This is a genomic window from Comamonas aquatilis, from assembly GCF_965139575.1.
GTDB lineage: Bacteria > Pseudomonadota > Gammaproteobacteria > Burkholderiales > Burkholderiaceae_C > Comamonas > Comamonas aquatilis.
Genome location: NZ_CBCSIW010000028.1, coordinates 1 through 47,085 on the forward strand (window position 1 = coordinate 1; position 47,085 = coordinate 47,085).

General features: G+C 62.1%; 44 protein-coding genes. 22 read left to right on the plus strand and 22 right to left on the minus strand.

Annotated elements, in window-relative coordinates; translation table 11 throughout:
• The 7 genes from ACNAZA_RS20740 to cydX all read left to right on the plus strand — a co-directional run.
• Positions 1-120: acyl-CoA dehydrogenase C-terminal domain-containing protein (locus ACNAZA_RS20740; RefSeq protein ID WP_415798311.1), on the plus strand; the 120-nt coding region annotated here is incomplete at its 5' end.
• 97 nt (positions 121-217) lie between these two features.
• Entirely contained in the window at positions 218-1,171 is a 954-nt protein-coding gene (locus ACNAZA_RS20745) for an NAD(P)H-dependent flavin oxidoreductase (RefSeq protein WP_120969841.1), read from the plus strand.
• 216 nt (positions 1,172-1,387) lie between these two features.
• The gene (gene cydD / locus ACNAZA_RS20750) at positions 1,388-3,097 is read left to right on the plus strand and encodes a thiol reductant ABC exporter subunit CydD (RefSeq protein WP_415798395.1); all 1,710 of its coding nucleotides are present in this window, start codon (positions 1,388-1,390) and stop codon (positions 3,095-3,097) included.
• A complete protein-coding gene (locus tag ACNAZA_RS20755) occupies positions 3,094-4,833 on the plus strand; it encodes an amino acid ABC transporter ATP-binding/permease protein (RefSeq protein ID WP_415798396.1) in 1,740 nt (579 codons plus the stop codon). Before cydD ends, ACNAZA_RS20755 begins: the two co-directional genes overlap by 4 nt.
• Positions 4,834-4,857: 24 nt before the next feature.
• Positions 4,858-6,444 (plus strand): cytochrome ubiquinol oxidase subunit I, encoded by a 1,587-nt coding sequence (locus ACNAZA_RS20760; protein ID WP_415798397.1) that lies wholly within the window; start codon positions 4,858-4,860, stop codon positions 6,442-6,444.
• A gap of 25 nt (positions 6,445-6,469) precedes the next feature.
• Positions 6,470-7,624, plus strand: coding sequence for a cytochrome d ubiquinol oxidase subunit II (gene cydB / locus ACNAZA_RS20765; protein WP_415798398.1), 1,155 nt, complete (start codon positions 6,470-6,472; stop codon positions 7,622-7,624).
• Between the two features lie 155 nt (positions 7,625-7,779).
• On the plus strand, positions 7,780-7,920 hold the full coding sequence (gene cydX / locus ACNAZA_RS20770; protein ID WP_120969826.1) for a cytochrome bd-I oxidase subunit CydX: 141 nt from the start codon (positions 7,780-7,782) through the stop codon (positions 7,918-7,920).
• A gap of 125 nt (positions 7,921-8,045) precedes the next feature.
• Here the strand turns inward: cydX and ACNAZA_RS20775 are convergent, their stop codons facing one another.
• Positions 8,046-8,630: a GbsR/MarR family transcriptional regulator gene (locus ACNAZA_RS20775; protein ID WP_120969822.1), complete on the minus strand. Its 585-nt coding sequence runs from the start codon at positions 8,628-8,630 to the stop codon at positions 8,046-8,048.
• 268 nt (positions 8,631-8,898) lie between these two features.
• Between ACNAZA_RS20775 and ACNAZA_RS20780 the strand changes: the two genes are divergently transcribed.
• Positions 8,899-10,071: an acyltransferase family protein gene (locus tag ACNAZA_RS20780; RefSeq protein WP_415798399.1), complete on the plus strand. Its 1,173-nt coding sequence runs from the start codon at positions 8,899-8,901 to the stop codon at positions 10,069-10,071.
• 78 nt (positions 10,072-10,149) lie between these two features.
• Here ACNAZA_RS20780 and rnk read toward each other — a convergent pair whose 3' ends face one another.
• Entirely contained in the window at positions 10,150-10,557 is a 408-nt protein-coding gene (gene rnk, locus ACNAZA_RS20785) for a nucleoside diphosphate kinase regulator (protein WP_120969816.1), read from the minus strand.
• 371 nt (positions 10,558-10,928) lie between these two features.
• Between rnk and ACNAZA_RS20790 the strand changes: the two genes are divergently transcribed.
• Positions 10,929-12,077, plus strand: coding sequence for a PA0069 family radical SAM protein (locus ACNAZA_RS20790; protein ID WP_415798400.1), 1,149 nt, complete (start codon positions 10,929-10,931; stop codon positions 12,075-12,077).
• A gap of 99 nt (positions 12,078-12,176) precedes the next feature.
• Here ACNAZA_RS20790 and ACNAZA_RS20795 read toward each other — a convergent pair whose 3' ends face one another.
• Positions 12,177-12,374, minus strand: a complete 198-nt coding sequence (locus tag ACNAZA_RS20795; protein ID WP_415798402.1) for a hypothetical protein — start codon at positions 12,372-12,374, stop codon at positions 12,177-12,179.
• On the opposite strand from ACNAZA_RS20795, the gene ACNAZA_RS20800 reads away from it, so the two are divergent.
• A complete protein-coding gene (locus ACNAZA_RS20800) occupies positions 12,373-13,959 on the plus strand; it encodes a sulfatase-like hydrolase/transferase (protein ID WP_415798403.1) in 1,587 nt (528 codons plus the stop codon). The genes ACNAZA_RS20795 and ACNAZA_RS20800 overlap by 2 nt on opposite strands.
• Positions 13,960-13,969: 10 nt before the next feature.
• On the opposite strand, the gene ACNAZA_RS20805 is transcribed toward ACNAZA_RS20800, so the two are convergent.
• Positions 13,970-14,821: a LysR substrate-binding domain-containing protein gene (locus tag ACNAZA_RS20805; protein WP_415798404.1), complete on the minus strand. Its 852-nt coding sequence runs from the start codon at positions 14,819-14,821 to the stop codon at positions 13,970-13,972.
• Between the two features lie 146 nt (positions 14,822-14,967).
• Here ACNAZA_RS20805 and phnD point away from each other — a divergent pair, with 146 nt between their 5' ends.
• The 6 genes from phnD to ACNAZA_RS20835 all read left to right on the plus strand — a co-directional run bounded on the left by phnD (position 14,968) and on the right by ACNAZA_RS20835 (position 20,071).
• Positions 14,968-15,840: a phosphonate ABC transporter substrate-binding protein gene (phnD, locus tag ACNAZA_RS20810; RefSeq protein ID WP_415798405.1), complete on the plus strand. Its 873-nt coding sequence runs from the start codon at positions 14,968-14,970 to the stop codon at positions 15,838-15,840.
• Positions 15,837-16,676, plus strand: coding sequence for a phosphonate ABC transporter ATP-binding protein (gene phnC / locus ACNAZA_RS20815; RefSeq protein WP_415798406.1), 840 nt, complete (start codon positions 15,837-15,839; stop codon positions 16,674-16,676). The genes phnD and phnC overlap by 4 nt, the downstream gene beginning before the upstream one ends.
• Positions 16,676-17,515 carry a phosphonate ABC transporter, permease protein PhnE gene (gene phnE, locus ACNAZA_RS20820; protein WP_205589403.1) on the plus strand — a complete coding sequence of 280 codons (840 nt, stop codon included), beginning with the start codon at positions 16,676-16,678 and terminating at the stop codon, positions 17,513-17,515. The genes phnC and phnE overlap by 1 nt, the downstream gene beginning before the upstream one ends.
• Positions 17,516-17,635: 120 nt before the next feature.
• Positions 17,636-18,724, plus strand: coding sequence for an iron-containing alcohol dehydrogenase PsrA (gene psrA, locus ACNAZA_RS20825; protein WP_415798433.1), 1,089 nt, complete (start codon positions 17,636-17,638; stop codon positions 18,722-18,724).
• Positions 18,725-18,752: 28 nt separating this feature from the next.
• Positions 18,753-19,625, plus strand: coding sequence for a phosphonoacetaldehyde hydrolase (gene phnX, locus ACNAZA_RS20830; RefSeq protein WP_415798407.1), 873 nt, complete (start codon positions 18,753-18,755; stop codon positions 19,623-19,625).
• Between the two features lie 146 nt (positions 19,626-19,771).
• The gene (locus ACNAZA_RS20835) at positions 19,772-20,071 is read left to right on the plus strand and encodes a putative quinol monooxygenase (RefSeq protein ID WP_415798408.1); all 300 of its coding nucleotides are present in this window, start codon (positions 19,772-19,774) and stop codon (positions 20,069-20,071) included.
• Between the two features lie 59 nt (positions 20,072-20,130).
• Here ACNAZA_RS20835 and ACNAZA_RS20840 read toward each other — a convergent pair whose 3' ends face one another.
• Both ACNAZA_RS20840 and ACNAZA_RS20845 read right to left on the minus strand, forming a co-directional pair.
• Complete coding sequence (locus ACNAZA_RS20840) at positions 20,131-21,330, minus strand: M20 aminoacylase family protein (RefSeq protein ID WP_415798409.1); 1,200 nt, start codon at positions 21,328-21,330, stop codon at positions 20,131-20,133.
• On the minus strand, positions 21,327-22,304 hold the full coding sequence (locus ACNAZA_RS20845; protein ID WP_415798410.1) for a Bug family tripartite tricarboxylate transporter substrate binding protein: 978 nt from the start codon (positions 22,302-22,304) through the stop codon (positions 21,327-21,329). Before ACNAZA_RS20845 ends, ACNAZA_RS20840 begins: the two co-directional genes overlap by 4 nt.
• Positions 22,305-22,404: 100 nt before the next feature.
• Between ACNAZA_RS20845 and ACNAZA_RS20850 the strand changes: the two genes are divergently transcribed.
• Both ACNAZA_RS20850 and ACNAZA_RS20855 read left to right on the plus strand, forming a co-directional pair.
• Positions 22,405-23,328 (plus strand): LysR substrate-binding domain-containing protein, encoded by a 924-nt coding sequence (locus tag ACNAZA_RS20850; protein WP_415798411.1) that lies wholly within the window; start codon positions 22,405-22,407, stop codon positions 23,326-23,328.
• A gap of 220 nt (positions 23,329-23,548) precedes the next feature.
• Positions 23,549-24,409, plus strand: a complete 861-nt coding sequence (locus tag ACNAZA_RS20855) for a DMT family transporter (RefSeq protein ID WP_415798412.1) — start codon at positions 23,549-23,551, stop codon at positions 24,407-24,409.
• A 56-nt stretch (positions 24,410-24,465) separates the two neighbouring features.
• Here ACNAZA_RS20855 and arsB read toward each other — a convergent pair whose 3' ends face one another.
• The 5 genes from arsB to ACNAZA_RS20880 all read right to left on the minus strand — a co-directional run bounded on the left by arsB (position 24,466) and on the right by ACNAZA_RS20880 (position 28,578).
• On the minus strand, positions 24,466-25,530 hold the full coding sequence (arsB, locus tag ACNAZA_RS20860) for an ACR3 family arsenite efflux transporter (protein ID WP_415798413.1): 1,065 nt from the start codon (positions 25,528-25,530) through the stop codon (positions 24,466-24,468).
• A gap of 1 nt (position 25,531) precedes the next feature.
• Complete coding sequence (locus tag ACNAZA_RS20865) at positions 25,532-26,020, minus strand: arsenate reductase ArsC (RefSeq protein WP_415798414.1); 489 nt, start codon at positions 26,018-26,020, stop codon at positions 25,532-25,534.
• A gap of 1 nt (position 26,021) precedes the next feature.
• On the minus strand, positions 26,022-26,360 hold the full coding sequence (locus tag ACNAZA_RS20870) for an ArsR/SmtB family transcription factor (RefSeq protein WP_415798415.1): 339 nt from the start codon (positions 26,358-26,360) through the stop codon (positions 26,022-26,024).
• 139 nt (positions 26,361-26,499) lie between these two features.
• Positions 26,500-27,357 (minus strand): S-formylglutathione hydrolase, encoded by an 858-nt coding sequence (fghA, locus tag ACNAZA_RS20875; protein ID WP_415798416.1) that lies wholly within the window; start codon positions 27,355-27,357, stop codon positions 26,500-26,502.
• A gap of 105 nt (positions 27,358-27,462) precedes the next feature.
• Positions 27,463-28,578, minus strand: a complete 1,116-nt coding sequence (locus ACNAZA_RS20880; protein WP_415798417.1) for an S-(hydroxymethyl)glutathione dehydrogenase/class III alcohol dehydrogenase — start codon at positions 28,576-28,578, stop codon at positions 27,463-27,465.
• A 221-nt stretch (positions 28,579-28,799) separates the two neighbouring features.
• Between ACNAZA_RS20880 and ACNAZA_RS20885 the strand changes: the two genes are divergently transcribed.
• Together ACNAZA_RS20885 and ACNAZA_RS20890 are read left to right on the plus strand one after the other, a co-directional pair.
• Entirely contained in the window at positions 28,800-29,822 is a 1,023-nt protein-coding gene (locus ACNAZA_RS20885; RefSeq protein ID WP_415798418.1) for a GlxA family transcriptional regulator, read from the plus strand.
• Positions 29,823-29,887: 65 nt separating this feature from the next.
• Complete coding sequence (locus tag ACNAZA_RS20890) at positions 29,888-30,652, plus strand: SIR2 family NAD-dependent protein deacylase (RefSeq protein WP_415798419.1); 765 nt, start codon at positions 29,888-29,890, stop codon at positions 30,650-30,652.
• Here ACNAZA_RS20890 and ACNAZA_RS20895 read toward each other — a convergent pair.
• Positions 30,649-31,113: a helix-turn-helix domain-containing protein gene (locus tag ACNAZA_RS20895; RefSeq protein ID WP_415798420.1), complete on the minus strand. Its 465-nt coding sequence runs from the start codon at positions 31,111-31,113 to the stop codon at positions 30,649-30,651. The two genes, ACNAZA_RS20890 and ACNAZA_RS20895, sit on opposite strands and share 4 nt — an antisense overlap.
• Before the next feature lie 143 nt (positions 31,114-31,256).
• Between ACNAZA_RS20895 and ACNAZA_RS20900 the strand changes: the two genes are divergently transcribed.
• Positions 31,257-31,757 (plus strand): hypothetical protein, encoded by a 501-nt coding sequence (locus tag ACNAZA_RS20900; RefSeq protein WP_415798421.1) that lies wholly within the window; start codon positions 31,257-31,259, stop codon positions 31,755-31,757.
• A 67-nt stretch (positions 31,758-31,824) separates the two neighbouring features.
• Here ACNAZA_RS20900 and ACNAZA_RS20905 read toward each other — a convergent pair whose 3' ends face one another.
• Positions 31,825-36,606, minus strand: a complete 4,782-nt coding sequence (locus tag ACNAZA_RS20905) for a DUF3320 domain-containing protein (protein WP_415798422.1) — start codon at positions 36,604-36,606, stop codon at positions 31,825-31,827.
• 105 nt (positions 36,607-36,711) lie between these two features.
• Positions 36,712-37,161, minus strand: coding sequence for a hypothetical protein (locus ACNAZA_RS20910; RefSeq protein ID WP_415798423.1), 450 nt, complete (start codon positions 37,159-37,161; stop codon positions 36,712-36,714).
• A 397-nt stretch (positions 37,162-37,558) separates the two neighbouring features.
• Here ACNAZA_RS20910 and ACNAZA_RS20915 point away from each other — a divergent pair, with 397 nt between their 5' ends.
• Positions 37,559-38,425 (plus strand): hypothetical protein, encoded by an 867-nt coding sequence (locus tag ACNAZA_RS20915; protein WP_415798424.1) that lies wholly within the window; start codon positions 37,559-37,561, stop codon positions 38,423-38,425.
• On the opposite strand, the gene ACNAZA_RS20920 is transcribed toward ACNAZA_RS20915, so the two are convergent.
• The 8 genes from ACNAZA_RS20920 to ACNAZA_RS20955 all read right to left on the minus strand — a co-directional run.
• Positions 38,420-40,672 carry a phage tail protein gene (locus ACNAZA_RS20920; RefSeq protein ID WP_415798425.1) on the minus strand — a complete coding sequence of 751 codons (2,253 nt, stop codon included), beginning with the start codon at positions 40,670-40,672 and terminating at the stop codon, positions 38,420-38,422. The two genes, ACNAZA_RS20915 and ACNAZA_RS20920, sit on opposite strands and share 6 nt — an antisense overlap.
• Before the next feature lies 1 nt (position 40,673).
• Positions 40,674-41,528, minus strand: a complete 855-nt coding sequence (locus tag ACNAZA_RS20925; RefSeq protein ID WP_415798426.1) for a hypothetical protein — start codon at positions 41,526-41,528, stop codon at positions 40,674-40,676.
• Positions 41,528-41,905, minus strand: a complete 378-nt coding sequence (locus ACNAZA_RS20930; RefSeq protein WP_415798427.1) for a hypothetical protein — start codon at positions 41,903-41,905, stop codon at positions 41,528-41,530. Before ACNAZA_RS20930 ends, ACNAZA_RS20925 begins: the two co-directional genes overlap by 1 nt.
• Positions 41,905-42,381, minus strand: coding sequence for a DUF1833 family protein (locus ACNAZA_RS20935; RefSeq protein WP_415798428.1), 477 nt, complete (start codon positions 42,379-42,381; stop codon positions 41,905-41,907). The genes ACNAZA_RS20930 and ACNAZA_RS20935 overlap by 1 nt, the downstream gene beginning before the upstream one ends.
• Positions 42,378-42,752 carry a hypothetical protein gene (locus tag ACNAZA_RS20940; protein ID WP_415798429.1) on the minus strand — a complete coding sequence of 125 codons (375 nt, stop codon included), beginning with the start codon at positions 42,750-42,752 and terminating at the stop codon, positions 42,378-42,380. The genes ACNAZA_RS20935 and ACNAZA_RS20940 overlap by 4 nt, the downstream gene beginning before the upstream one ends.
• Positions 42,752-46,036 carry a phage tail length tape measure family protein gene (locus ACNAZA_RS20945; protein WP_415798430.1) on the minus strand — a complete coding sequence of 1,095 codons (3,285 nt, stop codon included), beginning with the start codon at positions 46,034-46,036 and terminating at the stop codon, positions 42,752-42,754. Before ACNAZA_RS20945 ends, ACNAZA_RS20940 begins: the two co-directional genes overlap by 1 nt.
• Before the next feature lie 160 nt (positions 46,037-46,196).
• Positions 46,197-46,658, minus strand: a complete 462-nt coding sequence (locus ACNAZA_RS20950) for a hypothetical protein (RefSeq protein ID WP_415798431.1) — start codon at positions 46,656-46,658, stop codon at positions 46,197-46,199.
• 5 nt (positions 46,659-46,663) lie between these two features.
• Positions 46,664-47,085, minus strand: a 422-nt coding sequence (locus ACNAZA_RS20955; protein ID WP_415798432.1) for a hypothetical protein, incomplete at its 5' end; no start/stop codon positions are given.

Here is a 47,085-nt window from a genome sequence, read left to right on the forward strand (position 1 = left end):
GCGAAACTGACAACCGCCCGCTTCTATGCCGAGCACATTCTGAGCCGCGTGGCCGGTCAGGCCGATGCGGTGCTGAACGGCGCTGCCAGCGTGATGGCCTTGCCCATGGAAGCGTTCTGATTCAGTTCGAAAATTACTATTGAATTGAGAGCTGTTTGCGTAACCTAGATAAGCGCTTCAGCTCGTATTTACATAAAAAATAACGAAGGAGACGTACATGTCCAAACTACCTGCCACTTTGCAAAAGCTGGCCTTGCCCGTCATTGGTTCGCCGCTGTTCATCATCAGCAATCCCAAGCTGGTGATCGAACAATGCAAGGCCGGTATCGTTGGTTCCATGCCTTCGCTCAATGCCCGCCCGGCCGAGCTGCTGGAAGACTGGCTGGCCGAGATTACCGAAACCCTGGCTGCCTGGGACAGAGCGCATCCCGATCAGCCTTCGGCCCCGTTTGCCATCAACCAGATCGTGCACAAGAGCAATGACCGCCTGGAGCACGATATGCAGATCTGTGCCAAGTACAAGGTGCCCATCATCATCACCAGCCTGGGCGCGCGTGAGGATGTGAATCAGGCCGTGCACAGCTGGGGCGGCGTGGTGCTGCACGACATCATCAACAACAAATTTGCCCACAAGGCCATAGAGAAGGGCGCTGACGGCCTGATCGCCGTGGCGGCTGGTGCCGGCGGTCACGCCGGCGTGAAAAGCCCGTTTGCCCTGGTGCAGGAAATCCGCCAGTGGTTTGACGGCCCGCTGGCCCTGTCCGGTTCCATCGCCTCGGGCAATGCCATCCTGGCGGCCCAGGCCATGGGGGCAGACTTTGCCTATATCGGTTCGGCCTTTATCGCCACCGATGAAGCGCGTGCCACCGAGGCCTACAAAGAGGCGATTGTGGCTGGCGACTCCGATGATGTGGTCTACAGCAATCTGTTCACCGGCGTGCATGGCAACTACCTGGCTCCATCCATTCGCGCCGCAGGGCTTGATCCGGACAATCTGCCCGAATCCGACCCCAGCAAAATGAATTTTGGCGGCGGCGCACAAAAAGCCTGGAAGGACATCTGGGGCTGCGGCCAGGGCATTGGCGCGGTGGACAAGGTCACGCCCACGGCCGAATTGGTGGCGCGTCTGAAGCGCGAGTACGCGGCAGCGCGTTCACGCCTGCTGGGCTGATCGCCAAGTCGAGTTTTCTTTTCCCTGTCTTATGCGGCGCCTTTGGCGCCGTTTTTTTATCCTGCAGCCAACGTAATCAAGGGAAAACCATTGCGATTTTGACTTGCATCAATAGCAATCAAGACATTCACTGGAAGGTAATGGCCGGCTGCCATGATGAGGATCAAATAAGGAGTAAGATTTCTTCAATTTTCAGGAATTACTGAAAATTAAATAATGAAACATTTGCCACCCCCTCCCCAAACTTCTTTGGCTGACAGCATCCGCCGCCCCGGCGCGGGCGCGCTGCTGCAATTGCTGGCCGGCATGCTCTGGCTGCCGCAGGCGGGCTTGCTGGCCTGGGCGGTGCAGAAAATGGCCGATGGCCAAGGGCTGGAGGCTTTGTGGCCCATAGCCGCAGGCGTGTTGCTGCTGGGTTTGTTGCGCGCCTGGTGTGATGGACGGGGCGGCTTGCTGGCCAATCTGGCGGCGCGTCAGCAACTCTCGGCCCTGCGTGCGCAGGTGGTGAATGCGCTGGCCCAGACCTCGCCCATGGACAAAGCCCGTGCCGCTTCGGGCCAGGCGGCCAGCGCCGTGGCCGAACAGGCCGAAGCCATTGTTCCCTGGCTGGCCCGCTATCAGAGCGCGATGTGGCGTGTGCGTCTGCTTCCCGTGTTGATCGTGGCTGCCGTGATCAGCCAGTCATGGGTTGCTGCTCTTATCTTGATAGTCGCTGCGCCGCTGATTCCGCTGTTCATGGCGATTGTGGGCTGGCGTGCCCAGGCCGCCAGCGAAGAGCAGATGGTGCAGCAGGGGCAGATGAATGCTTTTTTGCTGGACCGTCTGCGTGGTTTGAGCACCTTGCGTGCCCTGGCCGCCGTGGACGCCACGGCCCAGCGTTTGCGCGCCCATGCCGAGGATTTGCGCAGTCGCACCCTGCGCGTGCTGCGTATTGCCTTTCTTTCCTCTGCCGTGCTGGAGCTGTTCTCGGCCCTGGGCGTGGCCATGGTGGCTGTCTATATAGGCTTTCATTTGCTGGGCATGCTGCCGTTTGGCGCCTGGGGCCATCAGTTGACGCTGGGCCAGGCGCTGTTTGTGCTGCTGCTGGCACCGGCGTTTTTCGAGCCGCTGCGCGAACTGTCCGCCGTCTGGCATGACCGCGCAGCCGGCGAGGCAGCGCTCAAGACTCTGGAGCAGCTGCAGCAGCAGGCCAGCCGTATCTTGGGCGCCGAATCGCTTCAAAAAAATGAGCTGCCTGCGCAATCTGTGGCTGCACATGTGGCTGTTTTCGATCTGAAAGTACAGGCTCCGGGTGCCGAGACCCGCTTGGAACGACTTGATCTCGAAATCCGCCCCGGCGAGCATGTGGCGCTGTGCAGCCCCAGCGGCAGCGGCAAGTCGGTCTTGCTGGCCCAGCTGGCGGGACTGGTGGCCGTGCCACAGGGAGAAATTCGCATCGACGGTCAGCGGCTGGACGATAGCAGTGCCGCCGCCTTGCGCGGCCGCATGGCCTGGCTGAGCCAGCAGCCCCATGTGTTTGCCGGCTCGGTGCAAGGCAACGTGGCCCTGGGCCGCAGCGAGGTGACGGCCCAACAGGTAGACGCTGCCACGCAGCAAGTTGCGCTGGGGGCGGTGCTGCAATCGCGCCCGGGCATGAGCCTGGGTGAGGGCGGGGCAGGCCTGTCGGGTGGCGAAGTGGTGCGCCTGGCGCTGGCCCGCCTGGCCGTCAACACCCAGGCGGGTTTGCTGCTGGCCGATGAGCCTACCGCCCACCTCGACCCCGAAACCGCCGCCCAGGTGAGCGAGGCGCTGATTCGCATCGCCAAGGGCCGTACGCTGATTGTGGCCACCCATGACGCGCAACTGGCCGCCCGCATGGACCGTATTGTGAATCTGCCGCTGCAGGGCGAGCCTTGCGCCGCTCTGGATGCCGAGGTGACGGCATGAAGACCAGACCTGGGCTGTTCACTCTGTTGGCGGCGGTCGCCAGTCTGGCGCCGCGCAAGCTGTGGCTGGGCGGTGCGGCCCTGGCGGCGCTGACCGTGCTCATGGGCATGGCCTTGCTGGGCCTGTCGGGCTGGTTCATCACCGCCACCGCGCTGGCCGGTTTGCTGCCGGCCACGGCCTTGATGTTTGATGTATTCATGCCCTCGGCCGGTATTCGCTTGCTGGCCGTGGGCCGAACCGGTGCGCGTTATGCCGAGCGGCTGGTGACCCACGATGCCACGCTGGCGGTACTGGCGGCGGTGCGAGAAAAGCTGTTTCGCCACTGGTCGCGCCCGTATGCAGCCCGCCAGTTGCTGCAGCGGCCCGCGCGTTTGCTGCAGCGGCTGACGGCCGATGTCGATGCGCTGGATAGTGTTTATCTGCGCCTGCTGGTGCCCGCTCTGTCTGCGCTGGCTGCTGCGTTTTTCATAGCCATTGCCTACGGCGTGATGCGCTGGTGGCTGGGCCTGCTGGTTTTTGCCTGGCTGCTGCTGGCCGGCTGGGGTGTGGCGCTATGGCTGGGACTGGCAAGCCGCAAGGCGGCCGTGCGCCGCGCCATGGCCTTGGAGGGTTTGCGCAGCCAGACCGTGGATCTGGTGGCCGGGCAGACCGATTTGCTCATGGCCGGGCAGTTGCCGCAACAGGCTGCAGCCGTGCTGCGCAGCGATGCGCGCGGTGCGCAGGCCGATGCCCAGCTTTATCACACGGAAGCGCGTGCAACCCAAGCCTATGGTGCGGTATCTGCTATTACTTTAAGTGCATCCGTGCTGCTGATGGGGGCCTTGGTGCAAGGCCGTTACATCGGTGCGGCGGTCGCTGCCCTGGGTATTTTGCTGGCCTTGTCGGCCATGGAGCCTTTTGCCGCCTTGCGCCGTGGCGCAACAGAGGCCGGGCGCAGCTGGCTGGCCCTGCGTCGCCTGGGTCCGGCGCTGGCACAGCCCGAAGTTCAGGCCGAGCCAGTGCTGTCGCTTCCTGAGTCCGCTTGGGCCGTGCAGTTGCAAGAGGTCGTGGTAGGCAGTTTAGGCCCCGTGGATCTGCAAATCGCCCAGGGCGAACGCGTGGCCGTGATCGGCAGCAGCGGTGCGGGCAAGAGCACGCTGCTGCTGGCCTTGGCCGGGGAATGGCAGATTGCCAGCGGCCATCTGGCGGCACAGCGCTGCAGCTGGATGACGCAAAGAACCGAGCTGTTTCAGGACAGCTTGCGCGACAACCTGCGCCTGGCGCGCCCCGATGCCAGCGATGCCGAACTCTGGCAGGCCCTGGAAACGGCAGGGCTGGCGGCGGATATCAAGGCTTTGCCCCAAGGACTGAACAGCCTGCTGGGCGAAGGAGGCCTGGGTTTTTCCGGCGGGCAGGCTCGCCGTCTGGCGCTGGCCCGCTTGCTGCTCAGCAGCGCCTCCTGCTGGTTGCTGGATGAAGCCACCGAAGGGCTGGATGCCGCCACGGCCCGCGATGTGCTGCAGCGCCTGTCGGGCGCAGCTCAGGGCCGGACGCTGATTTTTGCCACCCACTGGCAGCGCGAGGTCGAACTGGCCGACCGTGTCATCTGGCTGCAGTCCGGCCGCATAGCAGGCCAGGCCTTGCGCGGCAGTCGTGAATTTTCCCAGGCGCTGAGCCGGCTCAGACCCGACGGCCTGGTTCCGCGTAGCAATGTGCATACGGCGGCACAGCCCACCGATTTTTCCCCTGTTCTTTAAAGTTTCGAGAGAAAGGAATCCATCATGGACCTCGACATCGTCGACTTATCGCGCTTGCAATTTGCGATAACGGCGCTCTACCACTTCCTGTTTGTGCCGCTGACGCTGGGCCTGTCGATTCTCGTCGCCATCATGGAGACGGTGTTCGTGATGACGGGCCGCACTATCTGGCGCGACATGACCAAGTTCTGGGGTGTGCTGTTCGGCATCAACTTCGCCATGGGCGTGGCCACCGGCGTGGTGATGGAATTCCAGTTCGGTATGAACTGGAGCTATTACAGCCACTATGTGGGCGATATCTTTGGCGCGCCGCTGGCGATCGAAGGGCTGATGGCATTTTTCCTGGAAGCCACGTTTGTAGGCCTGTTCTTCTTCGGCTGGGATAGACTCTCCAAGGTCAAGCATCTGATGGTGACCTGCCTGATGGCCATAGGCACCAACTTCTCGGCCCTGTGGATTCTGGTGGCCAACGGTTGGATGCAAAACCCCGTGGGTGCTGCCTTCAACCCGCAGACCATGCGCATGGAGGTGACCGACTTCTTTGCCGTGCTGACCAACCCGGTGGCCCAGGCCAAGTTTGTGCACACGGTCTCGGCCGGTTATGTGATGGCCTCGCTGTTCGTGCTGGGTGTCTCGGCCTGGTATGTGCTCAAGGGCCGCCATCTGCATCTGGCCAAGCGTTCGATGACGGTGGCCGCCTCCTTTGGTCTGGCTGCATCGCTGTCGGTGGTGGTGCTCGGTGACGAATCGGGTTATCTGTCGTCGGAACACCAGAAGATGAAGCTGGCCTCGATAGAAGCCATGTGGAACACCGAGAAAGCCCCGGCGGCCTTCACCGTGTTCGGCATTCCCGACCGCGAAGCACGCGAGACCCACTTTGCCGTGCACATCCCCTGGGTCATGGGCCTGATAGGCACACGCTCGCTGACCACCGAAATCCCCGGCATCAACCAGCTGGTGCTCAATGCCGAAGGTTATATCCGCAACGGTATCGATGCCTATGACGCGCTGCAGACCATTCGCACGGCCAAGACCGATGCCGAGATTCCGGCCGAGGCCCGTCTGCGTTTTGAAAACAACGGCGCGCATCTGGGCTATGCGCTCTTGCTGATGCGCTATGTGGACGATCCGCGCAAGGCCACGGCCCAGCAGATCAAGCAGGCTGCGCTGGATACCGTGCCGCCCGTGGGGCCGCTGTTCTGGACCTTCCGCATCATGGTGGCTTTGGGCATGTTCTTCATCGTGCTGACCGGTACTTTCTTTTACCTGTCCATGCGTCACAAGCTCGACGCCTATCCCTGGCTGCTCAAGGTGGCGGTGCTGTCGATTCCTCTGCCTTGGATTGCGGCCGAGTGCGGCTGGGTGGTGGCCGAGCTGGGTCGCCAGCCCTGGATCATCGAAGGCGTGCTGCCCACGGCCATGGCGGTCTCCAACCTGGGGGCCAGCACGCTGCTGCTGACCATTGCCTGCTTTGTGCTGATCTATACGGTGCTGCTGGTGATCGAGCTCAAGCTCATGGTGCGTGCCATCAAGAAAGGCCCCGAGCACGAGAGCGAGCCTCACCTGAGCTTTTACGAACCCATGATCAAGAAGCTGGCCCGCGCCCGCTGAGCGGCAAGCCAAGGAGTATGAGCAAATGATCTTGCATGAACTGATTACATACGACGTGTTGCGCGTCATCTGGTGGCTGCTGCTGGGCGTGCTGCTGGTGGGCTTTGCCGTGACCGACGGCTTCGATCTGGGCGCCATGGGCCTGCTGCGCGCCACGGCAAAGACCGATGTGGAGCGCCGCACGGCCATCAACTCGGTGGGGCCGGTGTGGGAAGGCAATCAGGTGTGGCTGATTCTGGGCGGCGGTGCCATTTTTGCCGCCTGGCCGCAGCTGTATGCCGTGTCCTTCTCGGGCTTTTATCTGGCCATGTTTGCCGTGCTGGTGCCGCTGATCCTGCGCCCCGTGGCCTTCAAGTTCCGCAGCAAGCACGAAGACGCAGCCTGGCGCAATCGCTGGGACTGGGTGCTGTGCATCACCGGTCTGGTGCCGTCGCTGTTGTTTGGCGTGGCCGTGGGCAATGTGATTCTGGGCGTGCCTTTCCGTCTGGCCGATGACATGCGCATCTACTATGACGGCAGCTTCTTCGGTTTGCTTACGCCGTTTGCGCTGCTCTGCGGCCTGGTGTCGCTGTCCATGCTGCTCATGCACGGCGCGGCCTGGCTGGTTTTCAAGACCGAAGGTGAAGTCTCGGTGCGCGCGGCCCGCTACGGCTCGGTGGCCGCAGTGCTGACCACGCTGCTGTTTGCCGCGGCCGGCGTGTGGCTGGCCATGGGCATCAACGGTTATCAGATCACCAGCGATATCAACCCCGTCGGCCCATCGAACCCGCTGAACAAGACGGCGGCCGTGGCCGCTGGTGCCTGGATGGCCAACTTCAAGTCCTATCCGCTTCTGTGGCTGGTGCCTGGCTTAGGCCTGGTCATGCCGCTGGTCGTGGCCCTGGGCCTGCGCAGCCGCCGTGAATGGCTCAGCCTGCTGGGCAGCGGTCTGGCCATCGCCGGCATCATCCTGACCGTGGGTGCGGCCATGTTCCCCATGATCCTGCCTTCCACCATCGATCCGCGTTTCAGCCTGACAGTCTGGGATTCTTCCTCCAGCCATGTGACGCTGTTCATCATGCTGGTCTGCGTGCTGATCTTTCTGCCGCTGATCCTGATCTACACCAGCTGGGTGTACTCGGTGCTGCGCGGCAAGGTGGATATTGCGGCAATCGCCACCGGCAAAGGCCATTCTTATTGACTGCCCTGAGGCGCTGAGCGCCTTCCCCAACGGGGACGACAGCCTCGCTGCGAGGCGGCTCTTGCTAGCTGTCTCTGGCTTGGAGATCGCCGGTTTCATTCATGTTGACTCGCTTGCAATGTGTGTGATGAACGAATTGTTAGAAAGGATTTTGTATGTGGTACTTCGCGTGGATTCTGGGTCTGCCTCTGGCTGCCGCTTTTGCCGTGCTCAATGCCATGTGGTATGAGCTGATGGATGACGAGGCCACCCGCCGCCGCATCTTGAAGGAGACGGAGTCGGCCGGCCAGGTCTGAGTTCGTTGACTTCAGTCAGCGCAAAAAGGCCGTCCGGTAAAAACCGGGCGGCCTTTTGTATTGCTTTTGAATTGATAGCTTAAAGCGCTTATATATCAAGCGCTACAGCGTATTTTTCTTGAAAATTACTCCGATGCCTTGCCGCGACCGGCGCCGGTGATCTTGTCTTTCAAATCCAGCAGCCGGGTCACGGCCGCGCCCATGCCCATGAGCTGCATGGCCGTCTCGGGCGAGAGGCGCTGCACGTCATCAAACCAGTTCATCAGCTTGTCGATCAGCTCATGCATCTCGCGCATGCGCTGCTGGGCATAGCGTTCCTCGTCGGTGCCCACCTCTTCCAGCATGGCGGCACGCAGCATGGACTGGGTGGGTTCGATCTCGCGGCGGCGGCGCTCTTCGGCCAGGCGCTTGAAAATCTCCCACACATCCTGGGGCGCCTGGAAATACTCGCGCCGGTCACCGGGCTGGTGGCGCAGCTGCACCAGTCGCCAGGCCTGCAATTCCTTGAGGCCCATGCTGACGTTGGAGCGGGAAAACTCCAGTGTCTCGGCGATCTGGTCGGCATTCAGAGGCTGGGCGGACAGAAACAGCAGGGCATAGATCTGGCCCACGGTACGGTTGATGCCCCATCGGCTGCCCATCTCACCAAAGTGTGAAACAAATTGGCGGCTCAGCTCTGAAAGCGGTTTGGCTTGCGTCATGGCCTCAATTGTGCCTGTGCAAAGCGCTTTCAGTGGGGGTGCTGGATCAAGCAAGAGCAATCTGCCCAGCCTTTGACCGGGCTCTGAGCTGTTGCGCTTTGGCGAGCCTTTTGTGGCTTGTTTCAGAAAAGTCGAGACACTGTCAGCAAATTGTCGGGATTGAGCGCAAAATCGCCCCTTCCTTTTTATTACGTGTCGGGTTTCTTACGCTGTCTTTTCTGGCTAGGAGCTCGCTTGACCTGTCGTGCGTAGCTTGGCAGGCCGAGAACCAGATTAGATGGCTAATAGTTCAATATCGTCCCATTCACGCAGCGCGCTGATTGATTGCACCAAGGGCCTGGCCTGCGCGGCCATAGTCTGGCATCACCTGGCGTTCTACGGCCCCATGTCCGAAGTTGCCCATTCCGCCATGCCCGATGTGCTGGACTGGCTGTATGAATATGCCCGCATGGCGGTGCAGATCTTTCTGGTGCTGGGCGGCTACTTGGCAGCGGCCAGCTTGGCGCCGCAAGGACTGGCCCGTTTTGATGCCCCCTGGGCCAAGATAGGCAAACGCTTTGTGCGCCTGGTCGTGCCTTATGCCGTGGCACTGATGGCCACCATCGTCATCTCGGCTGCAATTCGTCCCTGGTTTGATCATGCCTCGGTTTCGGCCGACCCGGACCTGTGGCAGCTGTTCACCCATGCCTTGCTGCTAGAAGGCATTCTGGGCGAGGAGTCGCTCTCGGCCGGTGTCTGGTATGTGTCCATCGATTTTCAGCTGTTTGCCTTGAGCGTTGTGGTGCTGGCTGCCATGCGCTGGCTGCGTGAGCGCTTGGTTCAGCGCGCGGGCGAGCAGGCCCTGGCCCGTTGGTGGCCCTGGGCCATCACCGGCATGCAGGCGCTGGTGGTGGCGGGCACAGCGGCTTCGCTGTTCGCCTTCAATCTCGACGCCGACCTGGATGTCTGGGCGATCTACTTTCTAGGCGCCTATGGCATAGGCATGATGGCTTTTTGGGCCGTGGCCGCCGACAAGCGCAGCACGGCCTGGAACTGGGCCATGCTGATTGCCGCCATGGTGATGGGCGCTTTGGTGCTGGAGTGGCGCGACCGCATCTTTCTGGCGGGCGTCACCGCCTTGCTGCTGATCGTCTGCCTTCGCACCGAGCGCATTGCCAGCTGGAAGGGGCTGACAGCGCTGCGCCGTCTGGGCGAGATTTCTTACTCGGTCTTTCTCATCCACTTTTCCATGTGCCTGCTGGTCAATGCCGTGGTCAGCAATCTCTGGCCTGACTCGGTGGAGGCTGCCATCGGCGGCATGGGCTTTGCCTTTGCGCTTTCGCTTGCCGCAGGCTATCTGCTCTATCAGACGGTGGAGCGCCATGTCACCTCCTGGAGCCAGGCTCTGCGCTGGCAGGCTGGCCTGATCGGTGCCGGCATGCTGACGACTTTGCTGGCCGGCCTGCGCTAGGCGGGCTCTGGTCATCACCCACAAAAAAAGCAGCTTCAATCAGCTGCTTTTTTGTTGGGCGGCTATGCGCTTGGCAACTCAGCGGTGCAGCTCGCCAGCGCTCTCGGGCTGGAATTCGATGGCATCCACGCGCACCGTCACCTGGCCCGTGGGGCTGGGCATCTTGAACTCATCGCCGACCGACAGACCCAGCAGTGCAATGCCCACGGGCGCGAAGATGGATATTTTGTCAGGCGAGCCGTCCATTTCCTTGGGGTAGACCAGGGTCAGCGTGTTGCTCTTGCCGGACTCCAGCATGGTGAAGCGCACGGTGGAATTCATGGTCACCACCTGGGGTGGCATGTCCTTGGGATCGAGCACATCGGCGCGCTCGAGTTCGGCCTCCAGCGCATCGCGGCCGGGAAATGGGCTGTTGTTCTTTTCCAGCAGATTTTCAATGCGATCCAGATCCAAGGACGACAAAGTGATGTGGGGCTTGCGCTCCATGGTGTGACTCCCTTGCAAGATGGTGTGGCCCGTACCCGCTTTCTATGCGCCAAGCGCAAACGGACAAAAGCCCGGGCAACGGTGTTGTCCGGGCCAAGGCATCTCAAAAGCACCAACTTGGTGCGTTGCCCCGATTGTGCTGGCAATGGCCGAAATGTCCTAGCGATCTCGCACCCCCGCAGTGCGGATTGAGTGCGGCGGAATTTTTAGTTTTACTCCTAAATTTATAGCTTATTGTGCTTTTGAATACTGGGGTATGGGCCTGTTTGATTCAAATCCCATTCAAATACGCACAAGACATTGACCTGCCGGTCAAAAGGGTCGAGATAGCCTGGATTGCTCAAATAACTGTATTTATATACAGTTATTTGATGCCAAAGCCACCAGACTCCAGCTCGCACGAGCCCTTCAGTCCCATGACTTTTGTGCGGCCTGCACAGCCGCTCAAAGGCCGTGGTGCGGCCAGCTTCATGGCGCATCGCTTTGTCAAAGACGAACGCCTGGCGTTTGACGATGGCTGGGGGCAGGCGGATGACGGGGAAGATGTGCGGGCCTTGCGCACACAGCTGGAATGGGAGCAGTGCAAGTCCGCGCTCAGCCGCCATGACTCGCCCGATCTGCCCTATCACCTGGGGCTCAATCCCTATCGCGGCTGTGAGCACGGTTGCATTTACTGCTATGCCCGGCCCACGCACAGCTATCTGGGCTATTCGCCGGGGCTGGATTTCGAAACCCGGCTGGTTGTCAAGAGCAACTTTGTGGAGGTGCTGTGCGCCGAACTCAGCAAGCCCAGCCATGTGGCAGCGCCCATCATGCTGGGCTCGGTCACCGATTGCTACCAGCCCATAGAGCGTGATGTGGGCCTGACCCGCCGTGTCATCAAAGTGCTGGGCCAGGCCAGGCATCCGTTTTCCATAGTCACCAAGGGCAGCGGCGTGGAGCGGGACCTGGATCTGCTGGTGCCGCTGGCGCAGCAAAACCTGGTGGCTGTCTATGTCACTCTGACCACTTTGCAACCCGAGCTGGCTCGGCAGCTGGAGCCGCGTGCCGCAGCACCGCATAGGCGCTTGCGCACGATTCGCACGCTGGCCGAGGCCGGCGTGCCCATAGGCGTCAGCTTGGCGCCGCAGATTCCATTTCTGAATGACGATCTGGAGCAGGTGCTGGCAGCCGCCAGCGACGCCGGTGCGCGCCAGGCTTTCTACGCCGTGCTGCGCCTGCCCTGGGAAGTGGCGCCGCTGTTTGCCGAGTGGCTGAAGCTGCACTACCCCGACCGCGCCCAGCGCGTGATGGAGCGCGTGCGGGATTTGCATGGCATCAGCGAAGAGGGCCGGGCCGAAGGCAAGGTCTATAGCAGCCAGTTTGGCCAGCGCATGAAGGGCAACGGGGTCTGGGCCGATATGCTGGGCCAGCGCTTTGCACTGGCTTGCCGTAAGCTGGGGTTGAACCGCGAGCGGGTGATGCTGGACTGCAGCCACTACCATGCGGCGAATCTTTCCGGCCAGCAAAGCCTGTTTTAAAGCGAAGGCGTCGCAGGCTCTCTAGCCCTGTGCTTGCCCCGCCGCCGGCTCGGCAATTTGCCTGCGCGCAGAATGCGGAGCCTGACTAATTTGGGCCTGTCAAACACCTGTTTGCATTGCCTGTACGGCATCCGACCGACTGTGCTCAACAGCGCGTGTGGATTTTCCTGCTTGATCAACCGTTTTTTGACCCGGCCCCAAGCCGGCCGCTTGCTTGATGAGTGCTTCTTCGATTTCCTGCCGGCCCGATATGTCTTCGCTCGGCCGCGTCCGCGCATCGTGGCCGGCTGTCTTCATGCTGGGCTGCACAACCCTGTTCTTATTGGTGCTTGGACATGAAGGGCGTCGCGTTGCACAGCTGTTCGTTCTGATGGTGCCGGCCCTGGTCTGGCTCAGCTGGCCGGTGCGCAGCACGGCATGGCTGCAGGCCAGACGCATTCTGGTATGGGCCTGGATCATATTGTTTGTGGTGGACGCTGGCGTGCGCATCTATCTGATGGATGCCTATGGCGCAGCGCCTGACAGTGCCCTGGTGCTTGGCGCGATGGCCAATACCAATTGGCGCGAGGGCTCTGAATATCTGTCCATGCATTGGCGCAGTGCGGCCTTGTTTGGAGCGGGTTTTGCCGCGGTGGCGGCTAGCGTTTGGTATCTGACCGGGAGGTCCGCACGACAACTGTCTGCTCCGGGCAGAGGGAGCCAAGCCCTGTGCTTGATCATCGTGTTGTTCTGCCTGCTGGCATACACCAGCAAGCCCTGGCGCCGCTTGTATCCGGCCGTGTTCTGGGTGCAATGGAGCCAGTCGGTGCAGATGTTGCAGCACAGCTGGCTCAATCAGCAGCAAGAGCGAGAGCAGGTGCTGGCACGTGCCACGGCCGCCAAGCCCGTGGTTGGGCGCAAAGAGCCGTCCACGGTGGTTTTGCTTCTGACCGAAAGCATCAACCGCGACAACCTCTCGCTCTATGGCTATGGACGCATGACCAACCCGGGTCTGCGAGTGCATCAGCAGCAGCTGGGTGAGCAGCTGACGGTGCTGCGCAATGCCTGGTCGGTGGATGCCAGCACCTTGCCCGCCGTGCGCAATCTGTTCTCTTTCGGAGCGCCGGATGCGGTGGATTCGCAGCATCTGGTCTCCCTGGCTAGAGCGGCTGGGTACAAGGTGTGGTGGATCAGCAATCATGACGATGTCGCCATTGAACAGCAGCATGCCAGGCTGGCGGATGTGACGCAGATGGTCAACAAGACACCGGGGCGCTCGACGGCTTCGCTGGATGAGGAGATGCTCGATGAGCTGCACACGGCGCTGAGCGACGCTTCGTCCGAGCGCAAGTTCGTGATCGTCCACATGTTGGGCGCGCATCCGCATTACCGGCTGAGATTTCCCAAAGGTCAGAATCCCTTTGACGACGATGTGGATGCGGTCGATGTGCAGATGGAAAAAAATGGCCGCGCTGCCTGGGTGCGCCATCTCCGCGAGGAGTACGACTCGGCGCTGCTCTATCACGACTCGGTGGTATCGAAAATGCTGCAGCTGACCAGAGATGTCGCCAAGCCCCAAAACCATGTGGCCTGGATGTATTTGTCTGACCATGGCCAGGAGGTCGGCCATGTCGGCAACCATGTAGGGCATAGCCCGGGCACTGCGGGCGGCTACCGTATACCGGCCATCGTCTGGCAGGCGAATGCTTCGGTCGGCGGGGCCGGCGAGGTGGCAAAAGAGATGGCAAGAAGGCCTTTTCGCTCGGATTGGGCTGCCTGGACGCTGGCCGATTTGCTGGCACTGAAATGGCAGGGCCAGGCTGCTGGGCGCAATGTGCTGGCCCATCCCTATTACTGGGAAGCTCCGCGCCTGCCGGCTGCCGTGTCCTCGTTCATGGATTGATTCTGCCCCCTCAGCTTGCATCCAGAAAGGAGCGCACCAGCAAACTCTCGCTGCGCTCCTTCATGCAATACACATAGGTGGTCGTGCTGGCCGGATCGCCCGCAATGCGCACGGGCTTGAAGCGGGTATCGGGAATGAATTCGGCTTCCGACACCGCACCCAGACCCAGGCCGCGCGCCACGGCTTCGCGTATGGCTTCGCGGCTGCCTATCTCCAGGCTCAGTTGGGGCTTGACGCCTGCGGCCTGCAGCGCGGCTTCCATGGCGGTGCGGGTGGTCGATCCCTGCTCGCGCAGCAGCAGGGGCTGGCCTTGCAGCTCGCGGATATCGATCTGTTGGCGCCGCGCAAAAGGGTGCTCCACATGGGCAAACACAATGATGGCGTGGCGCGCATATTCGCGGGCCATCAGCTCGGGCCGCTCATACAGGCCGGCCAGCACGGCCACATCGGTGCTGTAGTTCTCCAGGTCCTGCAACACCTGCTGGGAGTTGCCCATGCGAATCGATAGCTGCATGCCGGGGTAGCGGGCCCGGTAGGCGGCCACCATCTCGATCACATGAAACGGGCCCACGGCGCCTATCTTCAACTCGCCCTGATTGAGCTTGCCGGAGTCGCGCAAAAAATACTCGGCCTCGGACTCCAGCGCCAGCAGCTTTTGCGACAGCAGCAGCAACTTGCGGCCGGCGCCGGTCAAACTCATGCGATAGCCCTGGCGGTGAAAAAGCTCGATCTGGCTTTGCCGCTCCAGTGCGGCGATCTGGCTGGAAATAGTGGGCTGGCTCACGCCCAGGGTGCGGGCGGCGGCGCTCAGGCTGCCTTGCTGGGCCACGGCAATCAGGGCGCGGTAGCGGGCGGTGCTCATGAAAATTTCATCTCAAGGTTTGATCTATGGAAGCTGTTCAAACCAATTCTGAAACTTTCATATTGCAGAAATATGTCGTCCCTACCATTGACTCCAACGCAGGGCAAATGCCGCTGCAAACGAAGTCAACGCAAAGGATGGACCACATGAAGATGACCCGTAAAGCCTGGCTGCAAGGCGCAGCCGCAAGCCTGGCCCTGGTGGCGACAGGGACCTGGGCGCAGCAGCCCACCGAACTGCGTGTGGGCCTGATTCCCTCGGAGGACGCCCAGGCCATGATGCGTGCCAGCCAGCAGGTGATGGACCAGCTGGCCGCCAAGACCGGCATGAAGATCAAGCCCTTTGTGGCCAACGACTACAACGGCGTGATCGAAGCCATGCGCTCGGGCAAGATCGACGTGGCTTACTTCGGCCCGTTCTCCTATGTGCTGGCCAGCCAGCTGGCCCATGCCGAGGCTTTTGCCATTCCCGTAGCCAAGAAGTCGGGCAAAAGCTCCTACCAGAGCATCATCATCAGCCGTAAGGACAAGGGCCCGATCAGCGTGGCCCAGCTGCAGGGCAAGACTTTTGCCTTTGTGGATCCCAGCTCGGCATCGGGCCATCTGTTTCCCAAGGCCGGCCTCAAGGGCGAGGGCGTGGATACCGACAAATACTTCTCCCGCGTGATCTTCTCGGGCTCGCATGACGCCAGCATCATGGCGGTGGCCAACGGCAAGGTCGATGCGGCGGCCGTGGCCGACCCCATTTTTCAGACTGCTGTGGCCAAGGGTCATGTGAAGGCCGAGGATTTCCAGATCGTCTGGCGCTCGCAGCCCATCCCCGAATCGCCCATGGCCTGGCGCAAGAGCCTGGATGCGGCCACCAAGCAGAAAGTGGCAGCCGCACTGGCCGAGATCAAGGGCCTGCCCTGGGGCGATCGCGGTGAGCTCAACGGCTTTGCACCCACCAACGACCAGGCCTATGACGTGGTACGCCAGACGGCCAAGGCGCTGAATCTGGAACTGGGGAAGATGAAATGATCAGCATCCGCAATCTGCGCAAAAGCTATGGCAGCAACCATGTGCTGCACGGCATAGACATGGATGTGAAGGCCGGTGAGTTTGTGGTGATGTTGGGCCTGTCGGGCGCGGGCAAATCCACCTTGCTGCGCTGCATGAACGGCCTGAACCAGCCCGACAGCGGCACGCTGCAAGTGGGCGGCATCGATCTGATGCAAAAGCACTCGCGCCGCGAACTGGCCCGCCATGTGGCCATGGTGTTTCAGCACCACAACGTGGTGCAGCGCCTGTCGGTGCGCAAGAACGTGCTGACCGGCCGTCTGGGCCAGGTGGGCACGCTGGCCTCGGTGCTGCAGCTGTTCAGGCAAAGCGATATTGAACTGGCCCAGCAGTGTCTGGAGCGAGTGGGCCTGGCCCACAAGGCCGATGAGCGCACCCAGGCCTTGTCCGGCGGGCAGATGCAGCGCGTAGGCATTGCTCGCGCCCTGGCCCAGCAGCCGCAGGTAATTCTGGCCGATGAACCTGTGGCCAGCCTGGACCCCAAGACCGCGCGCAGCGTGCTGCAGTATCTGCGCGATGCCACGCGGGAGATGGGCATTGCCGTGGTCTGCAATCTGCACCAGGTCGATTACGCCCGCGAATTTGGCGACCGCGTGGTGGGTCTGGCCCAGGGCCGCATGGTGTTCGATGGCGCGCCCGCCGATCTGGACGAGGCCGCTCTCGATGCCATTTATCACAGTGCACAGCAAGAGGCGCAGCCTGCGGCGCAGGGCAGCGAAGCCAGAACCGGGTTGACGCCCGCCGGCGTCTGGCTGCCTGCCAGTGCTTCGATGGCCGCCACGGCAGGAGGTCTGTGATGAGCAGCAATACTTTGAACACCCAACGTGACGGCTGGCAGTGGACGGCGGGCCGGCCCGAAGGCAAAGGCGGCTGGCTGGGCTATGCGGCGCTGGCGCTGGCCATTGCCTGGCTGCTGCACTGGAGCGCAGGCGGCGCGCAGATGAGCTGGGGCGAGCTGGCTGGCGGCATGCCGCAGATAGGCGATTTTCTGACCCGCTCCGTGCCGCCGGACATGTCCATACTGCCGCGCCTGTGGGCTCCGGCGCTGGAGACGATTCAGATCGCCATCTGGGGCACGCTGCTGTCCGTCATGCTGGCGCTGCCGCTGTCCTTCATCGCGGCCAGCAATCTACACAGCTGGCACTGGCTGCGTCGCATCACGCGCCAGTTCCTCAACGTGGTGCGCAGCATCAACGAACTGATCCTGGCCCTGGTCTTTGTCTCGGCCGTGGGTCTGGGCCCTTTCCCCGGCGTGCTGGCTCTGGCTCTGCACGGCATGGGCATGCTGGGCAAGTTCTTTGCCGAGGCGATTGAAGAAATCGACGACGGCCCGCTGCAAGCCCTGCGCAGCGCCGGCGCCAGTCAGCTGCAGATCATTGCCTTTGGCGTGGTGCCCCAGGTGATCACGGCCTGGATTGCTGTGGTGCTGTATCGCTTCGAGGTCAATCTGCGCTCTGCCACCGTGCTGGGCATGGTGGGAGCCGGCGGTCTGGGCTTTGAGCTGGTCAGCAGCCTCAAGCTGTTCCGCTACCAGGAAACCGCCACCTGCATCATCGTCATCACGGTGATGGTGATTGCCGCCGACCTGGTTTCCAACGCGCTGCGCAGCCGCATCCAGCAAGGCGCACGTCACTGAAGGCGGCACTTGGATCGCGATGGTGCTACTTTGAATACTCCTGAAACGTGAGCGACAAGCGCTTTTGAATCAAGCGCTTCAGGCAGATTTCGTTTGAAAATTATTGAGAAGGCTTTTCCCGTGTGGACTTATCACAACCCCGTGCGCATCAGCGTCGGCAATGGCAGCCTGGATCAGTTGCCGGCCTTGCTGGCAGGCCGCAACTGCCTGCTGGTCACCTTCCCGGAAGCCGAAAGCCTGGGCCTGGTGCAACGCGTGCGCAGCCTGATCGGCGAGCAGCTGCGTGGCGTGATCGACAGCATCCAGCCCAACCCCGATGTGCAGTGGCTGGCTCCCTTGTATGAGCAGGTGCAGCGCGAGCATGCCGATGTGCCCGTTATCGTGGCTCTGGGCGGCGGCAGTGCCATTGACTCGGCCAAGGCCCTGATCTGTGCCACGGTTTCGGGCCGTTTTGCCGATCTGCTCTCGGTATTGCAGCAGGGTGCGCAACTGCCGCCCGGGCTGCACAAGAGTTTGATTGCTGTTCCCACCACCGCCGGCACCGGTAGTGAAGTCACGCCCTGGGCCACGATCTGGGATCAGGCCGGCGGCAGCAAATACTCGCTGCACCAGCCGCAGACCTGGCCCGAGGCGGCCATCATCGATGCCGAACTCATGGCCAGCCTGCCAGCAGCGGCCACGCTGGCTTCGGGGCTGGATGCCTTGTCGCACGCGCTGGAATCGATCTGGAATGTGAACCGCAACCCGGTCTCCATGTCGCTGGCCGTGCAAGCCGCGCGCCGCTGCCTGGCCGTGCTGCCTGCGTTGATGCAGGATCTGCCCAATCTGCAGCTGCGCGCCGAGATGGCCCAAGCCGCGCTGTTGGCGGGGCTGGCGTTTTCCAACACCAAGACGGCGCTGGCGCATTCGCTGTCTTACGACATCACGCTGCAGCATGGCGTGCCGCACGGTATCGCCTGCTCCTTCAGCCTGCCCCTGGTGCTGGAGATGGCGCTGGGCGCCGACGATGTGGCCGATGCTGCGCTGCTGTCCATCTTTGATGCCTCCACCGCCACCGTGGCCGTGCAACGCCTGAGCGCTTTTTTGCAAAGCCTGGGCGTGGCCACCGAGCCCGAGCGTTACGGCGTGGCCCCGCAAGACTGGGCCGCCATGCTGCACAAGGCCGCCAGCGGCCCGCGCGGGCGCAACTTCATTCGTTCCCTGGCCTGAAATTCCTCTGCTCAAACCCTCAAAAATCATGAACTCCATCGCTACTACCGAAGCCCAAGCCCTGTCGTTGGCCGGCGCGCCAAACGCCGATATCTCTCCTCTGCAGGCCGTCATCTTTGACTGGGCCGGCACGCTGGTGGACTTTGGCTCGCTGGCGCCCACGCAGATCTTTGTCGAAGCCTTTGCCACTTTTGGCATCACCATCACCCTGGCCCAGGCGCGCGGGCCCATGGGCCTGTCCAAATGGGATCACATCCACCAGCTGCTGCAAGAGGAAAGCATTGCCAGCCAATGGCAAACCGCTTTTGGCTACGCGCCGGGCCATGACGATGTGGATGCCATCTATGCCCGCTTCATGCCCATGCAGATCGCCAAGGTGGCCGAGTTCTCCGACCCGATTGCCGGTGCGCCCGAGCTGCTGGTCTGGCTGCGCGCCAATGGCCTGAAGGTGGGCTCTTGCTCCGGTTACCCGCGCGAGGTGCTCAACCAGCTGCTGCCGCAGGCCGCAGCTGCCGGTGTGCAGCCCGACTATGTGGTGGCCGGCGACGAGCTGGATGCAGGCGGCCGTCCCGGCCCGTATATGGCGCTGGCCAATGTGCTGGCCCTGGCCGTCAGCGATGTGCGTGCCTGTGTGAAGGTGGACGACACCGTGCCCGGAATTTCGGAAGGTCTGAACGCCGGCATGTGGACCGTGGGCCTGAGCCTGTCGGGCAATGAAGTGGGCTACTCGGTGCAGGAATATGCCCAGGCCGCCCCGGCCGAGGTAGAGGCCCGCGTGGCCGCAGCCGAAGCCAAGCTCAAGCAAGCGGGAGCCCACCATGTGGTGCGCAGCGTGGCCGATCTGCCGGTCGTGTTGGCGCAGATCGCCGCCGATATGCGCAGCGGTAAAACACCGGTTTGAGCTTTACCTGTCTGCGCTGGCTGCTCATGTTTTGAGTGAGTCAGCGGCGTAGCCGCTGCAGCTGCTGCGAGCCCGCTACGATGGCAGATAAACGCCGCCTCCATGCTTTTCGGTGTGGGGGCGGTTTTTGCTTGGGAGATAGAAAAATGCTGTTGATCGTAGGCACGGTGCGCCTGCCGCCCGAAAACCTGGAACGCGCCAAACCGGCCATGCAGGCCATGGTGCAGGCATCGCGCGCCGAAGCAGGCTGTCTGGAATACGGCTATGCCGAGGATGTGCTGCAGCCCGGGCTGATCCATGTGAAGGAGCGTTGGACCGACCAGGCCGCACTGGACGCGCATTTTGCGTCGGCGCATCTCCAGCTCTGGCGTGCGGCCTGGCCTGTGCTGGGGATTGGCGAGCGGGATTTACGTGTCTATGAGGTTCAGCCGCCGCGCGCGACCTGAGCGACCTGAACCTGGTTCAGCGAGCCCGCGCCGCAGCGCAGGCTCGTGAGCTTCAGATTTCAGCGCAGAAAGCGCTCGGCCAGTTGGCTCCAGAACGCTGCGCCATAGGGCAGGTTGAGGTCGTTGAAGTCGTACTTCGGGTTGTGCAGACCACGCCCGCCGTCGGACGGGCCGTTGCCTATGCGCACCAGCGCGCCGGGGCAGCGCTGCAGCATATAGGCAAAGTCTTCGCTGCCCATGAGCTGAGGGAAGGCCGCGTTCACTGCCTCGGCCCCCACCAGATCCGTGGCCACCTGGGCTGCAAGCTCTACTGCCTGGGCGTTGTTGGCCAGTGCCGGGTAGCCTTGCACATAGTTGATTTCCGCCTGCGTGCCATGACCTTGGGCAATGCCGGTGATGAGCTCGGTAATGCGTTCCTTGAGCAGGCTGCGCACGGCCGGCGAGTGAGAGCGCACGCTGATGCCGATTTCGGCATCGGCCGGAATCACGTTCAGCGCATCGCCCGAGCGCAGACGACCTACGGTCACCACGGCCGATTCGTTCGGGTCCACATTGCGTGCCACCACCGTTTGCAGGCTGGTGACGATGGCGGCGGCTGCCACCAGCGGATCCACGGCCAGATGCGGGCGTGCGGCATGGCCGCCCACGCCGACAATCTTCACGTACACGCGGTCGCCGGCCGCCATGAAGGAGCCGCTGCGCATGGCGAACTGGCCTTGCGGCAAACCAGGGTGGTTGTGCATGGCGTAGACGGCATCGCAGGGAAAGCGCTCGAACAGGCCTTCCTCCACCATGGCCTTGGCGCCGCTGTCGAAGCCGCGCTCTTCGGCCGGCTGGAAGATCAGGTGCAGCGTGCCGCTGAAGTTGCGGTGACGCGCCAGATATTTGGCCGCGCCCAGCAGCATGGTCATATGGCCGTCGTGGCCGCAGGCATGCATGCAGCCGGCGATGCGGCTGGCATGCTCGGCGCCGGTGGCTTCCTGAATCGGAAGCGCATCCATATCGGCGCGAATGCCCAGGCTGCGGCTGCCATCGCCGTGGCGCAGCGTGCCGACCAGGCCCGTACCGCCAATGCCGCGCGTGACCTCGTAACCCCATTCGGCCAGCTTGCCCGCGATGAAGTCGGAAGTGCCGTGCTCGGCAAAAGCCAGCTCCGGGTTCTGGTGCAGGTGGCGGCGAATGGAAACCAGCTCCTGCTCATAGGGCAGGAACTGGGCGATACGGGCGAAGCTCGCCTGTCGCGTAGCGGTAGCTGTCATTCGAGAACGATGTTATTGGCCTTGGCGATGCGCGAGTAGAACTTGATGCGCTCGACGATCTCGGCACGGTAGGCCTGGGGTTTGAGCTCTTCCGGCACCATCATGCCCTTGTCGGCCCAGACGGTATGGGTTGCTGGGTCTTGCAGCACCGTGCGCATGGCCTGGTAGAGGCGGTCGATGATAGGTTGAGGGGTCTTGGCCGGTGCAGCGATGCCGGTCCAGGAGGTGAGGTTCAGATCGGGCAGCTTCAGCTCGGCAAAGGTGGGTACGTCGGGCAGCTGGGCCACGCGCTGAGGGGCGGCCACGGCGAGAGCACGCAGCTTGCCGTTTTTGATGCTGGCCAGATTGGTGGACAGGTTGTTCCAGGCCAGTTGCACCTGGCCCGACATCACGTCCGTGATGGCCACGCCGGCACCGCGATAGGGCACATGGGTGATGTCAATCTTGGTCTGGGTCTTGAGCAGCTCCATGCTCAGGTGCGAGACGGAGCCGGTGCCTGCGCTGGCGTAGTTCAGCTTGCCGGGGTTGGCCTGGGCGTATTTGACGAGATCGGCGAATGTGCGCACGGGCAGGCTGGCGTTGACCAGCAGCACATTGGACAGGCGGTCGATCAGCGTGACGGGGGCAAAGTCATTGACTGCGTCATAGGGCAGCTTGGGGGTGACGGCGGGATTGACCACATGCGTGCTTTGCGAGGTGACGATCAGCGTGTAACCATCGGGCTTGGCCTTGGCGACAAAGGCCGAGCCCAGAGAGCCGCCGGCGCCGCCCTTGTTGTCCACGATGACGGGAACGCCCAGCAGGCGGCTCAGGCGGTCGGCCATCAGGCGGCCCGAGTTATCGACCGAGCCGCCTGGCGTGAAAGGCACGACCAGGGTAATGGGCTTGTTGGGGTAGGGCGCCTCGGCATGAGCGAGAGGGGACAGGCCGGCAGCAGCGGCCAAGCTTACGAATTCGCGACGGTTGATGTGCATGTTATGTCTCAATGGATAAGGCGCGAGATTACGTAGGCTGCTGCCGCTCGGCAAACGACATTCGCATCATGCGCGATGACATAATGTCATCGCTCGCATCATGAAAATCCGCTCTCCCTCACTGGTCGAACTGCACGCATTCCTGGCGGTCTGCCGCCATGGAAGTTTTCGCCGTGCGGCCGATGAACTCTGTGTCACGCAAGCCGCCGTCAGCCGCGCCGTGCAGCGGCTGGAAGAGCATTTGCCGGGCGGCCGCCTGTTTGAGCGCAACTCGGCCGGGGTATCGCTCACGGCGCGCGGAGAGCAGTTGCGCAAGCTGACCGAGCGCCATGTGCTGGCGCTGGAGCTGGCGGCCGAGACGCTGGGTCGGGCCTCCATGCCGCAGCTGGTGCGCCTGAGCGTGATCCCGACATTGTCCATTCAATGGCTTATGCCGCGCCTGCCCGAGTTCAATCGGCGCAACCCCGAGGTGCATGTGGAGCTGCGGCAGTTCAAGCATGACGAAGACTTCACGCGCGACGATGTTGATTTATGGGTGGAGGTCAAACGCCCCAACCGCCGCTGGCCCGAGCAGGTGCAAGCCCGCTATCTGCTGGGGCGTGAACTGGTTCCCGTATGTGCGCCGGCCTTGAGTCCTCAATTCCATCGGCCCGGCGATTTTCTGGCGGCCAGCCTGCTGCACCACACCAATTTCCCGGACAACTGGGCGCTGTGGTTCGCCCAGGCCGGCGTGGCCTGCAAGCCGCAACTGGGCCCGGGCTTTGATCTGACCATGCATCTCATCGTGGCCGCCAAGGCAGGCATAGGCGTGGCCGTGGTGCCGCGCAGTCTGGTGCAAAAAGAGTTGCAGGCGGGCGAACTGGTGATGCCGTTTGACATCTCCGTCTCCTGTGGTCGCGGTTATTACCTGTGCTGGAATCAGGATGCTCCCAGCTTTGCGGCGCGAGACAAATTTGCGGCCTGGCTGGCCGAGCAGGCAGATGCAGAAAATCCGCCAGAAGGTGGCGCGTCCAGCGCGCGATAAGAAGGTGTTGACGGTCTTGCCTCAACCCTTGGGGTCAATGCTTTTGCGAGAGCGCCTGAAGTTCATCCATTAGGCACTGGATCGGCATGCCGTGTCCGGTCATTGAAGCCCGTACTGTGCTGGATTGATGGGCATGACAGTTCTTTGAGTTTGTATGGGGCTGTACCTGGATTTCCGTGGCTGCCGGTGATGTACTGCAGACCGGAACAAGGAGTTTTGGATGGGAAAAAGCACCAGCGGCTGGATCAACGGTTTGGTGGGGGTGGCGATATTTGCGGGTTCGCTGCCTGCAACCCGCGTGGCGGTGGCCGAGCTGGATCCGGTGTTTCTGACCAGCGCCCGGGCCGCGATTGCGGCCGTCCTGGGTCTGGCTTTGCTGCTCTTGCTGCGCCAGCCCCGGCCGACGCTGGCCGATGCACCTGCGCTGCTGTTCACAGCAATAGGCTGCGTGCTGGGCTTTCCTTTGCTGACGGCTTTGGCGCTGCAGCATGTCACCTCGGCGCATTCCATCGTCTTTCTGGGGCTGCTGCCTTTGTGCACGGCTCTTTTTGCCGTGCTGCGCGCGGGGGAGCGTCCTCGCCTGCCGTTCTGGTTGTTCTCCGTGGTGGGTGCCGCCTTTGTTGCCGGCTATGCCGCCATGGGAGACGTGGAGGCCTCGCTGAAAGGCGATATGCTGATGCTGGCGGCGGTGCTCGTGTGCGGCATGGGCTATGCCGAAGGTGCCCAGCTTTCGCGCAAGCTGGGCGGCTGGCAAGTCATCAGCTGGGCTTTGGTGTTCTCGCTGCCCGTCATGCTGCCCCTGGCCTTGCTGAATATGCCGCAGTCGCTGGAGAGCGTGGGTGCTGCGGCCTGGATCGGCCTGGCCTATGTGTCTGTCTTCAGCATGCTGATCGGCTTTGTGTTCTGGTATCGCGGTCTGGCTCAGGGCGGGATTGCTGCCGTCGGCCAGCTTCAGTTGCTCCAGCCCTTTGTGGGGCTGGGCCTGGCAGCATTGCTGCTGCAGGAAACCGTGAGCTGGACGATGCTCGTCGTGACCCTGGTTGCCGTGGTCTGTGTCGGCGGCGCCAAGAAATACGCTTGATCGTTGCGCGGCAACTGGCCGACAGTCAATGCCGGGTGTGAGACGCTGAGAAAAGATCAGATCTCTGGGCTTGCGGCAGTTTCATACCAGTGCCTGGACCGGTTCACGACAGCCACCACGACCAGCATCACGGGAACTTCAATCAACACCCCGACCACGGTTGCCAGCGCCGCGCCCGAATGCAGACCGAAAAGGCTGATGGCGGTAGCCACCGCCAGCTCGAAGAAATTGCTGGCGCCAATCAAGGCGGATGGGCCGGCCACGCAGTGCGCCACGCCCAGCTTTCTGTTCAGCCAGTAGGCCAGCCCGGAGTTCAGCACCACCTGTATGAGGATGGGCACGGCCAGCAGCGCGATCACCAAAGGCTGCTCCAAAATGGTTTTTCCCTGGAATGCGAACAGCAGCACCAAGGTGGCAAGCAGTGCCAGCATGGACAGCGAACCCATCGCGGCACTTGCCCGCTGCAATGCGGCCTCGCCCCGACGCAGAAGCTGCTGGCGCAGTATCTGGGCGATGGTCACGGGTATGAGGATGTACAGCAGCACCGATACCAGCAAGGTATCCCACGGCACGCTGATGGAGGAGATGCCCAGCAGCAGCGCCACGATGGGCGCAAAAGCCAGCAGCATGATGGCGTCGTTCAAGGCCACCTGGGAAAGCGTGAAATACGGATCGCCCTTGCACAGCTGGCTCCAGACAAACACCATGGCCGTGCAAGGCGCAGCAGCCAGCAAAATCAGGCCGGCCACATAGCTGTCCACCTGCGCGGGGTCCAGCCATTGTGCAAACAGCTGGCGCAGAAAAAGCCAGGCCAGCAAGGCCATGGAGAAAGGCTTGACGCCCCAGTTGATGAACAGGGTCACGCCAATGCCGCGTGCATGCGACTTCACCCGCGACAGGGCTGAGAAGTCGATCTTGACCAGCATGGGAATGATCATCACCCAGATCAGCAGGCCTACCGGGAGATTGACTTTTGCCACTTCCATGGCAGCGATGGCGTGGCTCAACGCCGGCATCCAGTGGCCCAGGGCAATGCCGGCGATGATGCAAAGCAGCACCCATACCGTCAGATAGCGCTCAAAGCCACCCATGACAGGTTGTGCAGAACCGGGTACTTTCATCTCAGGATGCTCCGATGTCGTCAAGCAGTGGCTGCAAGGCGGCGTTGTCCAGGGTCTCAAACGGCAGCCGTGCCAGCTGCAGCATGCGGTAGGCGATGGCCTGACGGGTCAGCTCAAAGCGTTGCCGCTGCTCTGACTCGCTTGCCGCCGAGGGATCTGGATAGCTCCAGTGGGCCTGCAAGGGCGCGCCGGGCCACAGAGGGCAGGGCTGGGCCGCTGCGCTATCGCACACGGTGATGACCACTCGCATCGGAGGCGCACCGGCCTCGGCAAAGCGGTCCATGTTTTTGCTGCAAAGCCCGGACACCTCAACGCCCGCAGCGCTCAGGGCTGCAATCGCCTGCGGATGGATGCGGCCGCTGGGCGAGGCGCCTGCGCTGTAGGCGCGGGCATCCACACCCATAATCCCGGCCCAGTGGTTGAACATGGCTTCAGCCAGCACGCTGCGAGCCGAGTTGTGCGTGCACAGCACCAGTACATTCGTCGTCATTTCAGCAAGCCTGGTTGTTGGCGGGGCAGCAAGCATCGGGTTTGAGCTCGCAGCCGGCGCCTTCGCAGCAGTTGTCCGTCAGATAGCCCAGGACGCCATTCATCCGTGCAAAGTCGGCGCGATAAATGAGATTGCGGCCGATGCGCTCCTGCGTCACCAGACCGGCGTTGCTCAGCTCCTTCAGGTGAAATGACAGCGCCGTGGCCGCAACGCCCAGTTGCTCAGCCAATATCGAGGGCGTCAGCCCTTGAGCGCCGGCAACCACCAAGACTCGGAAGACGCGCAGGCGTACCTGGTTCGCAAGAGCGGCCAAGGATTTGATGATTTGCTCTTCATTCATACTTCAATAATAGTTGAAATATTGAATTAATTCAGAAAATTTTCTGAAATGCAGCGCTGAACAAGCCGCAAAGAGCGGCAATTTTGGGCCAGCGACTGGCCCTTGGGGCCCGCCGCTGGATCAGGCTTTATCGCTGGGTTTACAGCTGCGCCGCGTGATGGCGCAGATGGTCGTCGATAAAGCTCTGAATGAAGTAGTAGCCATGGTCGTAGCCGGGCTGGCGGCGCAGCGTCAGCGGCTGGCCGGCCTTGGCGCAGGCAGCTTCAAAGGCTTCGGGCAGCAGCTGCTTTTCCATCAGAAATTTATCGGCCAGGCCCTGGTCGACAAGGATGCCGGCCGGGTAGGGGGCTTGCGTCTGCGCGACCATCAACTCGCTGGCGTCATGTTGGGCCCATTCGGCCTGGTCCTCGCCCAGGTAGCCGCTAAAGGCTTTCTGGCCCCAGGCGCAGTTGACGGGGTTGGCAATCGGCGCAAAGGCCGAGACGCTTTTGAAGCGGCCGGGGTGGCGCAGTGCCAGCGTCAGCGCGCCGTGACCGCCCATGCTGTGGCCGAAGATGCCCAGGCGCTGCAGATCCACCGGCAGCTTGGCACCGATCAGCGGCAACAAGTCGTTGAGGATGTAGCTTTCCATACGCCAGTGCAGGGCCCAGGGTTTGGTGGTGGCATCAAGATAGAAACCTGCGCCCACGCCAAAGTCCCAGGCATCGGCTTCGCCAGGCAGGCCGGCGCCGCGCGGGCTGGTGTCGGGGCAGATCAGAGCGATATTCAGCTCGGCCGCCAAACGCTGGGCGCCGGCCTTGGTCATAAAGGTTTCTTCGGTGCAGGTCAGGCCGGCCAGATAGATCAGCGCCGGCACCTTTTCGCCCATCACGGCCTTGGGCGGCAGATAGACCGAGAACTTCATGGTCAGGCCGATCTCGCTGGAGAAATGCTCGTAATAGCGCTGGGCGCCGCCAAAGCAGGCGTGGGCGGTTTTGAGTTCAAAAGAGTGGGACATGGATGCTCCTGAATACAAAGCTGCATGCGTAAGTAGAACAAGGGTTTCAAGCCTTTTGATGCCTGAAACCCTTGTTTTGAAAGCGCTAACAGCTCGTGTTTTTGCTTATTCTGCGTAGTTAACCACTGAACGAATCGACTTGCCTTCATGCATCAGGTCAAAGGCTTCGTTGATCTTGGCCAGTCCCATGGTGTGGGTCACAAAGGGCTCGAGCTGAATCTTGCCGGCCATGGCGTCTTCCACCATGCCGGGCAGCTCGCTGCGGCCCTTGACGCCGCCAAAGGCCGTGCCCATCCACTTGCGGCCGGTTACCAGCTGGAAGGGGCGGGTGGAGATTTCCTGGCCGCTGCCGGCCACGCCGATGATGACGGACTGACCCCAGCCGCGGTGGGCGCATTCCAGTGCGGCGCGCATTACCTGGGTGTTGCCAATGCACTCGAAGCTGTGGTCCACGCCCCAGCCGGTCATCTCGACGATGACTTGCTGGATGGGCTTGTCAAAGTCCTTGGGGTTCACGCAATCGGTGGCGCCGAAGGTCTTGGCCAGCTCGAACTTGCCGGGGTTGGTGTCGATGGCGATGATGCGACCGGCCTTGGCCAGTTGCGCGCCCTGGATCACGGCCAGACCGATGCCGCCCAGGCCAAACACGGCCACCGTATCGCCTTCCTGTACCTTGGCCGTGTTCTTCACAGCGCCTAGGCCGGTGGTCACGCCGCAGCCCAGCAGGCAGACCTGCTCGGGGTTGGCATCGGGGCTGATCTTGGCCAGCGACACGGCTGCTACCACGGTGTATTCGCTGAAAGTCGAGCAACCCATGTAGTGGTAAATCGGCTCGCCGTTGTAGCTGAAACGGGTGGTGCCGTCGGGCATCACGCCCTTGCCCTGGGTGGCACGCACGGCGGTGCACAGGTTGGTCTTGCCGCTCTTGCAGAACAGGCACTCGCCGCATTCGGCGGTGTACAGCGGAATCACATGATCGCCGGGTTGGACGCTGGTCACGCCTTCGCCCACTTCCACCACAATGCCTGCGCCTTCATGGCCCAGCACGGCGGGGAAGATGCCTTCGGGATCGTCGCCGGAGAGGGTGAAAGCATCGGTGTGGCAAACGCCGGTGTGGGTGATCTTGACCAGCACTTCGCCCTTCTGGGGCGCAGCCACGTCGATCTCGACGATTTGCAGAGGTTCTCCGGCCTTGAAGGCCACAGCGGCGCGTGATTTCATCTGAATCTTTCTTTGTACAGCGGGGAGCAAAAGGGCGAGGGCCGCTTTCGCTTTGCGAAGCCCCGAATGTAGGCCATGGCAGCTGTAAAAGCGCTGACCATGGCCGCTGCCCTGGGGGCTTTGGCCGAATATGAATGCAATTGCTGGAGTCGGCCAAGCAGACTGCAGCGCTCTTATGATGGACAGTCCTGTTTGCCCCGCCTTAGTTGTTGAGTCTTTTCATGGAACACCGCCATACCCTGCCTCATCGGATCGATCTCATCGTCTACCCCGGCTTCAAGTCGCTGGAGGCGGTGGGCCCCATGTCCGTGTTCGACTACGCCAATGTCCATCTGCGCGCGCGCGGGCTCAGCGATGGCTATGAGGTGCGCATCACGGCGGCGCAGCAGGGCTTTGTGCAATCAGACACCTTGATGGCGCTGCAGGCAAGCCAGTCCCTGGCCGATCTGCAGCAGCGGGGCACGGGCTGCACGGTGATCGTGGTGGGCTCGCGCCATATCGAGACCGTGCTGGGCGCTTCGGCCGAGCTGGTGCAGTGGCTGCAGGCCGTGGCGCCCCAGGTGCAGCGGTTGATTGCCCTGTGCTCCGGCAGTTTCTTTCTGGCCGAAGCCGGTTTGCTCGATGGCCGCCGCGCAGCCACCCACTGGAGCGTGGCCGCCGCCCTGGCCCAGCGTTATCCGCGGGTGCAGGTGGATGCCGATGCCATCTATGTGCGTGACGATGTCAAGGACAGCGATGGCACGCGCCAGATCTGGACTTCTGCCGGGGTGACGGCAGGCATAGACCTGGCCCTGGCCCTGGTGGAGCAGGATTTCGGCCATGCGCTGGCGCTGGAGGTGGCGCGCGATCTGGTCATGTATCTGAAGCGGCCCGGCGGCCAGTCCCAGTTCAGCGTGCCGCTGGCCGCGCAATCCACGCGGCACAAAGGCGTGCAGGCCGTGCAGCAATGGGTGCTGGCCCATCTGGGCGAGCCCATGACGCTGGCCCAGATGGCCGAACAGGCGGCCATGAGCGAGCGGCATTTCCGCCGCGTGTTCCAGCAGGAAACCGGGCTGAGCCCATCGGCCTTTGTGGAAAACGCCAGGCTGGAGGCTTCCAAGCAGCTGCTGGAAACCCAGAGTCAGTGGCCGCTCAAGACCGTGGCCGCCCATGTGGGCCTGGGCTCGGAGCAGGCGCTGCGCCAGCTGTTTGTGCGCCGCCTGGGCATCACGCCAGTGGCTTACCGCGAGCGTTTTGGCGATTGAGTGCCGGCATGGCCGCTGCAACTCGCCTGGTCGCATTCGGCCTCACTTCATAAAGCGCAGATTTCATGACTGAATTTTTGGAAACCGGTGATTATGTATACCCGGGTCTGGCACAGGTGCAGCAATGGCTGGCCAACACCCAGCGCCTGGCCGTGCTCACCGGCGCAGGCATCAGCGCCGAATCGGGCGTGCCCACCTTCAGGGACGGAGGCTCGGCTTTCTGGGCGCAGTTCAAGCCTGAGGACATGGCCAGCGAAAAAGGCTTTAGACGCGACCCGACCCTGGTGTGGCGCTGGTATCAGTACCGGCGCGAGCTGATAGCCGCTGTGCAGCCCAATGCCGGCCATCGGGCGCTGGCGTCCTGGGCCGGCCGGCATCCGGGATGTATGACGCTGATCACCCAGAATGTGGATGGCCTGCACCAGCGGGCTGGCAGCTCTGGCGTGCTCAATCTGCATGGCGAATTGATGCAAGACCGCTGGCTGGAAGCCGGCTGCGGCTGCTGCCGAACAGATGAGGCGGCTGCCGCCGAGCCGCCACGCTGCGCCCTGTGCGGCAATATGCGCCGCCCGGCCGTGGTCTGGTTCGGCGAGGCCTTGTCACCAGCTGTCTGGAGTGCTGCAGAAAGTGCGGCCAATGCCTGCGAGCTGATGATGGTGGTGGGCACCTCGGGGGCGGTATATCCGGCGGCCGGTCTGGCCATTCGTGCCAAGCGTCACGGGGCCAAGATCGTCATCGTCAACCCCCAGCCCAGCGAGCTTGATGAGGTGGCCGATGTCTTGCTGCGCGGCCCGGCCGCCCAGGTGTTGCCGGCTTTACTGGCGGCTTAAAACAGCGGGCTTTTGAAAAAATCCAGTGCAGCCTTGGCGGCGGCAAAGTTGTGTTCGATGGCGGCTTGCTGATCGGCCGTGGGCTGGCTCTTGATCGAGATGGAGGGGCTGGATTTTGGGGATTTTAGGGCACTTTCCGCCGGCCTGCTTTTGCTGATAGCTACTGAATCGATAGCGGGGGCTTGCAGCGATGGCTGTGTTGCAGGGGCGGCCAGCAACTGTGCCAGATCCAGGGCCGGGTTGAGCTGCCACAGGCAGGACACATAGGTGGCCATGGCCACGGCCGGGTCGCCGCGCTCTATGCGCGCCATGGTGGGCTGGGAGATGCCCAGCCGGCTGGCCCACTGCAGCTGGGTCTCGCCCCGGCTTTTGCGCAGGCTGACGATGCGCTGAGCCAGTTGTTCGATCTGCAAAAGAATAGCCGGTGGAAAGGCTGAGGGACTGGTGTTCTGACGGGGCATATGCCAATGGTAGTGGGCTGGAGGGGGCCTCCACCCCTGGAAGCAGGGTTTCGATGTGTATCGCTGGCCGGTTTTCGCATCGTCCTACGGCCTAGGCCTGGATGGCTGTGAAACCATGGGCTCCAACCGACGGAGGTCTTGAGATGAAAGCATTGCACACGCTCTTCACTGTGATCCATTCCCTGATTGCGCTGTTGTTCACGCTGGCCGCACTGGCCCTGATCTGGGTGGCTAGCAGCCGGGGTTGGCAGATTCTGAACGCCGGGCTCAATGAGAAGGCTACCTTGCATATCGTGGAGGTCCTGGGAACGCTGGCGTCGGGCGTCGTCGCTTTGCAAATTGCGCAAACCGTGGTGGAGGAGGAAGTGATTCGCGAAGCCCATATCAGCGGCCCGACCCGTGTGCGCCGCTTTCTCTCGCGCTTCATGGTGGTGCTGGTGGTGGCTTTGGCGATCGAAGGACTGGTTGCCACCTTCAAGGCCCAGGATTCTGCTGCCGACATGCTGTACTCGGCGGCCTTGATTGTGGCTGTTGGCATCTTGCTGGCCGGCTGGGGCCTGTTTGTGCACCTGAACCGATCGGCCGAGGAGCTGGAGCCCGAAGCCATGCAGGCCGCCAAGGGCGAGGATCACAAGGTGAGCTGAAGCCGCGCTTGATGCTCCAACCGCCAAGGCCCGGGGCTGATCTCGGGCCTTCTGCTGCGCGCTCTTGTCAGGCGGCAAGCCGGTACAGCGTGCCGTTGAACTCCAGCTTGGCACTGGCATGCAAGGCATCGAGCTGGGCCAGGATCAGCTCGCGCACCGGCGCGGTGACGGCGCTCAGCCCCAGCAGGCGGGCCACGGCAGCGGGCAGCTCGTCGCGCTGGCCGCCCAGATTGCTGTGCAGCGTCGCCACAATCGCCTGGCGAATTTCTGCCGGTGGCAGGCATTCGAGCTTGCGCAGATTGGCTGAGGCAGCGGCCGAGCGGTCGCGCACGCGAATGCTGCGGCCTGGAATGTCCAGAAACTCTTCTTCCATGCTGATGGACTGGTCGGCCAGCAGGCTTTGCCTGGCTGCGTCCAGCGCTTCGCGGATACGGTTGCCCGCGCGCTGCAGGCCCCACAGCGTGCGGATGCGGGTGGTGAGCTCGTCAAAATGCACCGGGCCTTCTGCCTCCACCACCTGCAGCAGAATCTGCGCCAGGCGAGCGGTGGGAACGCTGTGCAGTTCCAGCTCTGCAGGTACGCTCAGCTGCGCCAGAGCATAGGGCTGGGCCAGCGCCTTGGCAGCAGCCGTCTGCGCGGCTTCGGTTTCGGGCGTGCGTTCCACGGTTTTGATAGCTGTATCCGCAGTTTGAGCCTGGGCTGGAGGCTGATTTGGCTCAGATTGTTCCTGTGCCGCAGCTTGCGCGATAGCGGCCTGAACAGCGGCCAATACCTTGGCCGTCTCGGCGCGCGGCTGGCGGAACCAGTCGCAGCCCCAGATGCGGTGCAGCTTCCAGCCATGGCCTTCGAGCACGGTCTGACGCAGGCGGTCACGGTCGCGTGCGCTGCGCGAGCTGTGATAGCTGGCGCCGTCGCACTCTATGCCCAGCAGATAGCGGCCCGGCTGCGCAGGGTCCACCACGGCCAGATCGATAAAAAAGCCGGCAATACCGATTTGCGTGTGCACGGTCAGGCCTTGGTCCACCAGGGCCTGGTACACATCTTCTTCCAGCGGTGACTCCAGCGTGCGGCCGCTGACACCGGCCACGGCCAACTGGCCTGTGGCTGCATAGTGCAGAAAGACCTTGAGGGCGGCCACGCCCTGGCCCTTGCCGCGCTCCAGGTCGATATCGTCGGCGGTGATGGAGGAAAACACCTCGCAGCGCTGCTTGGCGCGCGAGATCAGCACATTCAGGCGCCGTTCGCCGCCATCTGCGCTGACCGGGCCAAAGCGCATGGGCAGATATCCGTCCTGATTGCGGCCATAGGCCACCGAGATATAGATGACATCGCGCTCGTCGCCCTGCACGTTTTCGAGGTTCTTGATGAAGAAGGGCTCGTTGGGGTGGGAGACAAAGAAAGGTTCGGCCTCGGGCTGCTGGCGGCGCAGCAGCTCCAGCTCGTCCTGAATCGCCACTTTCTGCTGCAGCGAAAACGCCGCCACGCCCAGACTCAGCTGCGGTGTTTGCAGGGCGTGCTGCATGATGGCCCTGGCAATGGTCTGGGCTTCCACCCGGTTCACGCGCGTGGCGCCGCTGTCAAAGCGGCCCTGGGCTACATGGTGAAAGCGCAGGCCCATGTGTGCATGGGCCGTGTAGGGGCTGGGCACGATGAACAGCTGGCTGTTGTAGAACTGCTGGTTGGATACGGCGATCAGCGACTGGTGGCGGCTGCGGTAATGCCAGCGCAGCATGAGTTGGGGCATGCCCTTGGCAACGCACAGGCCCAGAATGCTTTCCACATCGGCGGCGCCTGCGATCAGCTGGTCTGCATCGTCCTCGTCGGGCTGCTCCTGCTCGCTGGTCATGCGCGAGAAAAAGCGGGTGGGCGGCAGCTGGCGCTCATCGCCCACCACCACCAGCTGCTTGCAGCGGGCCACCGAGCCCAGGGCATCCACGGGCTCGATCTGGCTGGCCTCGTCAATCACCAGCAGATCGAACTCCACGGCGCCAGGCTCCAGAAACTGGGCCACGGACAGCGGGCTCATCATGAACACCGGCTTGATGGCTTGCACGGCCTCGCCAGCCAGCTTGAACAGCTTGCGCAGCGGCATATGGCCGCGCTTGCGCACGATCTCGCCATTGATCACGCCCATGGGGCCTATACCGGCGCTTTGCCCATAGGCGGTACGTGGAACCTGCTCGTAATGCGATAGCGCGGACTGGGCCCGTGCCAGTGCAATGCGCTGCAGGTCCAACGAGCGAAACTGCTGCACCTTGAGGTTGTGCTGGTCGCCGTTGAAGGCCACCAGCTCGGGAGCCTGCTGCGTGGCCTGACGCAGCAGGCTTTCGTAGTAGGCGCGCTCAAAGGCCTGGGGCAGGGCGTCCAGGCTGAGGGCTTGCTGCTCCAGCTCGCTCACCAGGGGCGCAAGTCCGGCCTCGCGGGCTTGCAGGCGGGTGGCATGGTAGGCGGTCCAGTCCAGCAGGCTGGCGGGTTGCTCCACCCACAGGGCCAGGCGTTCGCTCAGGGCTTGCAGCGGCACTTGTGCCAGGGTGCTGGCGGCAAAAGCCTCGCGGGTATCGAGTTGGTAATTGGCCAGCACGGCCTGCGCTGCCGGCTCAAAAGCCTGCAGCGATGTTTGGGCCTCTTGCGCCAGCTGTGCGCATTGCTCGGGCGAAGCCAGCTGGGCAAACAGTGTGCGAAAGTTCTCGCTGCGGCCTGTGCCATCGGGGCCGGCCATCCAGCTCAGCACGGCTTGCAACTGGCCCCAAGGGCTGGTTTCGCCCTGCCACAAGCTGCCAAAGGCGGCAGCGCCATCGGCTTGCTGCTGGGCCAGGGTCTGGCGCAGGCCTTGTGCCTCCATGAGTTGATCGATCAGCGCCAGCCGCTGCAGCCTGCTTGAGGGCAACGGAGTTTTGAGCTGGGCTTTGAGACCGGAAAGTGCCTGCCGGTAGCCGCTGTGGAAGATGCGAAACAGCGAATCGCCATGGGCGGCGATCAGCTGGCGCGGGCGGTTCCAGTCCAGCGTCCATGCAGATTCCGCAAAGTGCTCACGGACCGACGGGGCCAGGGCATGGAACTGCGTGCCGGCGGCCACCAGTTGCTGCAGCCTGGTCATGCCATGGCCCCAGATGGCGTTGGCCACGGCCTGCCTGTCGATTGGCGGTGCGCTGCCCAGTTGCTCGGCCAAGGCAATCTGCTGCTGAAGTTCTTCGATGTTTTTAGCTTCAACCCCTTGCAATGATTGCGCAAGAAGCTCGTTTTTTTGTAGCAAAAGCTGCAGCTGCTGTTGCAGCGCGGGCAGAGTTTGCAGATAGCGATCCGCGTCGAGCTTGAGCAAGGCCGGATGGCAGACGCCGCGCCAGGCATGCTCGGCCACGGGCCAGACTTTCGCGGCCGCCTGGCGCAGGGCTTGCACCAGCTGGCTGCGGGTGTGAAGTTCCGGGGGCGACCATTGCGGCGAGCCCTGGAGCAGCTCGGGCAGATGGGCAATCTGCACGGCATCGAGTAGGGCCAGGCGACCCAGGATTTGATAAGGCGTGAGCGCACAGGGCGCCAGCGCCGTGTGCAGGGTCTGGCTGTGCTGGTTGAGCTGCTGCTGCACGCCCGTCAGCTCGTTGATGATCTGGTCGCGCTGCTCCACCCGGGGCTTGCCCAGGTCGCGCGTGGCCTTGAGTTCCTCCAGCACCTTGCGCTTGTTGGCGTGGTGGCTGTGCAGCTCCAGGCAGGCAGGGCCCAGGCCCACGGCCTTGAGACGGCGGTAAACCACCTCCAGCGCCGCCATCTTCTCGGAGATGAACAGTACTTTTTTGCCATCGGCAATCGCCGCCGCAATCACATTGGTGATGGTCTGGGATTTGCCCGTGCCCGGTGGGCCTTGAATCACCAGATTCTCGCCACGGCGCACAGCCTCTATGGCCAGCGACTGCGAGCTGTCGGCATCGACCACATGGCGCTGACCGGCTACAGGAATCAGCTGATCGATCTCGGCATCCTCGGGAAAGAGGGCATCGCGCGCGGCAAAGCCGTCCTGCAGGGTGGCGGAGATCAGGGGCTGCTCGTCAATGCGCTGGCCCTGAGGCCAGGTGCTGGCATCCAGGTCGCGGTACATAAGGAACTTGGCAAAGCTGAAAAAGCCCAGCGTCATCGCATGGGGCAGCACTTCCCAGTCCGCTTGCGAAGCCAGGCGCGCGCGGGTCTGCTCCAGATAGTAGGCCGGGTCGAAATCGTCGCCGGCCTTGAATTCGGGCAGCTCAAGGCCGAAGTCGGCCTTGAGCTTGGCGGCCAGCGACAGGTTTTCTGCCGCATCCTCCTGCAGCCAGGAGAGAGTGAAACGCTCGGCCGCGCTTTTGCGCTCCAGCGCCACGGGCAGCAAAATCAGCGGCGCAAAGCGCTCCTTGTCCGGCGCATTTCTGTCTTTCCATTTCAGCTGGCCCAGGGCCAGGAACAGGATGTTGACGCCTTGTTCCTCCACAAAGGTGCGGGCGTCGGAATACATGTCCAGCAGGCGGCGCTGCAACTGCTCCGTACCCAAGCGGGTCTGCAGCTTCAGATCGCGGTGACGGGGGGCGACGCCAGCCGCCGGTTCTGCGAGCGAGTCGGCTTCCGGCTGGGGCAGGGCCAATGCGTCAGGCCCGGGGCCGCTGCTTTGGGCTTCGCCGGCCTTGGCGGGCACAAAGCTCATGGCTCGGCCTTCGACGACCAGCAGGCGATAGACCTCGGGCGTCAGCTCATCGGCAAAGTGCAGCAACTTGGCCGAGGCACTTTGCGGCAGGCTCAGCAGCCGGTTGCGCGTGGACAGGTCCAGCAGCGCCTGGCGGCTTTTTTCCAATTGACGGGCGATGGGGGCGAAATTCTGGTCTGCGTGCATGAGGCTTCAAAAAGCACAGTGAGTTGGCACTTTAGCCTGCTCCACTGTGCTGGTGAACCCGATGGCGCTTGCATGGCGACTCAAATGCAGTGCCAAGCCTGCTTGTCAGAGCTTGAAGCCGAACTCCAGCGCCACAAAAGCGGAGCACTGGTTGCACATCTTGGGCGCAGCCCTGAGCGTCACGCTGTAGCGCTCGCCTTGCCAGCGAAGCAGGGCACCTGCAGCGAACATGACGGGCTTGGTGTAGTTGGTGCGCAGTCCGGCATAGACGCCGGTGTGCAGATTGCCCATGGCAATGGGCGTGTACTCGCCTATGGCATAGGTGCTCCACCGATCAATGCTGTTGCGGTAAAAGCCGGCTTGCACCGACACATCGCTGGAGAATTCGCGTCTGATGCCAAGGCCCAGATTCTCTTGATTCCATTGCTTGCCGTGTTGCCGTTCACTGAAATGATGGCTGACGGTATGCAGATTGATGTGCCAGCTTTCCTCGGCATGCAAAGCGCCACCGGAAACAGTCAGGATTAACGCCGCCAATGCTTTGAACGAGTTCATTTCTCTTCCCCACTTTGCTTGCAACACGCATGCAGACCTGTCGAAGGGCATCCTTGGCTCGTGTCCATGACCCGAAGAACAAGGGGCTTGGCGCTTCAGATGAATTCCTGCTTGCTGTAGAAATTCATGTAAGCCCTGTATCGCAATGTCTTTGGCTATGAGGTAACGAGGTGTAGGAATAGCTCTTTTCAATGAGTAGCCAAATATTGTTTGGATTTATAAAAAATGTTGTATTTTGTAAGTAGGAGGTATGAATAATGAAGCGCGGCGCGATAAATCCAACCGCGTAGATGAGATAAATGCGAGAAGATTCAATTTCGCCACAGGAAAGAGAATTACAGAATCACAGTCAGTAGTTCCAGCTTAGGATGGGCAAAACAACTCCTGCACTGATGAAATGGGACCGATAGATATCTCGCACGGTTTGGATGATGACGCGGTGATCAGCCGCTACATGAGCTTCGCGGCATTTGCCTCAACTTTGCTATCTAAGAAGCTGTTCTTCAACACAGTTAGTCAATTCGAGGACAAAAGCGAGGGTGCAGCAACCTTAATTGATGCTCTAGTCAACTCCAACACCCCTGCGCTTCTTGACTATGCAGTTAACTCTATGTGGCCAGGGACCATTGGGACGTCCCCTAGGCAAACTGTTGAATCGTTGGAGGCGAAGGCGCGCAAAGCGGACCTGGAAAAGCCCTTGACGTTTGAGACTCCGTTTGGGGACTACACAGACAAAGCCCCAGCGCTTGGCTACGAGGGAGTTCTCCACAAGCTTCGTGACTGGATAGATGTTGCTTGCTGGCATGAGAGTGTCGATGAAAGCCTAGCCATGTGGAGGATCTACGGCCGCACGAACGAAGCTGTTTGCATCACCTCTACGGTGGGGCGACTGAAACGCGCTCTGCGCTTGGCTGACGATATGAAGTGTCACATTGCAAAAGTGCACTACATCAATCATGAGATTGACCCCTTTCAGACAGGTTCGTCCTTTGCCTCAGTTCTGCACAAGATGCATGCCTATGAGTTTGAGAAAGAAGTTCGTGCCATCGTTTGGAAGCCCTCCAGTGCGTTCACCGAACGCAGAGAGTCATTCGGCAGTCTGATTGACATAGACCTGCCAACCTTGATTACGGGTGTCCGCCTATCTCCAGACTCGAAGCCGTGGCTCCTCCACCTAGTCAGGTCTATGCTGGACAGAGAGGAACTACCTGTTCCTCTCTCCGGTTCTGTCCTTGATAGAAACCCTTGGAAAAAGCACTCATAGATTGATATCCAAGGCGTCTCCCTCGACGCCTACCGGCGCCCCAGCCGTCACCGGCAGCAGAGAAACCGCCAGGCGCGTGCCGGCTGGATAAGGTGGCAGGAGCAGCTCGCGGCCGAGGACTGTGATGTGGCCAGCGACGGGGATTTGCTGGCTGGGCCCTCCGTTCACCGAGACCCTGACATCGGCACCATGGGCCGCTTCCAGCTCCCATGCCAGGCGCGTCCCACCATCGGGCAGCGGTGCGGCCGACAGATTGAAGGCCCTGGCCACGCGGCGCTCGCCGCTGGGCACCTCGGGAACCACACCCAGGCCCCACTCAAGCGGGTAGTACTGCTCATATTCATCACGAACAGTCATGCGCACGCGCCTGGAGCTGCTGGGCTCCATGCTGATGATGCGCACGCGCTTGCCGGGCGTCTGCTGTGGGCCGCCCAGGAACGTCCAGTCTTCGGGTACCGTGTCCTCCCACTCTGCGGACGCCTGCGGGTTCGGTGTGCCTGCATCCAGCCAGCCTGGCGCGGCCGAGGCGGGCCAGTTGCCCACCAGGGCCAGCCGACGCATACGGCCTACAGGCTTGGCGCAGCGCACGCTGAAAGGGTCGCCTCCTGGCGGTGTGACCATCAGATAGAAGTCATTGCCGTCTTGAAGCTCCACCTCAGCCGACAAATCCACCCAAGCCACGCGGGTGCCTGTTAGGCCCAGGCCGACCAGGCGGCCGCTGAATGCCCAACGGGTCAGGTCGTGGCCGAGCTGGATGATGTCGCCCGTGGCCACGGTCAATCCCATGATGGAACTCTCCCAGGTGATCGTGCGGCGGTGGTAGTGCTTCGAGGCGGCCAACAGGTTGACCAGGCGCTGGGCCTGGGCCTTGGGCATGCTGTACGTAGCCTGGCTGACCTGCTGATTGACGGGCAGCGTGACGCCTGGAACCTTGGCATAGACCGTGTCTGCCTCATAGTCGTTATCGGCCTGGCTGTATGAGAGCCCGAACTCGTCGACCGTGTCGTCCGTGATGTAGGCGATCTTGAACGTGCCCGCGATGATGTTGCTCGCACCGAAGGCTGCCACCCAGGGCTGGCCATCTCTTTCCCACCAAACCGACAGCTTGCCGGGCGCCCAAGTTTTCCGGGCCCGGCCCGCTGCAGCGATGTCATCGAGCACGGTGCCCGCACTGCGCGCGCCGCTCAGCAGCATGCGGCAGGTCAGCTGAGCTGCAGCGCAGTACTGCCCCCAGGCAACCAACGTGCCGTAGTCGATGCGGGCATTGGGCAGACCGGCGCCAAAGAGGCGCTCGCCATTGCTGGCTGATGGCTCATCTAACCAGCCAGCCTGGCCCAGGTGGGCCGGCGCGGCATAGGAATTGAGGAAGCCGCCGCGCGAGAAGTAGAGGAACAGCCAGGCAGGATTCGTGCTGTATGTCCACTGCCAGGCGCCGGCACCTACTGCCGGCATGGAGCCGTCCCAGGGAGCCGACGAATTCCAGACCCAGCATTTATGGCGCAGCAGCGCCGAATAGCGGTCGATCCGGCCGTTGAGCTGGCCGGTCGCCTTGACCATCATCCCCCGACGCAACTGCGCAGGGTACAGCGCATCGGTATCGCGGAAGATCTTGAGGCGCGTCCACTCGATCTCGGCCACATTGCTGGCGTCCGTGTATTCGGGGGTGATTCGGCGCACGCGGAACTTGGCCACAGCCTGGGGGAGCATGGCCGAAAACGTCTCACGCAGCGGCCGGGTGCTGCCATTGCTGAGAGTCATGGGAGAAAACGGCATCGGTTGCCAGGCGTTCGATCCTGGCAGTTGATACTCAGCCGCCACCTGGCAGGTCAGATTCTCGAAGCCGCCGCTTGCTTGCCGCAGCAGACGGCCCGAAATATCCATCTGTATGAATCTGCCGGCGACAGAGCCTCTGCGTTCTATCCAGCCGTCATTCTCGACATTTGCCCGCTGTTCCAGGGCGCCGCCATCGACGGTCTGCACGTTGCCAGGGTATATATCCGTCGGCCAGCCAGCGCTTGCGTAACCACGCAGCACTGTGCGGTCGGCCTGACCAGGCGGAGTTGCACTGCTGTGCAGCTCGATGGCGTTGTACTGGCTGACAGCGTTGGCACCGATGCGTTCGTCGCTGATGGCCAGGTCGCCAAACCCATAATTGAAGACACTCGTGACGCGCTCCGTGTTGTAGATGATGGTGTAGCCATAGCGCACCAGGACTGGCAGTGGCGTGCCCAAAAGATTCCAAGCCATATCAGTCTCCTCCACCACTTTCTGGTGGGGTGATCTGCACCAGATAGTCCTCATAGGTCGTCACCGAGTCGAACAGCCCTTGGTGACTAATTACAAAGGTATGCGGCTGGGTGACCGTTCCGCCGCTGCTGCTGGTATAGGTGCGGCTGGCCTGGTCTCCGTAGTACTCAATCGTTCCGCTTTCCCAGACATCTGTGCGAATGAGCACCCATGGGGCAATGACTGCTGTGCCCTCGAAGCCGAATGGCGGATGGGTACGGGTTTCATAGACCGGGGTGTTGTTGATCACCTCGGTGGCCGTGCTAGGGTCCGGGACGAATTCGCCAAACGGACGGCCAGCGTAGTCTGGGAATACACGATGTTCGCCCAGTACCAGTTGCAGTGGCTCATAGTTGCGGGCCGAGTTGGAGCCGCCCTCAATGCTGTACGCCGTGGGCGCATCATCGCCCTGGGCAGAGGCAGCGCTCCGGGCGGACAAGCTGCCGGCCAAGGCGGAAATGGCGAAGGCGATCACGGCATTGGCAGCAAACGCGGCCACAGTTCCCAGAGCGAAGGCAGCAGTCCAGCCAATCTCGCCATACATAACCAGCTTGGCTGCGACTGTGCTGCCCTCGACGATACCCTTGGCTACCTGGTGGATGACGATCAGGTCAGATACGGTCACGGGCGTCGCGGCCCAATCCTCGGCCGCCACGGGCAGGCCATTGAACATGACGGCTAGGGGTGTTTCAGCCAGGCCCAGACGCTGGATGATGCCCTGCAGAGTTTCGGTACCGGCCAGGGCAATGGGCAGTACCTTCCGGTCACTGGCTGGGCGCAACGGGTTTGGACACCAGATGACTGAGAGTGTGGGCATCAGAGCCATTGGTAAAAGCCCTCCACACGGTAGCACCGAGGCAAGCGTGCCAGGGGCTGGCGCATGCTCGACCCGAACAGTGCATCGCTGTGCAGCACATAGGGCACGCCCTGAATTAAGCAATACAGCCCGATGTGGGCCTGGCGGCCGCGTGCCAACATCAGCACGCCACATCCATCGACGGGCCCCTCGATCCGCTTGGCGAAATCAGCCTGGTTGGCCGTGATCAAGGCCGAGCGGTGGGCCAGGTCGTCTGCCTGGCGCCTTGGGAAGTGGATGTCTATGCGGCCGAACTGCTCATGCAAAGCACGTTCAACGAGTTGCGCGCAGTCCAGGACATCGTGTGGGATGTCTATATAAGAGTCAGACCAGTGCATCAGAAAAGCCCCGGAGCGGTTTCCGGCCGGTAGGTGTACGCCACGGCCGCTTTGTTGAGAATGTCGTCATAGCCGAGCTGTCCGATCACGGCCTTGGTGGTGACTTCGACGTTTCGTAGATCCAGCGTCAGCTCGTCTTCGATGAAATCGGGGGCGCTGCGCATGATCTGCAGGGCCGTGATGACAGCACCACGGCCGCCGTGGGTGCGCTCGAAGAAGACGCCCACACCGCCAGATACGTTGCCGATGCTCAGCGCCGCTGCCGGCGTGCGCCCTTCCTGGTCGTCTGGCCAGGTGAACTCGAAAGTCGTGGCCACATACAAATGAGTGCGAGAAACCACGTCCTGGTTGTCATTGACGAAACGCATGGGCTCGGGCAGCAATGCATGGGCCAGCTCCAACAGCACCAGAGGGCGCTCGGCCGGGGCCAGTTGCTGGGCAGCACGGCGATATCGGGAAGACTTGCGCGTGCTCATGCCCAGTACTCCAGGGTGAAAGAGACCATGAACTCATCCAGGCGGTCGGTGATCGCCTTGTATTCAACCGAGCCACCCACGATCCGGGCCCGGCGCAGCGTGGCGCCGCTGGGGTCTTCGACATCTGGCCAGGCGAAGAACCGGGCGCCAAGGGCCAGGTCGGTCTTGCGCCAGATCTCGAACTGCTGCTTGCGCGCCAGGCTGTCCAGGCGGTAGGTCAGCGGCAGCTCATAGCGGGCCAGAGACTGCACAGGAGCCTGCTCGATAAAGCCGTCCTCCATCTCTGTACGCTCTACACCACCCACGGGGCGCAGGGTGTAATCAGTCTCGAAGACGAGCTGGGCGTAATCGGGGAATCGGGTGTATGCCATCAGTTGCGCCTCCCTGCCGCGTTGATTGCGCTTGAGGCTTTCCCGCCATTGCTTGCATCTGCGATCATGATTTCGACGACTAGGCGGCCCAATTCCTGTTTGGTTATCGGCTGTCCGACTTGCTGTTTGGGAGTGCCCTGGTTGTTGAAGCGGACCTCTACAGGCTGAGTCTGGCCAGGCATGGCGCCGCCGGCGGACGATACAGAGCCCCCTGTGGCGAAGCTCACGCGCTGGCTGGCAGATATCAGACCGCCCAGAGCGAAGCGAGGCTTTGGCAGGCGCAGAGTGCGCACGGCCTCCATGAACGGCAGACCGTAGTGATTCACGGCCTTCTCTGGCTGGATGAACTCGTTATTGCTCACGGCAATGGGCCGTTTGCCGTCGACCAATGCGGCGATGCTGTCGCTGGTGCCCGTGCCAGGGCCCACGATGCGGCCGCCGCCAGTCGAAGGAGATCCGCCCTCGGCGAACCCGAAAATCTTGCCGATGCTGCCAAAAATGCCGCCGATGACAGTTCCGCCGCCGCTCACATCAGGCGTAAACATGTTGGTAAGCAGCCGCTTGATGTCGCTGCGCACGATGTCACCGGCAATCTGGCGTAGGGTCGCGCTGGCGACCTCGCTGAGACTCTTGAAGTTCGTCACGGCATTGGCCGCAGCATCCGCGACGCCATCGATGACGGTATTGCGCAGGCGGGTGCCAAGGTTGACGACCACAGGCGTGGCGCTGGACACCTCATTCTTGAGCTGGCCAATGCTGGTGCTCATGTTGTCGATGGCGACCTGTGCTTCGGGCGGCAGGCTGTCGCGCACGCGCTCCAGCTCCTGGACGATGGATTGCAGCACTGGTACCTGGGCCGCGCGGGCCTGCCTGATGCGTGCCTCGGCCTCGATCTGGCTGATCGTTCCCTGCGTGGCCTGCGTCTGCACGGCCTGCTCGATGACACCGAGCTGGCTCTGAAGGCGCTGCGCCTCTGCCAGCTTATTGTTGAACTCAGCCTGAGCAGCACCAGCCTCTATCAATAATTGGACCTGCTGGCGAGACTTTTCGGCATCCGCAGGATTCGACTGGCGGCCAGCGGCGCGTAACTCCTCCGCATATTGCAGCTCCAACTGCTTTCGGATGGCCTCACGGTCAAACTGCCCAGTCAATGCAGCTGTATCTACACGCAGTCTCACGACAAGGTTTGCCAACTTCAACTCTTCAGAGCGCCGCCATTTGTCCAACTCGCGCGTGGAATCTACCTTCGATTGCTCCAAGACCTTGAGCGATGCCTTCAGCTCCACAGCCCGAGTCTTTGTCGTGCCTTTGGCATTCAGCTCTTTTTCTAGAGCCTCACGCTGGGCCTCGTAGTCTTCATTGATGCCAGCCAGGCGCTTTTGGTAGGCCTCCTCAATGCTGACACGGCCTTCTTCCAGCTGGTTGACCAGGAAGGCATCACTGCTCTTGATTGAGGCTTGCAGGGTGCGCAGATTTGAGCGGATCTGCTGGATAGCCTCCTGCTCAGGGGTGTTGCCCTTGGGCGTGCGCGGATTTTTCTTGGCTTTCTCGTCTGCCTGCTTGACCAGTGCGTCTAATTCAGCCTGAGTGATTGACCCTTCATCGCGCCATGCTTGCCATTTCTTCTTGTTCTCGGCCAGGCGCTTCTCTTCGGTTTCAGTGGCCTTCATGGCCGCCGCATACTCTTCCTGGACAGACTTTTTGCGGCGATCCTTGCGAGCAGTAGCAGCCTTGTCGTCGGCCTCTTTTTCTTGCTTATCACGTTGAGCATAAAGAGTGCTCAGCTCGCCTATCGCGTTGTTGAGCAGTTGCGGCATTTGTTGATTACCGGCGAGGTTCGTCCCACGGCGCCGCAGATCGGCTGCCATTTGGGTAACACGGTTCTCTTGCTCTTTGATCTGCTCTTCAAGCGTCTTCTGCTTATCAATATTGAGAATCGCGCCCCAGAACTTGCGCGCAACATCGGCCGCTGCATTCAGCGCCCGCATCAGCACACCGAGGTTTTCAGGCACCACGCGGCCGAAGTGGTCAGCAGCCTGCCGGCTCAGTTCGAGCTGGGCTTCCTCGACTCGGCCTTGCTCGACCAGGTCGGCGATGTGCCGGCGCTGCGTTGCCGAGAGGAAATTGAACTGATCATCCAGTTGCTTTGCCGCCTTGGCTGGCTCCGCAAACAGCTTGGCCAGGGAGCTGGCCGCCGCATCGGTGGACTGGCCGGTGGCGGCAGCATAACCGTTGATGGCCTTGGTCAGATTGCCGATAACGTCGATACCGAGGCGGCCGGACTGCACCATGGCCACGGCCGCGGACTCGGCTGCGCTCCTGCTGATGCCGCTAACTTTGTTGGCGGCCTCGGCCAGGGCTTCAATGCGGCCTTGGGTCGCGCCTGCGGCGTTGCCAGTAGTTTGCACTGCCACATTGAAGGCATAGGCCTTTTTTTCGGCCTCAAGGAACAGCAGAGCCAAGGCGCCCACACCCAGCGCCAGTCCACCGACGGCAGCCCTCGCTGGCGTGATTGCAGAGGTGATGGCATTGAAAGCGGGCCCGACCCCTCCAAAAGAGTCTTTAATTTGCCCGCCCTGTTGGATGGCCACAAGCCAGATGGGCATGCCGCTGGCGATGCTGGTGGTGATGTCGGTGATCTGCGCAGGCAGCATGCGCATTGCAGCAGCTGTTTGCCCTGCAGAAACACCAAGGCCGGCAAAGCGCTGCTGAGCCAGGCCCATGAGACGCGTGTGCTGGTCCTGTGTGATGAGACCACGGGCCAGGGCCGTATTCAGTTCGTTCTGAGCTTGCGTAAGGCGGAAAGCCTCGGTGGCGGCAGGGTCCAGGCTGGCGATCAGGCGGTCAATGGCCAGCTTTTCACGGTCGGTAGCCTTGGCGGCTTCGTCGGAGCCTTTAGCCTGGCGCTGTTGCTGCTCCTCGTTCTTCCTGCTTTGCTGCCCCTGGGATTCGCGCTGCTTGGTCAGCTCCTGCTCAGACTTGGTTGCACGGTCAGAGGTTTCGGCCTGTTCCTTCTGGGCTGCTGACAGCGCGGCCGTGGCTGTAGCTTGTTCTTGAGTGGCGGTGGCCGCCTGCCTAGCTGTAGCGGCCTGGTCGGAGCTGAGAGTCGACGGGGCCGAGCCAGACGCGGGCGCCGGCACGGTCGACATTTCTGACGAAGCTTTTTTGCCGGCTGCGCCCAGCTCTTGGACTTCGGCAGTGAACGCGCGGACTTCTTTGCGTGCTTCGTCCAGTGCGGCCTGGACCCGCAGTCCGATTTCGAGGTTGTTTGCCATGGACCGCATGGTCTCCCGCCACGGCCATCAGCAATAAGTAAAACGCTTTAGAGTTTGCCCATGAAAAAAGGGGCTCAGATTGAGCCCCCTGCAAGTGCGACGGCCGTGTGGGCCGCCTGGTGTTGTGCGTGGCGTTCGGCCTGGTCGCCGATGGCCTGCAGATAGCCTTTTAGCTCGTCGATGCTGTAGCGCCGAAGCTGCTGTCGGTCGTGGCCTGCGGCGATGAGCTGCTGAGCAACGGCGAACCAATCGACATCAGTTTCGCCTGGATCACCTTGATCGCCTGCAGGCGCTGGGTAAAAAAACTGAGGTTTTCCTCCAGCACCACATAGACCGCTTCAAGCACCATGGCTATCGGCATCGCGCGCACGTCAGCCACCGACATGGGCTTGGGCTGGCCATCCTGCACTGGCGCCAGGCACGCCGCCAGCAACTTTTCCAGCGCCAGGCGCAAGGTCGATTCGCCTTGCAGCACCTTGAGGCTGGCCAGGTCGAACTGGCCGCCCTGCATGCCGATCAGCCAGTCGCCGAACTCGAATGCCTCGGTGAAGACCTCAAAGGGAACTTGGCTGACCTCGAAATCATGGCCGGCAATGGTTTTGCGAGTGGGTGTGTTGAAGAGTTTGCTCATTGGTTTTATCCCACGCGATCAAGTTGCCGTGTGCCATATGTACGAGACTCAGGGTCATCCAGCTCCAGAATGCGGCCATAAACAGCCAGGCGCACGGTGCCAGTGCCAGGGCCAGCGACAGTCGCATAGAGATATGGAGCCTTTAGCCACACCCCAAGAGCAACCTGCTGCTCAACAATCGCTTTGCGGTTTGCCAGTGGCGCCAGATCAAGCGCCGAAACCACTTCTCGGCCGCCGCCACGCGCTGCATCGAGCGTGCGCAACGACAGCGATACACCGGAGGTCACGCCGTCTGCCCGCTCCACCACGATGCTGTCAATGATGTAGCGGCCTTGGGCGTGCAGCACATGAAGCGGTTGCTCTGCGGTGGTGGACAGATCAACAAGCGTGGACAAGATGGGAGCTTGCGGCGCCTCGACAATGATGT

What these genes read in the sequence shown, in the direction of transcription:
- ACNAZA_RS20940 (WP_415798429.1), bottom strand. Translation starts at nt 42,752, where the DNA reads ATGGCATACACCCGATTCCCCGATTACGCCCAGCTCGTCTTCGAGACT.
- ACNAZA_RS20945 (WP_415798430.1), bottom strand. Translation starts at nt 46,036, where the DNA reads ATGCGGTCCATGGCAAACAACCTCGAAATCGGACTGCGGGTCCAGGCC.
- ACNAZA_RS20755 (WP_415798396.1), top strand. Translation starts at nt 3,094, where the DNA reads ATGAAGACCAGACCTGGGCTGTTCACTCTGTTGGCGGCGGTCGCCAGT.
- ACNAZA_RS20780 (WP_415798399.1), top strand. Translation starts at nt 8,899, where the DNA reads ATGGCTAATAGTTCAATATCGTCCCATTCACGCAGCGCGCTGATTGAT.
- ACNAZA_RS20895 (WP_415798420.1), bottom strand. Translation starts at nt 31,113, where the DNA reads ATGCCCCGTCAGAACACCAGTCCCTCAGCCTTTCCACCGGCTATTCTT.
- ACNAZA_RS20925 (WP_415798426.1), bottom strand. Translation starts at nt 41,528, where the DNA reads ATGCCCACACTCTCAGTCATCTGGTGTCCAAACCCGTTGCGCCCAGCC.
- phnD (WP_415798405.1), top strand. Translation starts at nt 14,968, where the DNA reads ATGAAGATGACCCGTAAAGCCTGGCTGCAAGGCGCAGCCGCAAGCCTG.
- fghA (WP_415798416.1), bottom strand. Translation starts at nt 27,357, where the DNA reads ATGTCCCACTCTTTTGAACTCAAAACCGCCCACGCCTGCTTTGGCGGC.
- ACNAZA_RS20890 (WP_415798419.1), top strand. Translation starts at nt 29,888, where the DNA reads ATGACTGAATTTTTGGAAACCGGTGATTATGTATACCCGGGTCTGGCA.
- ACNAZA_RS20800 (WP_415798403.1), top strand. Translation starts at nt 12,373, where the DNA reads ATGCTGGGCTGCACAACCCTGTTCTTATTGGTGCTTGGACATGAAGGG.
- ACNAZA_RS20905 (WP_415798422.1), bottom strand. Translation starts at nt 36,606, where the DNA reads ATGCACGCAGACCAGAATTTCGCCCCCATCGCCCGTCAATTGGAAAAA.
- ACNAZA_RS20920 (WP_415798425.1), bottom strand. Translation starts at nt 40,672, where the DNA reads ATGGCTTGGAATCTTTTGGGCACGCCACTGCCAGTCCTGGTGCGCTAT.
- ACNAZA_RS20855 (WP_415798412.1), top strand. Translation starts at nt 23,549, where the DNA reads ATGGGAAAAAGCACCAGCGGCTGGATCAACGGTTTGGTGGGGGTGGCG.
- ACNAZA_RS20900 (WP_415798421.1), top strand. Translation starts at nt 31,257, where the DNA reads ATGAAAGCATTGCACACGCTCTTCACTGTGATCCATTCCCTGATTGCG.
- rnk (WP_120969816.1), bottom strand. Translation starts at nt 10,557, where the DNA reads ATGGAGCGCAAGCCCCACATCACTTTGTCGTCCTTGGATCTGGATCGC.
- ACNAZA_RS20805 (WP_415798404.1), bottom strand. Translation starts at nt 14,821, where the DNA reads ATGAGCACCGCCCGCTACCGCGCCCTGATTGCCGTGGCCCAGCAAGGC.
- ACNAZA_RS20745 (WP_120969841.1), top strand. Translation starts at nt 218, where the DNA reads ATGTCCAAACTACCTGCCACTTTGCAAAAGCTGGCCTTGCCCGTCATT.
- ACNAZA_RS20880 (WP_415798417.1), bottom strand. Translation starts at nt 28,578, where the DNA reads ATGAAATCACGCGCCGCTGTGGCCTTCAAGGCCGGAGAACCTCTGCAA.
- ACNAZA_RS20910 (WP_415798423.1), bottom strand. Translation starts at nt 37,161, where the DNA reads ATGAACTCGTTCAAAGCATTGGCGGCGTTAATCCTGACTGTTTCCGGT.
- ACNAZA_RS20950 (WP_415798431.1), bottom strand. Translation starts at nt 46,658, where the DNA reads ATGAGCAAACTCTTCAACACACCCACTCGCAAAACCATTGCCGGCCAT.
- ACNAZA_RS20760 (WP_415798397.1), top strand. Translation starts at nt 4,858, where the DNA reads ATGGACCTCGACATCGTCGACTTATCGCGCTTGCAATTTGCGATAACG.
- ACNAZA_RS20795 (WP_415798402.1), bottom strand. Translation starts at nt 12,374, where the DNA reads ATGAAGACAGCCGGCCACGATGCGCGGACGCGGCCGAGCGAAGACATA.
- phnX (WP_415798407.1), top strand. Translation starts at nt 18,753, where the DNA reads ATGAACTCCATCGCTACTACCGAAGCCCAAGCCCTGTCGTTGGCCGGC.
- ACNAZA_RS20885 (WP_415798418.1), top strand. Translation starts at nt 28,800, where the DNA reads ATGGAACACCGCCATACCCTGCCTCATCGGATCGATCTCATCGTCTAC.
- arsB (WP_415798413.1), bottom strand. Translation starts at nt 25,530, where the DNA reads ATGAAAGTACCCGGTTCTGCACAACCTGTCATGGGTGGCTTTGAGCGC.
- ACNAZA_RS20915 (WP_415798424.1), top strand. Translation starts at nt 37,559, where the DNA reads ATGGGACCGATAGATATCTCGCACGGTTTGGATGATGACGCGGTGATC.
- ACNAZA_RS20930 (WP_415798427.1), bottom strand. Translation starts at nt 41,905, where the DNA reads ATGCACTGGTCTGACTCTTATATAGACATCCCACACGATGTCCTGGAC.
- ACNAZA_RS20845 (WP_415798410.1), bottom strand. Translation starts at nt 22,304, where the DNA reads ATGCACATCAACCGTCGCGAATTCGTAAGCTTGGCCGCTGCTGCCGGC.
- phnE (WP_205589403.1), top strand. Translation starts at nt 16,676, where the DNA reads ATGAGCAGCAATACTTTGAACACCCAACGTGACGGCTGGCAGTGGACG.
- ACNAZA_RS20850 (WP_415798411.1), top strand. Translation starts at nt 22,405, where the DNA reads ATGAAAATCCGCTCTCCCTCACTGGTCGAACTGCACGCATTCCTGGCG.
- ACNAZA_RS20790 (WP_415798400.1), top strand. Translation starts at nt 10,929, where the DNA reads ATGCCAAAGCCACCAGACTCCAGCTCGCACGAGCCCTTCAGTCCCATG.
- ACNAZA_RS20865 (WP_415798414.1), bottom strand. Translation starts at nt 26,020, where the DNA reads ATGACGACGAATGTACTGGTGCTGTGCACGCACAACTCGGCTCGCAGC.
- cydB (WP_415798398.1), top strand. Translation starts at nt 6,470, where the DNA reads ATGATCTTGCATGAACTGATTACATACGACGTGTTGCGCGTCATCTGG.
- ACNAZA_RS20835 (WP_415798408.1), top strand. Translation starts at nt 19,772, where the DNA reads ATGCTGTTGATCGTAGGCACGGTGCGCCTGCCGCCCGAAAACCTGGAA.
- ACNAZA_RS20935 (WP_415798428.1), bottom strand. Translation starts at nt 42,381, where the DNA reads ATGAGCACGCGCAAGTCTTCCCGATATCGCCGTGCTGCCCAGCAACTG.
- cydD (WP_415798395.1), top strand. Translation starts at nt 1,388, where the DNA reads ATGAAACATTTGCCACCCCCTCCCCAAACTTCTTTGGCTGACAGCATC.
- ACNAZA_RS20840 (WP_415798409.1), bottom strand. Translation starts at nt 21,330, where the DNA reads ATGACAGCTACCGCTACGCGACAGGCGAGCTTCGCCCGTATCGCCCAG.
- ACNAZA_RS20870 (WP_415798415.1), bottom strand. Translation starts at nt 26,360, where the DNA reads ATGAATGAAGAGCAAATCATCAAATCCTTGGCCGCTCTTGCGAACCAG.
- cydX (WP_120969826.1), top strand. Translation starts at nt 7,780, where the DNA reads ATGTGGTACTTCGCGTGGATTCTGGGTCTGCCTCTGGCTGCCGCTTTT.
- phnC (WP_415798406.1), top strand. Translation starts at nt 15,837, where the DNA reads ATGATCAGCATCCGCAATCTGCGCAAAAGCTATGGCAGCAACCATGTG.